The sequence below is a fragment of the Pseudoalteromonas sp. SR45-4 genome (assembly GCF_014163535.1).
Lineage (GTDB): Bacteria > Pseudomonadota > Gammaproteobacteria > Enterobacterales > Alteromonadaceae > Pseudoalteromonas > Pseudoalteromonas nigrifaciens.
The window spans coordinates 57672-115342 of the sequence record NZ_JACJDO010000007.1 but is presented as its reverse complement, the minus strand read 5'-3'; the positions used below and the strand labels follow the sequence as shown (position 1 = coordinate 115342).

Sequence of the window (57671 nt, the reverse complement as noted above, 5' to 3'; positions counted from 1 at the left end):
ATGCAAGATGAAGCTGCTAACTTTCCTGATCCAGTTGACCGTGCTGCGCAAGAAGAAGAGTTCTCTTTAGAACTGCGTACTCGTGACCGCGAACGTAAACTGATCAAAAAAATTGAAAAAACAATCAACTTAATTAAAGAAGATGATTTTGGTTTTTGTGAGTCTTGTGGTATCGAAATTGGTATTCGCCGCTTAGAAGCGCGCCCGACTGCTGATTTATGCGTAGACTGTAAAACACTTGCAGAAATTAAAGAAAAGCAATCTGGACGTGGCTAATTAACTTATATTAATTAGTTATGTTTACTACAGCCGTTATTACGCCAACGCGTAAATACTGCGGTCGCTTTGCACCGTCTCCTTCTGGGCCATTACATTTTGGCTCATTAGTAGCGGCTGTAGGTAGCTATCTTGATGCTAAAGCTAACCAAGGAAAATGGTTAGTTCGCATCGAAGATATAGACACCACTCGCGTTGTAAAAGGCGCCGACACCGACATTCTAAATACCTTACAAGCCTATTCTCTGCACTGGGATGAAAACGTCGTTTATCAAACACAACGTTTAGATTTATACCAAGATGTTGTTAACTCTTTACACAATAAAAACCTTATTTATGCCTGTAGTTGCTCGCGCAAACAAATTAAAGCTATTGGCGGAATTTACCAAGGTCATTGTAAAAACCTGCACCAAGATATAACCCACAGTGCCCTGCGCCTTAGCCAAAGCTTTGCCACCAACCAATTTAACGATTTAATTCAAGGCGACATAAACGTTAATAACGCCTTTGCTGCCGAAGATTACATAATAAAGCGCAGCGATGGTTTATTTGCCTACCAGCTTGTGGTGGTAATTGACGATATAGACCAAGGGATCACGCGCATTGTTAGAGGGGCTGACCTAATTGAGCCTACCGTTCGCCAGATCAGTTTGTTTAAACAACTTAATAGCCCTGTCCCCCAATTTGCTCATTTACCCTTAGCAGTTGCAAAGCCAGGCTTTAAGCTCTCAAAGCAAAATTATGCGCCAGCAATTTGTAAGCAAAACCCTAAACCGGTACTTATCGATGTGTTCGCGTTTTTAGGCCTAGCAGTCCATAGCCAGCTTATGGACTTAAATATTGAGCAACTACTTGCATGGGGGGTAAATAACTTTAGCTTAAATCAAGTGCCAAACCTTGCTGAAATTCAAATTTAGCAGTCCACAACTCCCCGCGCGCAATAATTTAGACCTTTAAGTAAATAAAAATCGCTAAAAATGGCTTAATTTCAGTGCAGCAACTTAATTTTTAAACCTTGCTGGTATATGATAGCCGCCTAAATATATGCTATTTACATTAATCAGCCAGTAATAGGTTATAACACCTACATTTGCTGTAATTTTGATTGCAATGGCAAGTCAATCAACACCTTCTAGGAGACAGACTATTATTTCCAAGCTTTTTCAATTTTGTCGACAAATAATCGGCCCAAATGCCAGTGCCGAAAACACGGCAATAAGCAGCGAACCGCTAGTGATCTCACGAGGTGAACATGGTATTTCTCGTAAACAATTTAGCCCAAATGCAATCAAAGTTTTATACCGTTTAAAAGATGGTGGTTTTGACGCCTACCTAGTTGGTGGTTGTATTCGCGATGTATTGTTAGGTCAACAGCCAAAAGATTTTGACGTGGTAACAAATGCCACGCCAGAACAAGTTAAAAAGTTATTTAGAAACTGTCGTTTAATTGGCCGCCGCTTTCGTTTAGCTCACATTGTATTTGGTCGTGAAATAATAGAAGTAGCTACCATGCGCGGGCACCACGAAGCGCCAGAGGACAAAAACCAAATAAGCCAATCGAGTGAGCAAGGACAATTGCTACGCGACAACGTATTTGGCAGTATTGAGGAAGACGCAGAACGCCGTGACTTTTCAATCAATGCACTTTATTACTCAATTAACGATTTTTGTATTTACGATTACGCCAATGGTTTAGCCGCAATAAAAGCTAAACAAATTGAGCTAATTGGCGATCCAGAAACGCGTTACCGTGAAGATCCGGTGCGCATGCTACGTGCGGTACGCTTTGCCACTAAGCTAGATATGAAAATTGCACCAAACAGCGAAAAGCCGATGACTGCTTTAGCAAGTTTGCTAGATAACATTCCACCGGCGCGTTTGTTTGAAGAAATACTCAAACTGTTTTTAAACGGCAAAGCACAAGCTAACTACTTAATGCTGCGCAAATACGGCCTATTTAACTCACTGTTTCCAGAGCTAAACCGTATTTTAGATAATAATCCTGGCGGGCTTGAAGCCACTTTTATTGAAAACATGTTTAAAAATACAGACGATCGTATTAACGCAGATAAAAAAGTAACCCCTGCGTATGTATTTGCTGCGCTACTTTGGTTTCCGCTATTAGAGCGCACTAAAACAGTACAAAATGAAGAGCAGCTCTCTGAATACGATGCATTTTCGCAAGCAATTAATAGTGTACTTAGCGATAACGCCCAGCACATAGCTGTTCCTAAACGCTTTACTTTAGGCGCACGCGACATTTGGCATATACAGCATCGTTTAGATAAACGTGCCGGCCAACGTGCATACAGATTAACGCAGCAACCTCGCTTTAAAGCCGCATACGACTTTTTATTAATGCGTGTAGAGGCAGGAGAAACACAACATAGCGAGCTTGCTCAGTGGTGGACACAATATTTGAGCCTAGATATTAATGGCCAAAAAGAAATGGTAAGAACCTTGGGTCAGCCTGCGGGGCCAAAACCACGCAGACGCGCTCGCCGTCGTACACCTAAAAAGCCAACAGAGTAACTTCTATGCACTGTGTTTATTTAGGTTTGGGTGCCAATTTAAACTCACCAAAAAAGCAGCTTGATAACGCTATTGCCGCGCTTAAAAAGCTGCCAGATTGTGAATTTATAAGTGTTTCGCATTACTATACGAGTAAGCCCATGGGCCCACAAGACCAACCTGACTATATTAACGCCGTTGCCTGCATAAACACTACGCTTAGCCCTGAAAAGCTGCTTGATTTAACCCAAGCAATTGAGCTTGAGCATGGCCGTGTTAGAAAAGCCGAGCGTTGGGGGCCACGTACTTTAGATATAGATATGTTATTGTTTGACGCACAAACAATTAATACCGAGCGCCTTATAGTGCCTCATTATGGTTTAACTGAACGTGAGTTTGTTGTGTATCCACTGCTAGAACTTGCGCCAAAACTTATTTTACCCAGCGGCATTGCACTACACACTATTGCAAATACATTACCGCTTAACAATTTACAACAATTACCACAGTAATTAACTAAGGCTTATGCCGGTGAGAAAATTATGTCTAAAATAACAGTTTCAACTTTAAATAAAATGAAAGCAGAAAAAAATAAAATTACTGCTTTAACAGCTTATGATGCCAGTTTTGCTAAGTTATTTCATGATAACGGCGTTGAAGTTATTTTAGTTGGCGACTCTTTGGGTATGGTATTACAAGGCGGCGACGATACACTTGGCGTAACTAATCAAGATATTGCCTATCACACTCGTTGCGTACGTGCGGGTAGCCGTGAGCTGTTTGTAATTGCTGATATGCCGTTTATGACTTATTCGAGCCCCAATGACACCTGTAAAAATGCCGCTGAGCTAATGCGTGCTGGTGCTAATATGGTTAAGTTAGAAGGGGGTGAATGGCTTTTTGAGAGCATTGAAGCCCTAACTCAACAAGGTATTCCTGTGTGTGGTCATTTAGGCCTAACGCCGCAGTCGGTACATGTATTTGGTGGTTTTAAAGTACAAGGGCGTGCAGAAGAGCAAGCACTAAAAATAATTGCCGATGCTAAAGCCCTTGAAGCGGCTGGCGCACAATTATTAGTACTGGAATGCATTCCAAGCGCACTGGCAAAACGCGTTACCGACGCATTAACTATTCCTACTATTGGCATTGGCGCGGGTAATACTACCGATGGTCAAATATTAGTAATGCACGACTTAGTAGGTATTTCTGCTGGGTTTATTCCTAAATTTTCGAAAAACTTTTTACTCGAAACAGGCAATATGCCTGAAGCCGTTAAAAAGTATTGTACCGATGTAAAAAGCGGTGCCTTTCCAAGTGCCGAACACGAGTTTAAATAATGCAGTCAATTACTGAAATTAAATCATTACGTAGCCAAATTAAAGCATGGCGCCAAGCCGGATTAAGCATTGCCCTAGTACCCACTATGGGCAACTTGCACTTAGGCCACTTTTCGTTAGTCGAAAAAGCAAAAATGATGGCCGATAAAGTCGTAGTAAGCATTTTTGTTAACCCTATGCAATTTGGCGCTAATGAAGACTTAGACAATTACCCTCGTACCCTTGATGAGGACAAGCGTGGCTTAGCCGACCTTGAAACTGATATTGTATTTACGCCAAGTGTAGAGACTATTTATCCTAATGGTTTAGCTGCACAAAGCTTTGTAGATGTACCTGATATTTCATTAGGTTATTGTGGTGGTTCACGCCCAGGGCACTTTAGAGGTGTGGCAACAGTTGTTACTAAACTCTTTAATTTAGTGCAGCCAGATTACGCTTGTTTTGGCGAAAAAGACTTTCAGCAGCTACAAGTAATTAAAACTATGGCTCGCGACTTATCGATTCCGGTTGAAGTTATTGGTGTATCAACTATGCGTGAAGTCTCTGGGCTTGCTATGAGTTCGCGTAATGGTTACTTATCGAATGAGCAAAAAGACAGTGCCACCGCACTTTTTAAAGTGCTTAATAACTGCGCTGAGCAACTTAAAAGTGGTAATACAGACTTTGCTACGCTGGAAGAAACAGCCAAACAAAGTTTACAGCAAGCTGGATTAAAACCAGACTATTTTTCGATAGCTCAACGAGATACGTTAAAAGCTGCTACACTCGATGATAACAAATTTGTTATTTTAGCCGCGGCCTATTTAGGCAGTGTTAGATTAATCGATAACCTTCAGGTTGAAGTTTAATATAACCGCGACTTTCATTTAAGGATAAGCATGCATACTTTAATAAAAATGAGCGCAGTAGCCCTTACATTTATGCTATTAGCAGGTTGTCAGAATAACGCTGGAAATCCAGAGTTAAATCAATGTGCACAACAAAACTATCAATGCGAAAGTAGTTGTGAGCAACAATCAACTGGCGAAGGTTTAAAGCAGCAAGTATGCTCAGCTAAGTGTGTTGAGAGCTATAATCAGTGTAAAGCACAAGCCGAAAACTTAGGTAACATATAAGTATTAGGCTTGTACCTGAACAGTAAATATAAAAAAACCGCTCAATGAGCGGTTTTTTATTGCGTATAATTTAGTGACTTAATTTAAGCCTAACTTTTTAAGCTCAACTTCAGCCAATTTGGCTGAAAGCGGTACATAACCGTCTTTTTCTACAATTTTTTGCCCATCTTTCGACAATACCATTTTTAAAAATTCAGCTTCAATTGGTGCTAATGGTTTATTAGGGTGCTTGTTCACGTAAAGGTATAAAAAGCGCGACAGCGGATACTTACCTTGTGCTACATTTTCAAGCGTTGCATCAACAAAGTGGCTGCCTTTTTTGGCCAGTGGAACTGTGCGTACACCAGAGGTTTTATAGCCAATTCCTGAGTAGCCAATCGCGTTCAATGAAGATGAAATAGACTGCACTACAGATGCTGAACCCGGTTGCTCATTTACGTTATTACGAAAGTCGCCTTTACACAGTGCTTTCTTTTTAAAGTAACCATAAGTGCCTGATACCGAGTTACGCCCATACAATTGAATATCTTTAGCAGCCCATTCTCCAGTTAAACCTACGTCACTCCAGCGGTTAACTTGCTGCGTTGCACCGCACTTACGAGTAGATGAAAAAATAGCATCTATTTCATCAATACGTAGCCCTTCTATAGGGTTGTCTTTGTGTACAAATACCGCAAGTGCATCGATGGCAACCCGTACTTCTGTGGGTTTATAACCATGGCGTTTTTCGAATGCTTCAACTTCTTTTGATTTCATTTTACGGCTCATTGGCCCTAAATTTGCTGTGCCTTCGGTTAATGCCGGTGGCGCAGTTGATGAGCCAGCTGCTTGTATTTGAATATTTATATTTGGATAAATACGTTTATATTCTTCAGCCCAAAATGTCATCATGTTCGCTAATGTGTCTGAACCTACCGATGAAAAATTCCCTGAAACACCACTAATTTTTTGATACTCAGGTAGTGCGTTATCCAAAGCGACTGCTTGTGCAGATACAAACGTTGTAACAGCCACACCCATTGCGGCAACTAAGTTTTTAAATTTCATGTGGGGTTCTCCAATTTGTTCGTCCCATTTTTTAACTGTGTTCACTGTAAATTGTGTAGATGACAGTGATATTACCCTTAAATGACACTTTTATGACTTGCCACTTGTTTGTACTGTGCTGCTCATAGGTACTATTTTATTACTTGAAAAATCAAAAGAAAAACACGAACCTTGACCCAAAACACTACTAATATTTAACTGGCTATTGTGGCGAGTTAATACGTGTTTGGTAATTGCGAGCCCAAGGCCTGAACCACCTGTAGTGCGACTGCGCGCTTTATCTACCCGGTAAAAGCGCTCCGTTAAACGATTTATATGCTCAGGCGCAATACCATCACCATTATCGGTTACGCTAAAGCAAGCTCGATCGTTTTGACGCTGCCAACATATTGTTATTTTTCCGCCTGGTTTAGTGTAATGAATGGCGTTAAAAACTAAATTAGAGAATGCACTGCGCAGTTCATCTGCTGATCCGCTAATATCTAAGGAAGTATCAATATTAAAAATAAGCTGATGCTTTTTTTGCTGATTAATTGAGTTAGCTTCTGTTTGAATATAGTTAAGTAGTAAGGGTACATTAACCGCTTTATCGTTATTTTGCTTACGCGCACCTTCTATACGTGATAGTGATAGCAGCTGAGTAACTAAACTGTCCATGCGTTTGCATTGCTCAAGCATAGTATTTTGGGCTTTATTCCACATTGCGGGCGGTGGCATCATGTCGCTATCCATCATCTCAAGATAGCCTGTAACCACCGTGAGCGGGGTTCGCAGTTCATGCGACACATTGGCAACAAAGTCTTTGCGCATTTGTTCTAGTTGCTTTAAGCGGGTTACATCGCGTACTACTACCATTAACTGTGTGCTGGCATAGGGCATAACTCTAAACTCAAGTATTTGCTCTATGTTATGACCACTTTCAAGCTCCAGTGGCTCGGTAAATTGGCCGCGGTGCATATACTTAGCAAATTTAGGTTCACGAATTAAGTTATCCAGACGCTGCCCTTGATCTGTAGGCCACTGCAAGCCTAATACTTTTAATGCCAGTTGATTACACCAATAAATGGTTAAATCATTTTGCAGCACTATCACCGCATCAGGAATGGCTTCAGCACCATCACGAAAGCGATGAATTAATGCCGATAGTTCATTACGCTTTTTACGATTACGATGCTGCAGCTGATAAATACCTTCGAATACCTGCTCCCATGCGCCCTCTCCTTCGGGCGGGTTAAAGCTTTGTTGATTAAGCAACCAATCACTTAAACGATAAAGTTGGTAGTAGTGCCAAATAAGTAGCGAAAATGAGCCTAAAAATAACAATAAAAAAGGGGCACCTACTAACAGCCCTATTAGCAGTAAAGGTATAAAATAGATAAACAGCCGTTTAACTAAGGTGCGTTTATTAATAACTCTATACATACACTGTTACCTTAAAGTCACTATCCATTGGTACTTAGTTAAGCTGCAAGCACATTATAATTTACTTGAAAAGCGATAACCTGCTCCGCGTACCGTTTGCACTAAGCGGTCATGCCCTAAGGGTGAAATAGCTTTACGTAAGCGGCGAATATGTACATCAACCGTACGGTCTTCAACATATACGTTAGTACCCCAAACTTGATCAAGTAATTGCTCGCGGCTATATACGCGCTCGGTGTGGGTCATAAAAAAGTGTAGTAATCTAAATTCGGTGGGCCCCATATCAAGCTCACTGCCACCAGAAGTAACACGATGCGAAATAGGATCTAGGCGCAGGCCATGTACGTCAATTGCTTCTTCTAATGAGGTGGGCGACACACGACGTATAACCGCTTTAATACGGGCCATGAGTTCTTTTGGCGAAAATGGCTTAGTAACATAGTCATCTGCACCTACTTCTAGGCCGCGTACTTTGTCTTCTTCTTCGCCACGAGCGGTGAGCATAATAATAGGAATTGCGCGCGTGTATTCATTTTGTTTAAACTTTTTAGCAATTTGGATTCCGCTACCGCCAGGTAACATCCAATCGAGTAATACCATATCAGGGTATGGCTCTACCATTGCCGCAATAGCAGAGTCATAATCTTCTGCTTCAATTGCCTGAAATCCATTTTGTTCTAAAACAAAAACCAGCATTTCTCTGATCGGTGCTTCGTCATCAACGACTAATACTTTACGTGACATTCCATTTATCTCTTAGCTATCGAATTTGTTTTCATTATTATGACTAAGTATGACACTTTTATGAAAACCTAGCGCGTAAGTTAATATAACAGTAAAAAAATACAAAATAGTGACAAAATAAATATTTACACGCAATTATAACGATAAAGCAAAGCGTATAGCAGGATCATTATTTTACTAACATTGCGTATTAAAGTAGCCAACTTTGCTCGCTTAAATAGCATGCGCTAACCTAGTAATACAATTATGATCAGCATTGTGATGATCTTAAATTAAAAGATCAGAGTTTTATTAAGTAGATCCTTCCAGGGATCAGTATTATACCTAGTGAAACAGCTAAGCTGATGATTGTTTGTACTATTCTTTTATTTAATAATGAATTTAAGCACCAACTAGGGCTAAAACACCGGTTTACTTAGTAAAGTAATGATCTAAAACTGATCACGTTAGTAATTCAGTGATCCTAAACACCTACTGTTAGTAAGATATTGATCCCTAAACGGCATAAAAAAAGCCAGTGCAATGCAACTGGCTTAGTAAACTAATCTAAAATGATCAATTATTTAATGCGTGGGTTTAACTCGCCGCTTAAATACTTAAGATGCATTTCATCTAATGAAATTGGTTTAATTTTGCTAGCTTGGCCTGCTGTACCAAACGACTCATAACGCGAAATACAAATATCGGTCATGGCTTGAGTTGCTGCCGCTAAAAATTTACGCGGATCGAAGTTTGCCGGATTAAGCGCCAAATGGCGACGCACCGCACCGGTAGATGCTAAACGTAAATCTGTATCAATATTAACTTTACGTACGCCAAACTTAATCCCTTCAATAATTTGCTCTACTGGCACGCCGTAAGTTTCTGGAATTTCGCCACCGTACTGATTAATTATTTCTAACCATTCTTGTGGAACCGATGATGAGCCATGCATTACTAAGTGAGTATTTGGAATACGTGCATGAATTGCTTTAATACGATCAATCGCTAAAATATCATCCGTTGGTGGACGAGTAAATTTATACGCACCGTGCGATGTACCACAAGCAATTGCCAGTGCATCAACATGGGTTTTATTTACAAAGTCAGCCGCTTCTTCTGGATTAGTTAGCATTTGCTCAGTGGTTAATTTACCCTCTGCGCCAATACCATCTTCTTCGCCTGCTTCACCTGTTTCAAGCGAACCTAAAACACCCAGTTCGCCTTCAACAGAAACACCACACGCATGTGCCATTTCTACAGTTTTACGGGTTACTTCTACGTTGTATTCGTAGCTTGAAGGTGTTTTACCATCGCTCAATAATGAGCCGTCCATCATTACTGATGAAAACCCAAGTTGAATTGAACGCTGACATACACCCGGTGATGTACCGTGATCTTGATGCATAACCACTGGAATATGTGGCCACTCTTCAACCGCTGCTAAAATCATATGACGAATAAATGGGGCACCAGCATAAGCACGTGCGCCTGCAGAACCTTGCACAATTACAGGGCTATTGGTTTTGTCAGCCGCTTCCATTATTGCGCGCATTTGCTCTTGGTTGTTAACGTTAAAAGCAGGTACGCCATAACCATGCTCAGCGGCATGATCCAGAAGTTGTCGCATACTGATTAAAGCCATTGGGTTTTCTCCAATTTTTTGATAGCAGTTCTCTGCCATCTAGTTTGAACGGATGTGTTAGTTTGGCGCAATTACTGCGCCACGAATTAGTACTGATAAACAGTAACTAACGCGTAAAAATCAATTATTAAATTAGGGTGAGAGGTATTTAATAATTAATTATTGCGGATGAAGTAACCTCCATCCGCTTACGCCTAAATAAAATAAATTACTTAGCGCGCGATTCTAGCATTTCAACTGCTGGTAGCTTTTTGCCTTCTAAAAACTCTAAAAACGCACCACCACCAGTAGAAATATACGATATTTTATCGCTAATGCCGTACTTATCAATTGCCGCTAAGGTGTCGCCACCGCCTGCAATCGAAAACGCATTTGAATTAGCAATAGCTTGGGCAATAGCACGAGTACCGTTACCAAATTGGTCAAACTCAAACACGCCAACAGGGCCATTCCATACTACAGTACCTGCATTAGCAATTATTTTTGCCAGCTTGTTTGCTGTATCTGGGCCAATATCAAAAATCATATCGTCGCTGGTAACTTCACTTACATCTTTAAGTGTTGCTACTGCTGAGTCTGAAAACTCATTACCTACAACAACATCAGTCGGTACTGGAATTTCACCATTGTTAGCAACAGCCGCTGCGCATAAGCGATTCGCTTCATCCATTAAATCAGCCTCGTAAAGCGATTTACCAACAGGATAACCCGCCGCCGCAATAAAGGTATTAGCAATACCGCCACCGGTTACTAGCTGATCAACAATTTTTGATAGTGAATCAAGCACTGTTAATTTAGTAGACACTTTTGAACCACCCACAATCGCCACTAATGGGCGAGCTGGGTTATCAAGTGCTTTGCCAAGAGCTTCAAGCTCTGCCGATAATAATGGCCCTGCACACGCAACATCTGCAAATAAACCTACGCCATGGGTAGAGGCTTGTGCGCGATGCGCCGTACCAAATGCATCCATTACGTAAACATCACATAATGCTGCAAGTTGTTTAGATAGCGCTTCGTCGTTATTTTTTTCGCCTTTGTTAAAGCGTACGTTCTCAAATACCACCACTTCGTTATCAGCAATCTCAACACCGTTTAGGTAATCTTTTTCTAAACGTACTGTTTGCTCTAGGGCATCGTTTAAGTAATTAACGACAGGAGCAAGAGAAAACTCTTCGTCATATTCCCCTTCCGTAGGACGGCCAAGGTGTGACATAACCATTACTTTTGCGCCTTTTTCAAGGGCTAACTTAATTGTTGGTAGCGCCGCACGAATACGCGCATCTGACGTCACTTTACCTGCTTTAACGGGTACATTTAAATCTTCACGAATTAATACACGCTTGCCGTTTAAATCTAAATCTGCCATTTTTATGACCGACATGAACATCTCCTTAGTTAACGATACTAAACCCAATAAAAGGCGGTTATTTTATATTAGTTATTTTTTCTAACGCGACCATTGCACGCGCAGTGTCGAGCATTCGATTAGCAAAACCCCACTCGTTATCGCACCAAACTAGTAACTTTATCAGTCGTTTATGACTAACTCGTGTTTGGGTACCATCTATAATACAAGAATGTGGATCATGATTAAAATCAATCGATACTAGTGGCTCTGCGGTGTAACTTAAAATGCCTTCAAGGCGATCTTTAGCTTGTGCTTTAAGCGCACTATTTACTGCATTTAAATCTACATCGGTATTAACCGTTACACTTAAATCCATAGCCGTTACGTTAATAGTAGGCACGCGTACAGCAATGGCTTCAAAGCGGCCTTTAAATTTAGGTAAAATACGGTCTATACCGCGGGCTAGTTTTGTATCAACTGGAATAATAGATTGGCTGGCTGCGCGTGTACGGCGTAAATCGTGGTGATAGGCATCAATTACCGGCTGATCGTTCATCGAGGCATGTATTGTGGTAATAGCACCCGATTCAATACCAAACGCATCATCTAACACTTTAATAACCGGCACTACACAGTTAGTAGTACACGAACCATTAGAGACGATAGTGTGCTCTGGTTTTAGCTCATCGTCGTTAATACCATAAACAATAGTGGCATCAACATCGTTATCAGCTGGGTGCGAAAACAACACTTTTTTAGCGCCAGCGGTTAAATGCAGCTGTGCATGTTCGCGCGAGTGATAAACTCCAGTACATTCAAGTACTACGTCTACATCTAAGGTTTTCCAAGGTAATTCCGCCGGATTTGGCTCACAGAAAAGAGCAATAGCATCGCCTGCTACGCTAATGGTGTCCTCACCAAGCTTTACAGGAAAAGAGAAACGACCATGAGAGGTGTCGTATTTTAATAAATGAGCAATAGCTTCAGGGTCAGCAAGTTCGTTAATCGCAACAATTTTTATGTCGTTGCTCAAACCTGATTCGTATAACGCGCGGACAATATTTCGACCAATACGACCAAAACCATTAATTGCAAGTTTGATTGCCATGAAATATAAAATCCACTCTTTTTGCGTGCAGATAAAGGCAATGTGCCTTTTAGATGGCGGTATTGTAATCGACCTTGAGCTTTATTATAAGAGGGAGCGATTAGAAACTTTAAATAAATGATAAGTTAAAAATTAAATATTAACTTATAAGCTGCTAGAGGCTCGGCTATATAAGGTAATAACCTTAGCTATAGCCGAAGCAGTTAAATTTTATGTAGTGTTACTCTAATTAATAGCTACACCCTAGCAGCTAAAACTTAATTATTACCATAGCCATTTATTAAAGTTATTTATCACCTAAATACTCTGCCATTATTTGTTCAATTTTTTGATCTTCTGCAAGCCTTAATAAAACTAAGTTAACGTCGTTAACTAGTTTACTGTCGGCTCTAAATGCGAAGCCGTAACCTTGCTTATAATACTCCGCACTTGGAATATGAATATTCTCTGCTTTATGTTTATTTTTATAAAACAACAATTGTGGACGGTCAAAAACAACGCCATCCACACTTTTATCTTTTAGTCTTTCCATGGCTTGGCTTAGGTTATTTACCAATACTTTTTGGCCTTGATGTTCTTCAATAAAGCCTATAGCTGGCGAGCCTGCTGATGCTGCAATTTTTTTACCTGGAAATTGTTCAACTTGTGTAATAGTAGAGGTGCTAAAGCTTGATACGGTAAGAGTACTGGCAATACCTGCAATCATTGATGTAGCAAAAATTAATGAAATAATCATCCAACAACCAGCTACAACTCGGCCTTTTAAGCTCACCGGTGCCATGTCGCCATAACCTGTTGTACTCATAGTCACTATGGCTAGCCACATACCGTTAGCTATCCCTCTTTTTGGATCTGCAGGAAACTGCTCTGGAGAATGTTTGCGCTCAGCAAGCCAAAATAGCAGCCCAACAATGGCCAGCAAAGATAAAAATATGGCAACAGCAATTAGTAATTGCATGCTAAAAAAAGGTTTTATTTTACCCCAAATACTGGCATTTTCATCGCGCGAGGCAATAGTAAGGCTCGATTGGTAATAAGGCTGAGAAAACAGAAACTTTTCCACTCGCTCCGAGGTAATACTAATCGGCCCAGCAAGTAAATCAACTTCGCCTTGCTGCAAAGCGGTAAGTGCCCCATCAACCGTAGTAAAATATTTATATTGGTATTCCCAATTTTTTTTATCGGCTATATTTTCCCAAATTGTAAGTGAAATCCCCTCTAGTGAATTATTTTGGGGATTGTGTATAACAAAGGGAGCATCCCCCGCTACACCAACGGTCAAACCTGTCTCTGGCAAAGCACTTTGAGCATGCACCGATAAGGTTAAAATTGCCATAAGGCTTAAAGCGCCTACACGTAATGAATTTAATATTTTTGTTAGCATAAAAACTCAATTGTTTGGGGTGATGTGAATAGATTGTAAGCTCACAAACATACTAATAGAATATGTATAAGGTTACGAAAGTGTAAAATAGTTTCAAGCTAAGGTCAAAAATAGCTTGATTTAGCGCTTAATTTTCAGATGGTAGCCTTAGCTTTCAGGTAAAAATAAAAGCCAAGTACGGTGTTTAAAATGCATAAACACTATTTATTAAAGAGGTTAAGAGTGCATAAAGTAGTGATTTAAATCGTAGCAACTAAGCAAGCTCCCTCACTTTTAATCCTCTGCCGCTACTTATTTGATGGCACTGCGCCAAAAATAACTCTGCTGTGCCTTGTGCGTCGGTAAGTGCGTGATGACAATGATAACTAGGCAGTTCGTAGCGATTACGACATTCGTTTAACGTTAAATCATCTTGCTTTATTTCGACGCCTTGATGTTGCAGGCGCTTTTTTTCTATTTGTAAGGTACAGAGTATTAGTTTTGGCCGCGTAGTAATATTGGCATTTTTAAGCGCTGGTTTTAAAAAACCCCAGTCGAGCATGGCATTATGAAACACTAAAATACAGTCATTAAAGTGCTCACTAAGGTGCTCTAAAATACTATGTAAACTTTGCCCTGCAGCTACATTATCATTATTAATGCCGTGATAAACTGGGCTTTGTGCCAAGTTTTTAACCTCTTTATTAATTAAATGCTGCGACTGACTCATTTTTATACATTGATTTTCTATAACCACCCAAGCTAGCGACACTATTTCGTGCTGCTTAGCGTCAAGCCCAGTTAGCTCTAAGTCAATCACTAGGTAGCGCTGCTTTAAAGCAGCGTGTGCCAGTAGCTGTCGCCTTTTAAAATAACGGGTAATTAAGCGCTTAACCATAATGTTTATTACTCGCTTTGTGCGCCGTTTTTTTATAAACAGCCATGCTATAAGCTACCACGGGCAAATTTAAACACAGCGGCTTGCTGCGCTTGTTTTACCAGATAAAATGCTTCTTTTAGTTGGTGGCGCTCTAAAGAGTTTAATTGGTCGGGGTTAATACAATTACTGGGCAGCCCTTCTTGATTTATTTGCGTGCTTAATCGCAGCTGGGTTAAAAAACGCCAGCAATCTTTTAGGTTATAAATATCTTCTTTGCTGAGTAAAGTGTGTTTTAACAATGCGTCTAAACGCTCTTGGGTATTGGCACGGCGAATCCCCGCTCTTAATGCATATAAACGCACTATGTCGTTAATTATTACTACGCCACGTTTTTTTAAGTCGATATATTTATAGTTTTTTTCTGTTTTTTCGGTTTTAAAATTATTAAACAAGCCTATAGGCACGCTGTTTGAGTCAATGTCGTTGGCCATGGCGGCGTAAAATAATTCGTTGCGTGACATGTGCGTAAGTTGCTCATAAAACTTACTATAAAGTGTGTGTGAGCCTTCGATAAAGCGTAAATCAAAAAATATTTTACAGTTGAGCATGGCTTGAGGGGTTGGGCTGCTTATCCATTTAAAAAAGCGCTCGCGCCAGTCACTAATACTCATTCGGCACAACTCGCTACTGGCCATTATATTGCCAGGGCAACGTCTAATGCCGCACTCTACTAAGTTTTCGCAAACATATTCCCCCATGCCTTTAAAGTAGGCTAACTCATCGTCATTTAAACCATCGGGTAATAATAAGCCATTGTCTTGATCTGAATGTAGGGTTTGTTCTTCACGGGCTTGCGAGCCAAAACAAATAAAACTAAAACTACTTGGTGCTACTCCATGTTCTTGTTGATACAAGTAAATTAGCCGCGAGGTGAGTGCATCGGTTAGGCCACTGAGTAATTTGCCAATTAGCGATATGTCGTCAATATTATACGAAAAGCCGCGCAGCAACTCTGGGATCTCTTTGGCGTAGCGTTTTAAATCGACAATAGCGCGCGCTTTATAAATACGACCTATAAGTTGTACCGGGTCGCTTTTTTGCTGGCGTAATAAATCGGTACTGGTGATCATTCCCAAAGGTTTGTGGTTTTCGTCAAGTACTGGAATATGATGAATATTATGTTTAAGCATTAGGTGCAGCGCTGAAAAAACCCGGTTATTTTCAAAAATAAACTTGGGTTTTGCTGTCATTATGCTGCTTACGCTTTGCTGTGGATCAACTTCATCTGCCAGTACCCGATTACGTAAGTCGCGGTCGGTTACTACCCCAACTAAGTGCGCATCTTGGGTGATCATAATAGATGACACGCCATACTCTTGCATTTGTTTTGCCGCGTGGCGAATACTCGAATCTGGCGTTAAAGTAATGGCTTTTCGGGTCATTAACTCTGATATTTTCCTCTCCGACCAGCTTTCAGTTTTACTTTTATAATGTGATGAGAGTAAGCGGTTTGCATGAGCGCGAACAAAATATTGTTCAAACGGTTTATATTCACGGCGCAAATAATCAAACGGCTCCTGAGGCAGCATATACACTATGCCCTCTTTTTGTACTTCCAACCTGTTTTGCATCGCCTCACCGGTTAATAACGACGGAAAACCAAAATAATCACCTTGTGCTAAACGCGTAACTATATCGCCTTTACTATCCACTAAATCATATAAGCCTGAGCGAATTAAAAATAACTTAGGATGCTCACTTTGCAGCCATTGTGCTTGGTTTTCACGGTTGAGGTAAGCAATATCAAGGTGCTTTACAAAATAACTGCAAGCACTCACCTCAAGCATGCTAAACGGGGCCTGCATAGTTACAAATTGGGTTATATCTTGCTGCTCTGCACTCATAGTTACGCTCGTTAAGTGATTTATATAAGGTTTAATGTAATCATTTATTAAACAAATAAAAAGCCCGACTTAAGTCGGGCTTTTGGTACTTTTATTGCCTGTTAAGCAAATAGATTTAGTGATCGTGAGCTTCACTAGATCCTTTAGGATTACGAATACCTTCAACCAACTGCTGAATTTCCAGTGGTGTCGGTTTAGTAAATTTAAGTACTATTGCAGCAACTGCAAAGTTAATTATCATACCTACTAAGCCAATACCTTCAGGCGAAATACCTAAAAACCAATGCTCGGCACTATTAAGCTCTGGGCTAACAAATTTAAAGTAAATAATATAACCAGCAGTAAAACCAATACCCGTTACCATGCCAGCAATTGCGCCTTCTCTGTTCATTGCTTTAGAGAATATACCCATAATAATAGCTGGGAAGAAACTCGCTGCCGCTAAACCGAAGGCAAATGCAACCACCGATGCCACAAACCCTGGTGGGTTAATCCCAAAGTAGGCGGATATAACAATAGCGACCATGGCAGCTAACCTCGCTGCGAGTAACTCTTGCTTATCGCTAATATTGGGCTTAAGGGTTCGCTTGAGTAAATCGTGCGATACGGAGGTAGAAATAACTAACAGTAAACCTGCGGTTGTTGATAATGCTGCTGCAATACCACCGGCAGCAACTAGGGCAATAACCCATGCTGGTAAGTTAGCAATTTCGGGATTAGCAAGTACCATAATGTCGCGGTCAACATCTACTTCATTAGCACTGTTTGGATCGTCAATGCTGCCTGAAGTGTAAAACATTTTGCCATCACCATTTTTATCATTAAAGGTAATTAAGCCGGTACGTTCCCAGTTTTTGATCCACGTTGGTGCTTGTGCATACTCAGTACCGCTACCATCTTTACCGTTAATTGTATCAACCATGTTTACGCGAGCAAATGCAGCAACTGCTGGTGCTGTAGTATAAACAATAGCAATAAACACTAAGGTCCATGCCGCTGATATACGCGTATCTTTAACGCGAGGTACAGTGAAAAAGCGAACAATTACATGTGGTAAACCTGCAGTACCCACCATTAATGCACCGGTAATAGCAAATACATCAATCATGCTCTTAGAGCCTTCGGTATACTGAGAAAAGCCTAATTGCGAACTTATGCCATCTAGCTTATCAAGTACATAAGCACCTTCTCCGCCAATTAATGTGGCACCAAAACCAGTTTGTGGCAAAAAGTGACCAGTCATCATCATAGAGATAAAAATAGCCGGTACTAAGTAAGCAAATACCAGCACACAATACTGTGCAACTTGCGTATATGTAATGCCTTTCATACCACCTAAAACAGCATAAAAGAATACAATAACCATACCTATGTATACACCGGTTTCAATTTCTACTTCTAAAAAGCGAGAAAAAACCACGCCTACGCCACGCATTTGCCCTGCAATGTAGGTAAAACAAATGAATATGGCACAAAAAATAGCAACTAAACGCGCTGTACGTGAGTAGTAACGGTCGCCAATAAAGTCTGGCACAGTAAACTTGCCGAATTTACGTAAGTAAGGCGCTAAACACATGGCAAGTAATACATAACCACCTGTCCACCCCATTAAGTAAACGCCGCCGTCGTAACCCGCAAACGAAATAATACCCGCCATTGAAATAAACGATGCCGCGCTCATCCAATCGGCAGCGGTTGCCATACCATTAGCTAAGGGAGGTACGCCGCCACCCGCTACATAAAACTCTTTAGTTGAACCCGCTCGGGCCCAAATTGCAATGCCGATATAAAGCGCGAAGCTTAAACCAACAATTAAAAACGTGAGTGTTTGAACATCCATTGCTTAGCTCCTATTCGTCTACGCCATATTTTTTATCTAACGTATTCATTTTGACTACGTACACAAAAATCAAAGCCACAAAGGTATAAATTGAACCTTGCTGGGAGAACCAGAAGCCAAGTTTAAACCCAAAGAAACGTACTTCATTAAGTACATCAACCAGTAATATGCCAAAACCAAATGACACGACAAACCACACTGCTAATAATTTAAATAACAGTGAAATATTTTCCGCCCAATAAGCTTTTGCTTGTTCTTCATCTTTAAAAGCCATTTTTATTTTCCCCTTTAAGCATCACTAAAAAGTAATGAGTGGTTTATTTTTCATCTACCAATTTAGCAACGCAATACAAATATTGAATTGCGACCATAGTCGTAACAGCCTGTTAACTTTCTGGCGAAAAACCAGTATTTAGCTGATATTAAAATTAAAAAGTATTATTTTTCAGCTATTTAAAACTTTACTTAGATACCGCTCGTTAACATTTTGATAGAATTTAGATTGCATGCGACATTAGTCTTATACTGTATTGCTATAATTTAATGTTTATAAATAGCAATTAAAAACAACAGCTTAAACTTATAAATAAATATCGCACCCACACTTAATTCAAGCTCTGGTATTGTGTATAGTCCATGCTAGTTGAGTGCATATTCAAAAAGGTTTAATAAATACATGACTGCCGTACTAATCTTTGTTGCTTTGAGCTATATAGGAGTGCTGTTTTGGCTCGCAAGTTGGGGCGATAAAACCACGCCTTTGGCTAAGCGTATTAGTCATCATCCTTTTGTGTATGCATTTTCACTGGGTATTTATTGTACATCTTGGACCTACTACGGCTCGGTAGGAACTGCAGCCACGAGTAGTTGGAGTTTTTTGCCCATACTACTAGGCCCCGCATTATTATTTTTTTTCGGCCAAGGTTTTTTACGTAAATTAGTTTTAGTGAGCAAAAAACAAAATATTACCACCATTGCCGACTTTATTTCTGCCCGTTATGGCAAGCGCCAAACCACCGCTATTATGGTGACTTTAATCGCGCTATTAGCGACTATTCCGTATATTGCGCTGCAATTAAAAGCGCTCAGTTCGAGCTTTTTACTGCTGCAAACAAGTAATAAAATATCTGGAGATATAGTCGCCCTGTCGGCAACTTTAATTATGGCGTTATTTGCGATATTTTTTGGCACTCGAAAAGTTGATGTCACTGAATATCGCTCAGGGCTAATGCTTGCTGTAGCATTTGAATCACTTATAAAACTCATTGCACTCATGGCGGTGGCTGGGCTGGCTGTGTATTCTTTATTTAACTTACCTGAGTCTTATGCTAATCAAGTAGACGAGCCTTTGTGGACACACTGGGCCGACTTTGACTTTTTTAGTTTTAACTTTATTGGCCAGTCATTAATGGCTGCGGCGGCTATTATTTGTCTACCGCGTCAGTTTCATGTCACCGTGGTCGACAATCAAGACAAGCGTCATTTATTTACCGCGCGCTGGGCGTTTCCATTGTACTTATTGCTTACCGCAGCAATGATTTTTCCAATAGCAACCGCCGCTATTCACCCAGAAATAGGCCGTAGCTTTTCGCCCGATAGCTTTGTGTTAGCCCTACCTATGCTGCACTATAATGCCTTTTTAACCACCTTCGTTTTTATTGGTGGCTTGTCGGCGGCCACCGCTATGATAGTGGTAGCAACACTCACTTTAAGTACTATGATTTCAAACGATGTAGTGCTGCCCCTAATACTACGTCGCAAATTTAAACGTAACTTAATAACCACCAGCTATAGATCGAGAATACTATTAGTACGACGCTTTGCTATTGCCGGTATTTTAACCTTGGCTTATTTTTATCAGCATTGGTTTGGTCACGGAAGTGCATTAGCTAGCATGGGCTTGGTGGCATTTTCGTTAGTAACCCAATTATTACCCGCTATTGTAGGTGGTTTATATTGGCGAAAAGGCCATGCTTATGGCGTTTATGCAGGTTTACTTGCAGGCTTTATATGCTGGGTGCTGTTTTTAATGCTGCCTATTTTAGATGCTGGTAATACGCTAAATACCGATCTACAACAAACCCTTATGACTCGCGGCACGCTGATTGCGTTATTTGCTAATATTGGCTGTTATATTAGCTTTTCGTTAGGGGCTGAGGAGCGATTAATTGATAAAATTCAGGCTGCTGCATTTGTTAACCCAAAAGATCAGACTATTTTATCAAAGCGTTTAAATAAAGATGTAAAAGCCACAGTATACGACTTTAAAATACTGCTACAGACCTTTTTAGGCATTCAGCGCAGCCAGCAAGTATTAGCCAATTATGCCCTAGCCCATCATTTAAGTGACAACGACGCGCACCCCAAACCTGAATTTATTGCCTATTGCGAACGTGCGTTAACCGGTGTGCTTGGTGCATCGTCAGCTCAGGCATTAGTGCACACTGTATCGTCTGGTAAGCGCATGGCATTTGAAGAAGTGGTTAACTTTTTTGATGAAACTACCCAAGCACTGCAATTTAACCAAAACTTATTATTTACCTCACTTGAAAACTTAAGCCATGGCCTTTCTGTGGTCGACAAAGACTTAAAACTTGTTGCTTGGAATAAACGCTATAGCGAAATGTTTAATTACCCTGAAGGTTTTTTAGAGGTAGGCCAACCGGTAGAAGACATAATACGTTATAACGCAGAGCGTGGTGAATGTGGCCCAGGCGAAATAGAGCGCCATGTTGAAAAACGGGTTCGCCATTTAAAAAATGGCACCTCGCATCACTTCATTCGCCACCGCCGCAACGGCCAAGTATACGAAATGATAGGTAACCCTTTGCCTGATGGCGGCTTTGTTACCAGCTTTTCAGACATAACAGCGCATATTAATACCCAAAATGCGCTGGAAGAAATTAATATCGATTTAGAAAACCGCATCGAGGCGCGTACTCAAGAAGTACAAACCATTAATAAAGACCTACAAGCACAAATAGATAGCCGAGTTCAAACTGAGCAGGCGCTAACTTTAGCCAAGCGGGAGGCCGAAAAAGCCAACGACAGTAAAACTCGCTTTTTAGCACTGGCGAGCCACGATATTTTACAGCCATTAAATGCCGCGCGTTTATACCTTGCCGCCATTGACGAAAAGCAGCTCAATAGCACTAATCAAAATAATCTGGATAAACTAGGAGACAGCCTAGACTCTACCGTGCATTTAATGTCGGCACTGCTTGAAATAGCCAAGTTAGAACAAGGCGCAATGGCGCCTACGCCACGGCACTTTTGTATTGACGATATTTTGCAACCGCTTAAAAGCGAGTCGAGTATTTTACTCAGTGTAAAAGGGTTGTCGTTCAAAGTGCTTTCTAACCAACAAATAGTGCACAGCGATATTACTTATTTACGACGCATTATCCAAAACCTGCTCTCTAATGCAATTAAGTACACACAAAGCGGTAAAGTTTTAATTGCCTGTAGAAACCGTAAACATAGCCTGCGCATAGAAGTATGGGATACAGGACAAGGGATCAGTGAAGCAGAGCAAGCTAAAATTTTTAATGACTTTTACCGAGTTGAGGCTGGCGACAATAAAGGCATAGGCTTAGGTTTAGGAGTAGTAAAAAGAATGGCTGACTTGCTCAGCTTACCGCTTGATGTATGCTCAGTGCCCAATAAAGGCAGCCGCTTTAGTATTGAGGTACCTTATGGTGATGCAAAATTTGTACAGCATAAAAGTATTGCTAATAGTGTAATGGAAAACCGCGCCGCCATTAATATTATTGCCGTTGACGACGATCCTGCCAACCTAGCTGCCATGGCAAGCTTACTCAACAAATGGCAAGCCAATTACACCTTATTTGATAACGTTGAACAGGTGCTTGCACACGCTAATAAGCACAGCGCACCCGATGTGATTTTAATGGATTACCAACTAGGTAATGATTGCGACGGCATAACACTTATAAAAACCCTGAGAGATATTTGGCAACACCAAGTCCCTGCTATTTTAATAACAGCGGTGCGCGATGAAGAGCTTAAACTAGAAACTAAAGCGGCTAATATTCATTATCTAAGTAAGCCTATTAAACCGGGCAAACTAAAAGCACTGCTGAATCACAGTACTTAAAAGTTATATCCGGCCTGCTAGTAATAGCGGGCTGGGTTTTTCTTTACGTTAGTTTATAAAGGATTAAGCCAGATTGGCGCGGCTTCTCAGCTTTTGAAACAACCAGCTAAGCCCTACTAAAGATAACCCTAATCCAATAAACGATACCGCTTTTAATAAACCAGTTAAGTTTGCCATATCGATTAAAAATACTTTTAAGATAACCGCGGCCAATAAGCCTAAACCTACTTTTTGTATTAGTAGCTGATTTTTAAGATGGCCCACAATAACGGTACTCGCTCCTAGTACCAGCCAAATAATAGAATAGCTATAAAGCTCAGCGTTACCTACCCCCTTAGATAAGTAAATATACGCCCCTTGCCAATATTGACGAATTAAACTGTTAATTGCTAAAAAGGTAAATGCCCCCGCAATTGCGAGAACTATTGCAATTATCTTAGTATTTATAGTTTTGCTATTTATAGTTTTAAGTAACCTTGCTAACCATAAAGTTAACCCTGCAGGTACTAACCATAATAACAATAACCAGTTAAATATTGGCGCAGCACCAATATCTATCGCACTCAATAACGGATTCTCGTCAACTAAGGTTTTTAGTGCAAACACACCAGCTAAGCCCGCCAATGCAAAGCCGCCAAAGCGATACAGTTTTGCTAAACTCCCTGCTATTCGCGCGCGATATAAATACACACAACCTAACCCAAGCCAGTTACAAACCAGTAGTACTTGCTCGTAAAAACTCAATGAATCAAATTGTGGATAATGCCCTACTAGTTGATAACTGGTTTCGGTGGTAATAAATAATGCCAAGCAATGCAGCGCTGCACCTTCTAGCCATAACTGCATTTTTGATGTGTTAAAACATCTTGCTGCAACATAAAATAGCACCGTACACAGCGGGTACACCACTATACTCCAGTGCAAACCAAAAATAGTAAGAGCCTCGTAACTTGGTGTCCAAGGTGAGAAAGTTAGTCGCAATAATAATGCTGCCACCAGTGCTTTAATAGGCCAATGTGGTATAGGTATGCTGTGGCGTTTGATCAGCAAGCTAATCAATAACACTTGAATAGCCAGCGCTATGGTTAAGCCACTGTCGTTTAATAGCATAGTAATCGCGAGCGTAATATTAGCATTTGCTGCTATCCAGTAGGTAAAACGCTGATACAAACTAGCACTGTGCTGCGCACTTTTTATTAAAACAGCACTACCAACAAGTAATATAACTGCCCAAAGCGGATACGCTGTACTTAACGCTGAATTAGGAATTAGTGCGTATAAAGTGGCTATCATTAAAAATAAACTAAATGCGCCGGTAATATGAAATGCCAAGCGCTTAGGAAACTTACGACCAAAATAAAGGCCATAAGCAGTCAAGGCAAAACCTAGCACTAAGCCTAGTCCATATTCTTGTTTAAATATAAACAAGGCATCATCATAATCAAAAGTTTGCTGAGTACTGACTAAAACGATAAAGGCTATTACTAAACACACAGCTTGCCATAAATCCCAGCGGCTATTTTTTAGTACTAAAAACAGCATTAACACTAAAGTTATTAAGCTAAATATCTGAAACTGCATGTCAAACCTATGCAATAGCATCATCAAAATAAACGGTACGGTAAACACTAACATTAACGGGTGATCGGGCAGTACGTTAATTAAACGCTTTAAGCTGTGCGGTCGAAACTCAATTAGCGCAAACCTTACCCCTAACCGAGGGATAGCTATAAGACCAATAATACTGGCGACTGCATAAACACCCAGTAGCCAAATGGTGCTGCTTTCAAGTAAAACAAAACCCGCTAAGTACCAAAAAACGTGCCCTGCCCAGAGTAAATACCACAGCCAAATACGCTGTACTTGGTGCGCCACTATGGCGGCAAATAAACTAACAAAGCCAACATACATAAATAAAGAAAATAAATTAACGCTATTACTACTAACCCAAATAGGCACGCTGTAGGCGCCAATAATGCCCAAAACAGCAAGTAAAGGACCAAACTTAATTGCCATAACGCTTGCACTTAAAGCAATAATCGCCAACAGCACAAATGCAACTGTGGAGCTAAGCATGGCGTAGTTACTGTAAGCTAGTAAGGCTAGCGCAAAGCAAGTAATAAAGCCGCCACTAGCAAGGGCTGCCGGAATATAGTTATTAAACCCTTCAAATATAATGCGTTTATAATGTAAATACCCAGCGGCTGCTATTAAACCAAGGCCAAATAATGCACCTAAACTCAACCGCATAACGGGCGAAAGTAACCCGGCTTCTAAACTGTATTTTGCTAAAAAAATACCGCCAAACGCAAGCGCTATCGCGCCTATCCAGGTCATCCAGTTTTCTTCAAACCCTGCACGTAATTTATTAAATAATATATTTAAAACGCTAGGTTTTTTAGGGAAGGTATTTGTTTTAGCTGTTTTTGTAACTGCAACTTCATTGCCGCTTATAACCGCGGTTTTTACTTGCGCTGAAACGGATGCTGGTGTGCTTACTTGTGGTTGCGTTTGCGGTGGCGCTTGCTTACTAGCAAGCGGTGCTAATTGCTCTTGTTGCTGGAGTAAACTATTTACTTTAGCTGTTAACTGTACAACTTGTTGCCTTAAGCTTTTAAGCTGTGTAAGTGCAATAAACCCGCAAATAGCGCCTGCTATTATCGCTAATATAAATAGCCCAGCTAACCCAATCAACTCATCCATGGCATACTCTTATTATTTTATTTAATGTAAATTAGCGGTATTAAATTACCGTTGTTACCCACCATATACCGATTACAAAAACAGTTAAAGTAATCATGGCTTTAGTTTTATGTTTGCTAATAAGTTGCTCAGCTTTATTACCGGCATAATAAACGACTACCGCTAAAGCAAAATATCGTATAGCACGCGAAATTGCGCTGGCTAATAAAAATAACCCGAGGGAATATTTAGTCGCACCCGCTGCCAGCATGGCTATTTGAAATGGAATAGGCACTATGCCTAGCGTTATTACAAACCAAAAGCCTTGATTGTGCATTTGTTGCTTAACATTTTCAAACTGCTCGGGGCTTGAAAAACTATTAATGATCCAATCGCCAACGGCATCAAATAAGTAATAACCCAGCGCATAACCAAATAACGCCCCCACAATACATCCCAAAGTGGCCATTAAAGCAATAAGCCATAATTTTTCTCGACGTGCTTGCATTAAGGGTACTAAAACAGCTTCAAGCGGAATAGGTACTATGGTCGACTCTAAAAACGACGCCACGGTAATGCCACTGAGCATATGCTTAGATTCAATAAAATTACGTGTTTTTTGTTTAAGCTTTTTTTGAATCGCCATAATAACTCCCTTTCATTGTGAATAAAACGCGATTTCAGATGCTTTATCATTACATACTTAAGTTAATCTAGACTGAAAATATACACCGTTAGTTATAAAACACTTTAATTATTAACAAATTGGTAATAGCTACGGCGATCTTTTATTATTGAGTTATATCATTGAATTTACTTATTACAGTAGTTATTAATTTATGCAAAGTGCGCGTTTTATTCCCTTCAGAAAGCAAGATATTGTTGATATGTGTAGCGAAGAGCTCAATAACAACACACAACAAACATCGTTTAAACAGTTTTGTGATTTATTAGCCAGCCTTATTCATTACGATTACCACGCAACACTTGAGTCACTTAAAAACAACTACGCCCCTTTTGATCCCAACAGTGACACGCGATCGTTAGCGCCAGTATCGGCGGATCAAAAAGCGCAGTGCCAACATGAGTTTGCTAAAGATTTTGCTAAGGTGCTTAATGCCGCTAATTTTGAAGTGATCACCAATGAAGACTTACAAGATGCATTAAACGAAGAGTCACTATTTAAGGTGCGCCTTGAAGTTGAATTTGACGACTTTGAAGAAGTGGTTTTTTATCGCCGTGGCGAGTCGCAACTCACTGAAACCATTACCAGCTTTTGGGGCCTTCGTAAAAAACCGCTGCACTTTACTAATTACGACCGTGTTGCCGTGTTTATTCGCTTTAAAGACAGCGCTTATTTTGAAGCTAAAAACAAAGCGCCACTGGGATTTGAGCCAAGCTCAACCATAGTAAAGCTGTTTCAAAATGTGCCAAAGGCCGATCTCGAAATGCTATTTCCTAATAGCGAAGTACGCATGCGCCCTATTGATAAAGCAATTATTGGCTCATCGGCTTTAGTTGGCGGTGCAGTGGTACTTATAACCAAACTTGGCGCATCAATCGTATTATTGCTTGCTCTGTTTGCTTTTTGGGGTGGTTTTAGAAGTGAAGCTGTAGAAATGACCCAACAACACTTTATTACCTTTGCTATTGGCATGGGAGTATTTGGCAGCTTTATTTTTAAAGAATGGAGTAAGTTTAAAAACCGTAAAATTAAATTTATGAAAGCGCTTAGCGATAATCTCTACTTTAAAAACCTTGATAACAACGCGGGTGTTTTTCACACGCTTATTGACGCCGCCGAAGAAGAAGACATAAAAGAAGCGCTGCTTGCGTATACCTTTTTACTAAAATCAGAAAGCGGCTTAACCGCCCAAACGCTTGATGAACAAATAGAGCATTGGTTTAAAAGAAAATACCAGTGCGATCTTGATTTTGAAATTAGCGACGCACTTGAAAAGCTGGTACGTATGCGTTTGGTAACGTGCACTAGTGATGTGTATAGCGCAATAAATTTAGAACACGCAAAAACGATATTAGATGAGCGTTGGGATAATCTGTTTCAATATAATTAATGTAGTATTTTTGCTAAATAATACTCAAAAAAAACAGCTGAAACTTCAGCTGCTTTTACGTTATATATTAAGCAGCAACTAGCTAAGCTGCTTGATACTTATTAAACTTTGCATGCACTAACTTATAAAGCGCAGGCAAAATTAACAGCGTAAGTAAAGTTGATGAAATAATACCGCCAACCACTACCGTTGCTAAAGGTTTTTGCACTTCAGAACCCGTTCCCGAATTAAGCGCCATAGGTATAAAGCCTAAACTTGCCACCAGCGCCGTCATCAGTACTGGGCGCAGGCGCTGTAATGCGCCGCTGTGAATTGCTTCAAACAAGCTTAAGCCGTCGCTTCGTAATTGCTTAATAAACGACAGCATAACCACACCGTTTAATACCGCGACACCACTTAGAGCAATAAAGCCGACACCTGCTGATATTGAAAGCGGCATATCGCGCAGCAATAACGCAAGCACACCTCCCGTTAATGCCAATGGCACGCCACTAAATATAATCAATGAATCACGAAGCGATCCAAAGGCGCTATACAGTAAGCCAAATATAAGTAATAAAGTGACCGGCACAACCAACGACAATCGCTTACTTGCTGATTGTAGCTGCTCAAACGTGCCGCCGTATTCAAGCCAATAGCCACTTGGTAAATTAAGTGATTCATTCATGCTCGCTTGCGCATCACTTACAAAGCTTGCTAAATCGCGCCCCTCTACATTGGCAGTTACCACTACGTTACGCTTACCACTTTCGCGGTTTATTTGATTAGGCCCTTTTTCAATGCTAATTGTTGCCACTTCGCCAAGCGGTACAAACGCAAGTTCTGGGTTACTATCTTCAGGTAAAGCAACTGGCAAACGAGCAAGTGCTGATACATCGCTAGACCAACGTTTATCAAGGCGTACTAATAACGAAAAACGTTTATCGCCTTCGTAAATTAGTCCGGTTTGCACACCACCAACAGCGGCGGCAAGTGTTTGTTGAATATCGTTTACGCTTAAACCCAATAACGCCATATGGTCGCGCATTGGTGTTACCGAAAGTGTTGGCAATCCTTCCATTTGCTCCAAACGTACATCGGTAGCACCTGCAATATTACGCATTAGCTCTGTGGCTTTTTCGCCAAACTCTTTAAGTACGCTTAAGTCGTCACCATAAATACGCAGTGCCACATCGGCGCGCACGCCAGCAATTAACTCATTAAAGCGCATTTCTATTGGTTGTGTAAATTCGTAATTATTACCAGGGACATCGTTAACACGGGTACGAATTTGCTGAACCAATTCTGCTTTAGTAAGTGCTGGATTAGGCCACTCATCTTGCGGTTTGAGTATTAAAAAAGTATCGGCAACATTGGGCGGCATAGGATCGCTTGCTACATCGGCAGTACCAATTTTTGAAAATACGTTAGCAACCTCAGGCTGATCTAATATGGCTTGCTCAAGCTCTTTTTGCATTTGCACAGATTGCTCAATACCGGTGCCAGTAATGCGCAGCGCGTGCATGGCAATATCGCCTTCATCAAGTTTCGGTAAAAATTCTGCGCCCATGTTTTTAACTTTAAAACCAAGCACCAATACTAATGCCGTGGCAATACCCACCATCAACCACGGTAATTTAAGCGATATACCAAGTAATGGCTTATACACTTTTTTAACGCCGCGCATGACTGCATTTTCGGTTTCATCAACCTTACCGCGAACAAACACTGCAATAGCAGCAGGTACAAAGGTAACGCCAAATATAAGCGCGCCAATTAACGCCGCAACTACAGTAAATGCCATTGGCTGAAACATTTTGCCTTCAACGCCGCTTAGTGCAAATAAAGGTAAGTAAACCAGCATAATAATAACAATGCCAAACACAGCCGGTGTAAATACTTCTTTGGTGGCTGCGGTCACTACATTTAAACGCTCGTTTAAGGTAAGTAGCCTGCCATGTTTATGCTGAGCTACACCGAGTTGGCGCAGGCAGTTTTCAACAACAATTACAGCGCCATCAACAATTAAACCAAAGTCGATTGCGCCTAGGCTCATTAGATTACCCGATACGCGATTACCCACCATACCTGTAACGGCAAACAACATACTCAACGGAATAACCATTGCCGTAATAAGCGCGCCCGTTACATTACCCAGCAGTAATAGCAAAATTACTATCACTAAAACGGCACCTTCAAATAAGTTGGTTTGCACGGTTGCTATGGTTTTATCAACAAGAGTTGTGCGGTCGTAAACCGCTTCAACAATAACGCCAGCGGGTAAGCTTTTTTGCACATCAACTAACTTATCAGCCATGGCTTTTGCCACTATGCGGCTGTTTTCGCCAATTAGCATCATGGCGGTGCCGAGCACGGTTTCTTCGCCGTTATAAGTGGCCGCGCCGGTTCTAAGCTCTTTGCCTAAAAACACGTTAGCCACATCTTTAATGCGTACAGGTGCATCGTCGCGCTTAGCTATAACGGTATTGGCTATGTCATCAATGGTTTTAAGCTGCCCAGGCGAGCGTACTAAATATTGCCCGTCAAAGCGTTCAATATAGCCTGCGCCTCGGTTACTGTTATTAACCTCAAGTGCACTAATTACATCGCTAATAGTAAGCTTATAGGCAATGAGTTTTTCGGGCACTGGCGCTACTTGGTATTGACGCTCAAAACCACCTTGGCTGTTTATTTCGGTTACGCCTTTTACTTTTAAAAGCTGCGGACGAATAACCCAATCTTGCAAAGTACGTAAGTCTTCGGCGTTGTAGGCAGTGCCATCTTCTTTTAACGCATTAGGCGCGGCGTGCACACTATAAGTAAATATTTCGCCTAAACCACTGGCAATAGGACCCAAGTTTGGCTCTACGTTATTAGGTAAGTCGGAGCGAATACTTTGAATACGCTCACCAATTTGCTGACGTGCCCAATAAATATCGGTGCCTTCATTAAAAATAACCGTTACTTGCGAAAGCCCATAACGCGAAAGCGAACGGGTGTAATCAAGCTTAGGTATGCCCGCCATGGCGGTTTCTACCAAATAAGTAATGCGTTGCTCTACCTCTAATGGCGTAAAACCCTGCGCTTTGGTATTAATTTGCACTTGTACGTTAGTTATATCGGGTACTGCGTCTACTGCTAAATTTTGAATGTTGTATACACCAAATCCAGCAAATAAAAATGTAAGCGCAAGCACCAGCATGCGGCGTTTAACCGCAAAAGAAACTATCCAATTAATCATGGTGCCTCCTAGTGAGCGTGGCTTGCGCCGCTTTTTAAAATATCAGCTTTAATGACATAACTATTGTCTGTTACGTATTCGCTACCTGCGTTTAAGCCTGTAAGTACTTCTACCCACTCGCTATTTTTTGCACCTAAGGTAACGGGACGCACTTCAAATACATTATTTTTACGAACAAACACACTGGGTTGACCGTTAAATTCTTGAATTGCTTGTGGCTTTACCCGCACGCTGGCATTTATTTTAGCCACACTTACATCGCTATTTATATGCATGCCTGGGCGCCAATGCCCGTCTGGGTTATTAAGCTCTATACGGGCACGCGCTATGTGCCCGCCAGTCATCATTGGGGCTATAAAAAACACTTTGCCTTGCGTATTTAAATGGTGATGCAAGTCGTACACTTTAGCGCTTTGCCCTATGGCTAGTTTTTCAATATTTTCAGGAAAAGCAGATAACTCAACCCATACTTTATCAAGGTTAACTACCTGCATCAGCGCGCTGGTGCTTGCAAGCTCACCACGCTTTAAATATTGCTCAGTTACAACGCCACTAATAGGGCTTTTAATGGTGTAGTTTTGCAGTGTTTCGCGGTTAGTGATACTTACAAGCGCCTCGCCTTTTTTAACGCTTTGGCCAATGCTTACAAAAATATCGCTGATCAATCCTGTATACGGCGCCATTACTTCTACTGTGCCGTGCTGGGTTGGCGCAATAACACCAAAAAGCGTGTCGGTAATATCTACCTCACCACTTTGCGCTATCTCAGTTTTAATACCTGCGCGCTCAATAGCTCGCTCTGTTAACGTGGTACGGCCTTCGTGTTGCTCGTACTCATAGCTAATACTCTCACCGTTATAATTAGCAGTAACGGCAAGTACAAATGAATGCGGTTCGTTAATTGATTGCGTGCTTACAAGGTAGTCGCCCTCTGTTATGAACTGTATATTTTGCGGCGCTTCAACTAATCGTTTTAAACTCATTGTTATGTTTAAATCACTTATATTAATTGGCTTGCTTTGCTTGTAAGCGTATATACGCAGCTCAACATTACCGGCAAATTCTTGTAATTTAAGCTCAAGGGTTAATTTAGGGTCAGTTAATAAAAAACCACCGTGTGGACCTTGCTCTTGTTGCTCAGTTTCTCCATGCTCGGCTAATGCAAGTACACTGGTGCTTAACACGCTGCCAGCAAGTGAAAGTGATACTAATAATGCAATTATATTTTTATTCATGATTGGTAAGTCTCAATTAAAGATTGGCCAGTTAAACGCTCAAGAGTAAGTAGCACTTGGTACAGCTCTGCGTGGGTTGCAATGAGTGCGCGTTTAGAGTCAAAGTGTGCTTGCTGGGCATCGAGCAACTGCAACACCGAAATTTGCCCGCGTTGATAGCTGTTTAAGCTTTGCTCAATCAATGTTTGTGTCTGAGGAATTATTTGCTTATTTAATAACGTGGCTTGATTTGCTATCCCTTGATAATAAGCATACAGAGTACGTACTTGCTGGCGTAACTGAACTCGCAACTGCCCTTGCTGCTGGTTTAAAAGCGCAAGTTCACTTGCTGCTGCAGCAATATTACCGCTATTAGCATTACTGATTTGCAGTGGCATAGAAAACGAAAACAACAATGAGCTAGAGTCATTTTTTGGGTTGTAACGCACACCACCACCTACATTAATATCGCTTTGCCCATTGGCTTTTTGCAGCGCTAAGTTAGCCGTTTGCTGTATATATTGCTGCTGAAGTAAGGCAAATTCAGGTGCTAAATTTACCGCATCTAAAAGCGCTTGCTGTGATTTAAGCGGCGTGATGACGTTAATATTCCCCGCTAAAAAAGCACTACTTTGCTCATCAATCCAAAGCTCATTAAGTAATAAACGCGCGCGCTCAAACTCACTTGTTAGCTTTACTTGCTCAAGCTCTACTTGGCTAAGTGCATAACGCATACGACTTACATCGGCTTGCGATACAGCCCCGGCATTTGCTCTTTGCTCAATTGTTTTGAGCGCCTGTGTTACAACGCTTTTTCGCTCAACATTTAATGCTAATAAGGTTTGAAATTTAAGTGCGCTATAGTAACGCTCTGCGGTGGTAGCTAATAACGCTAAACGAGTATTTTGATACTGTATAGCCTGCGCTTTAATATTTGCAGTAGCAAAACCTACTCTACTTTGGCGTTTATCGCCCAGCTCAATAAGCTGGCTAAGCCCGAGCGTTATTTCAGCGCCTTTTACGCCACGCGCATCATTGGTGCCTAACACGTTTTCAACTGCAACACTAAGCACAGGGTTTGGCGAAAGTGTGGCTTGTGATTTAAGCGCGCCCAATATTTTTTGATGATAGGGGTAGCGTTTTAATATCGGATTTTGTTGCTCGGTATTACTCAGCGCTTGCTTAAGCGTGAGTATATTTTCACTGGCACTAACATTAGCCAGCGCATTAAATACCGGCAGCACGCAAAGTAGTGCCACCAGCATAATTGGTTTTTTATTCATATAGCTTGTCCGTTTTTTAACAAACAGGGTTAACTTACAAAATAATTTAAAATTAAAAATCGCAATGTAAATTTGTAAGCAACCTAAATATGCATATAACACAGCCTATATAGCGTCTAAACGCAGGCAGTAAAATGCACCATATTTTATTAAGGTAAATTAAAACTAGCTAAGTGAAATAGGAGGGCGCGACATAGGTGGATAAATTAATCCACAATAGCGTACAGGTAACGCGGGGTTACTCTGCTCAGGGCTGATTGAATGATTTACTGTACTGTAATAGCCACTATGACAATGTTGGTGGGCATGAATTTCGGCAGAGGCTTGAGCCTCATTTTGGCTACCATCGGCAGTTATATTACTTTGTAACTGCGCGCTGGTTATGTGATCCACGTCTTCTTGTAAATGATACGCAGCACCATCACAGCTAATAAAGCTGTGTACAAGTACTAAAAGTATCACTATTAAAAAACGCTTTGAATGCATTGTCTGCCTACAAACTCTAAAAAGAAGTCCCTTTTAAATACTTGAATATAAAAGGAGTCAGCAGCATAATAAACCTTCTAGTTACTGGAAGGTCAATATGCAAATCAAGCAACTTGCTCACTTAGTTAATATTAATGCAAAAACAATTCGCTATTACGAACAAATAAACCTTATTCCTGCTCCAAAAAGAGAGAGCAACGGCTATAGAACCTACACCCAAGCAGATACAGAGCGTCTTATTTTTATTCGACGCTGTCGCGATTTACAAATTCCAATAGACGATATTAAAACTCTACTTGTTGCGCAATCATACGGCGATAAATCGTGTGTTGAGGTTGACGATATTATCGAAAACCAATTAATTAAAGTACGAGCGGCACAAAAAGAACTTAAAAAGCTCGAGGTATCGTTAGCCAGCTTATTAACTAACTGCACCGCAAATACTATAAACGACTGCCAAATAATAAAAGAATTAAATAGTTAATACATATAAAAAAACCGCTAACCTGTAAGGCTAGCGGTTTTTATTAATAACACTTTAAATTAAGCGACTGCTTGTTCTAAAATTTCACGACTTTCTTTTAGCGTGATTGCTTGGTTTTCACCAAGGGCAAGCATGCCATGCGCTTCAAGTTTGCCAATAATATTGTCAATCGCTGCTGCTTTATCTTCACCATGTTCAGTAAGCTGCGTAGCTACATCAAGGCTATGGTAAAACGCTTCAATTGCTTGAATTGTTAGCTCTGCTAAGTCGTCAGATTGCTCAAGACCAAATACGTTTTTGCCCATTTGCTCTAGTTTTGCTTTTTTAACTGCAAATTGATTGCGTAGTAAAGAAGGCTGAACTATTGCAAGCGAACGTGCATGGTCAACACCGTATGCAGCGGTAAGCTCGTGACCAATCATGTGGGTTGCCCAATCTTGCGATACGCCAGAACCAATCAAACCGTTTAATGCTTGATTCGCTGACCACATAAGATTTGCACGCCATGCGTCATCTTGGTTTTCAAAGTTATCGCCAAGTACTTTAAGTGCTTTAAGTAATGCTTCTGCGTAACCATCTTGTACTAATGCTCCTTCTGGGAACGTTAAGTACTGCTCACAGGTGTGCACCCATGCGTCTACTAAACCATTTACAAGTTGACGCTGTGGTAATGTTTTCATTACATCAGGGTCCATAATCGCAAATTTAGGTTGTACTGCTGGAGACATAAACGGGAGTTTTTCTTTTGTAGCTGCTTTGCTTACTACTGAGCCCTGGTTAGACTCTGAGCCTGTAGCTGGTAATGTAAGTACTGCACCAATTGGTAATGCGCTAGTTACTTTATGCTTACCAGTAGGAATATCCCAACCTTCGCCATCGTATACTGCTGAAGCTGCAATGTATTTAACGCCGTCAATTACTGAGCCGCCGCCAACACCTAGTACAAAGTCGATGTCTTGTTCTTTACAGATTTTTACTGCTTGATCTAGTACTTCAATTGTTGGGTTAGCGCCAACGCCCGAAAACTCTACCCAATCAAAACCTTCAAGTGCTGCTGCAACTTGGTCATATACGCCGTTCTTTTTAATTGATCCGCCGCCGTACACAACTAGTACTTTTTGATCTTTTGCGATCAAATCAGTTAATGAGGCTATTTGTTGTTGGCCAAATTGAATTAGTGTTGGATTTACGTAGCTAAATTTCATTATTTTATCCTAGGGTGACGATTAAATATGGTTCAACTTACTTAGTTGCTCACTAAGTAAAGCTTCAATGAGTGCATATTACTGGCAAAACAAACATAAAAAAAGCACAATAACGCGCAAAAGCTTGCCTAAAACTATCAACATTGTTATTTTACGTAAAAATCAGCCATGTAAAGATGCTTTTATGCCCACCATTGCCAATATGCTGCAGCAGTACGCAGAGCACAATCAGTTACTCAATTTTGAAGGCACGATGGAAACCATTATTACTGGAGTCTATTTTCATCGCGCCAGTAAAAGCTCGCCGCGACAGCCGCTTATTTATAACTCTGGGATTATTGTGGTCGGGCAAGGGCATAAAGTAATTCATTTTACAGATCATAAAATACAATATGGTGCGGGGGATTATTTAGTATTGGGCGTTCCTGTACCGCTAGAGTGCGAAGCCTTTACTGATGGCGACTTACCAGTGCTTGGGATTGCTGTTGATATTAACCCTGCGTTATTGCACAAACTCGTTAACCAAATGACTGAGCATAAACAATTTGCTCTGCCACCAACATGCGGGCAAATGAGTGGCGTGCAATCAGCTAAACTCGATAACGCGATGGAGCTGGTAACTAAGCGTTTATTAACCGTGTTAAATAACCCACTTGAAGCACAAGTATTTGGCGAAGATATAGTAAAAGAATTAGTATACCGTGTACTTTGCGGCCCCCAAGGACATACCTTATTTGGCCTTGCTATGCATGATGGGCATTATGCACGTATCGCCCGTTCGCTCTCAACTATGCACAGTAGTTATGCCAATCAAATTACGGTTGAAGGGTTAGCTGAAGATGTAAACATGAGCGTATCGTCGTTTCATCGTGCTTTTAGGCAAGTAACGTTTGAATCCCCTCTACAGTATTTAAAAAAAGTACGCTTAGCTAAGGCTAAAGAACTTATAACCACTAGTGGAAGTAAAGCCAACGAAGCTGCATTAAAGGTTGGCTATACCAGCCCATCGCAATTTAGCCGCGAATTTAAACGCCACTTTAATAAAACACCTAGCGAAGTATTAACTCAATTACACAGTTAATTTAACTAATTAACTAATAGCTAAATAGGTGGGCTCTGCTAGTATAAAAAAATGTAGTTGAGCTTGGAAGTGCTTATGGCTGACAAAAAACATCATAAAAATACAGTTCCTAATATTTTACACGGAGGTGCTAAATATGTATTTCTTTTTTTTATTTAATAGCATTTAATAGCAATGCAGGCGATTTTTGCGATATTACCCCCTTAAATAGTCAGTCCCCTCCATCATCTTTACAACCTAATACAACTTCTGAACTTCAGGCAAAACGCGGTACAAACCAATTTCAGCTTGACTGCTTGTTAAAGCGTGGCGGCGTACTTTCGTTTTTGCGCCCAGGTCTTGATGATTTTACATGGCAGCAAAACGGTGTAATAAAGCAGCCATTAAAATCGGCACAAGTGGCATTTTTAATGGACTCAGGAAACTTTACAGCCATTATTACAGTTGAGTCAAAACTTAACTATACACCACGCTTTAAGTGGCAAAATACACAAGTTTTTTTAAAGAAACACAGCAACATAATCTCATTATGGGTGCTTTTTATGGGCTGTGTATCACACTCATTTTTTACGTATTTATAATGGGCTACAGGCTTCACAACAAGATATTTAAGCTATACAGCGCTTATATTTTTTGTATTGGCAGCTTTATTTTGCTTCAAGAAGGCCAACTCTATTTATTTATAACTGACCACGTTTCATCACTCCTATTTGATTTGTACTTACTCAGCTTAGGTTTAACAGTACTCAGTGCTACATGGTTTATGTGCGCATTACTTGAACTAAACAATAGATGGCCAAAAACAAGTAAGATTTAAAAAATTATGGCCGGTACTGTTATGTGCTTTTCTTTAATAAAAATATTGTTCAGTAACACTTTGATTTGGCAAATAGCTGGCAACATCATGGCTTACGGCTCATTAATTATTGTGACTGTTATTTTTGTTTTAGCGGCACAACAGGCTCGCAAAAGAATACGCGAAGCAACGCTTGTTTTTGTAGCATTGAGCTTGGTGCTCGTAAGCATGATATTTAGAGTATTACTTATTAATCAAAGCCCATTTATGCAACGTTACGGATTTATTTTGGCTTTCGCTGTGGAGTCATTTTTACTAGCAGTAGCTGTTTCTAGGCGTATTAGCCGTATGCGAATCGCACAAAAACGCGCCGAAACCGAAGCCGATTACGATCACCTTTGTGGCATTTTAAACCGCCGTGGCTGGGGTAAAAAATCGTCAGAGCTGATTGAGCTGCATGCAAAAAAAGGCGGAGTTTTATGTTTAATGTATATAGATTTAGATGACTTTAAACAGATAAACGACAATTATGGGCATGCCGTAGGCGATGAAGCTTTATGTAAAGTAGCCGCCAGTTTAAAAAGTATTGTACGCACCAGCGATGCAGTCGGCCGCTTAGGCGCGATGAATTTGTAGTACTTGCCCACTTTTACAGCAAAGCGCAAGTAAGCCCAAAAACACACCATCTAAAAATAGAGTTAGATAAACTCGCCATCACGCATAACGACCAACCTATTGCTATAAAGGCAAGCATTGGTAGCAGCGTATTTAGTGAGCCTCCTAAAAATATTGACGAAATTTTAAAAGCCGGCGACACCGCTATGTATCATGAAAAACTACAGCGTAAAGTAAAGCCGCTCACTTTAGTTGATAGCTAACTTTAAGTATTTAAAACCGTAGCCTGCTTAGCAAACTGCTTACGGTTTATATAGTGGCTAAAATACACATCCACCTAATGAACCAATAATACCGCCATTAAGAATTTTAAACGTTGAGGCTTGTTTGTCACTAAAATGGGCAACACTGCCCATTACCGCTAAAATAAGCGGAAAGGTAGATATTAACCCGCTCCATGCAGACCCTATATGCTGCGATATAAACGTAACAAGCACGATAAAGCCCGTCACTAATATCATTTTACCAAAAGCTCCCAGCGGGCATTTAATGGTTTTGCATCAACTGATATATTTAGCCTTGTAGAGATAATAGCTAAACCGAGTAAAATACAAAGCGAAATCACCCTCGCCACAATAATATTCACTGGTAAAAATAAAGTAATAACGCTAAATACACACCAAATACTCAACGCTGTAAAAAGCGATTTAAGCATTCCAAATCTTCGTGAAACAACCAAGTAACTAAAACAAAATAAGCCTATACCGCTCATACCATAAAGAGAGGCCGCCGCTGAGTTAGCTGCAAATAATTTACCTTGTTCTAATGCTATAAAATAAGAAATAGGCCAGAGGTAATAGGCAAGCCAGGAACTATGCTGCTAACAAAACTACCAAAGCGTTTTTGGGCGAATGTTATTAGTAAAATAAGCAAAGGTGCAATTATGAGTTTAAGCAGCATAAATAACAATAAAGTATGAGAGTTTAAATTAAGTCTACGTGTCTATACCTACATTGTAGAGTGAATAAAAATCATGTATGTAGCGTAATTTTTTTACCTGTAAATATTAACTAATTTATCAAAACACTGATTAATAGTTATAAAAAACCACTTATTAAAGTGGTTTTTTAGCTTAACTTAAACAACAGCATTTATACTTTTTTAAATAAAACCTCTGGATTTACCATGGTTTTCATTTCAAGCACATTGCCATTTGGATCTTCAATAAAAAACGTTTCTTGCTCAAACTCATCACCAATAAAACGGCGGTATGGTTTATCTAGGTATTCAATACCCGCATCTTCAATACGTGTTTTTAACCCGTTAAATTCATCTTCAGAGAGGTGAATCCCAAAGTGAGGTACTGCCACAGCTCCCATATCTACATCATGGCGAACTGTTGGTAAGCGCTCAACACTCTGGTGCAAGGTAAGTTCATTACCCCAAAAATCTATATCTACCCAGCGACCTTCTTCACTGTTACCCGTTTTACAGCCTAGTACGTCACAATAAAACGCTTTAGCCACTTTTAAATCGCCAGCCGGAATAGCCAGATGCAAACAGTTAGACATAAATAACCCTTGGTTAACACTTTAATACATTAAATTATCGCCATTATACATAACTTGTGATTTATAGAACATTAACAGCGGCACTATTAAGCATATTTAATACCTAAAAGCCGTTTAAAAAACACGCTTTTAAAGTTTGTAATTACTTATAACATTTATTTGTTAGAGAGTATTAGAAAGCGCAAAAGGATTAGTTTAAAATGCGCCGCTATGATTAAATTCTTATTTTTAAAATTCATCACTTTCTTTTTAGGCTTTGTAGCTTGCTTTACTATGCACACTACTTTTGCATTACCTTTAGTGATTTCTGCTGCGCTAACGGGACTTATTGGCTCGTTTATTCCTTTTCCTGCACATTATAAAAACCATCCGTATGCTGCAATTTATGCTGGTAGCTTTGCAGGTATGTGTTCAACTCATTTAATTACCAGTTACTGGGAAATTGCTATTATTTCGCTTATTGGCTCAAGTTTGTATGTGCTTACTATGAATATGTTTACAGGTTTTGGTGGCAAGCTTGGTAGTGTTGCCTTTGCAAGTGTGGCACTTTTTGTATTAGCCAGAGGAATAGTATTATGAGTATTGAATATCCATTACTTGTACTGCTTGGGGCTTTTTTAACATTTTATTTAGCTAAGCATAGTCGCTTTGACGGGGTTAGGGCGTCGTCTTCACTTTCTATTATTGCTTATTTAATTTTTAGCGCTTTAAATTTGAACCCCGATTTATACGCAATTGTATTTTTTGGCGGTACATTTATAGGTATGAGCGCCCCACATCGATTTGGTATTTATACTGTAGCAAGCTCATCTATTTTGTTTTCAATCTTATTTGAGCATCTTGTACCAAAACTTGACGGCTACGGCGGTGCATTGGGTATTAGTGCATTTTTATCTGTATGTATTTGCCATACCTGTATTTTGTTAGGTGCCCCAAGAAGTAAAAAGCCGCCACCAGTTCAATAAAAAATTATTGAACTGGTCTAGTTTCTCCCAGCATTCACTTTAAAATAGTAGAAAAATTAGAGTGTAAAATATTCATGTTTTAAGCTGTTCTTTTTCTTTGCAAGTCTGTTAGAATCTTTCGCGAACTTTATTTACCCTAAATAAAGACAAACATATATGGATTTATGAAGATGAAAAAACTAATCGCAGTAGCAGCTCTATCTTTACTTCCTTTCTCAAACGCAATGGCTGACCAAGATATTGGTTGTGGTCTTGGTTCTATGTTATTTGCAGGTCAGCAAGGTAAAGGCGTTAAAATTTTAGGCGCTACAACAAACGGTACTTCTGGTAACCAAACTTTTGGTATCACTTTTGGTACTTTAGGTTGTGATGGTACTGGTACAGTAACTTCTTCAGAAAAAATTGCTTTATTCATTGACGGTAACATGGAGCAACTTGCTCGTGATATGTCAAAAGGTGAAGGCGAAACTTTAGCTACTCTAGCTGAAGCTTGGGGTGTTGCAGATCAAGATAAAGCAGCATTCAACGCGCTTGCTCAAGCACAGTTTTCTTCAGTATTTACTTCTGAAAACGTAACTTCGCAAACAGTTTTAGAAAACCTAAACACTGTTCTTGCAAGTAACGCACAACTTGCTTCTTATACTCTTTCTTAATCAGCTAAATTAGCCGGTTTTATACGTATAAATAAAGCCGCTGGAGTATTTCTCTAGCGGCTTTTATTGTTTAGTGATTATGAAAAAAATATTCTTTGTTTTATCAATTGCGCTGTTTAGTACTTACGTAAACGCTCAAAGTTTTAAAAATGACACCTTAGCAACCGACCCTTACTGGCTCAAATTAGGTCATTACCGTGGGGCCACATTAGGTGGTTGGAAAAGTGAAGTAGATAGGGCTGAGTTTTTTTTATCTCCTATAGGTAAAACAAGTCCACTGGACGAACTTGAAGCCACTATAGCCGCATTTAGTGGTAAAAATACTGACCCAAAAACAACACAATCTCGCTGTCGGTTTCCAGCACGCTATAAATGGCTAAAAACAAAAATTAAAAATAACTGGCCCGCGCTTAATTGCCCAGAGCTTCAAACGTGGCAAAAAATAATAAACCCAAAAGGGGTTACGTTAGTTTTTCCTACTGCATTTATGAATAGCCCATCATCAATGTTTGGTCACACCTTACTTCGTATTGATGCAAAAGATCAGACTCGCCATAAAGAGTTGCTCGCATTTGCGGTTAATTTTGCAGCAGAGCCAGACGGCTCAGACAATGCAGCTATGTACGCACTAAAAGGCCTGATTGGCAGCTATCCTGGTAAATTTTCGCTTATGCCGTACTATAAAAAAGTACGCGAATATAATGATTTAGAATCTCGTGATATTTGGGAATACAAACTTAATTTATCTGAGCCACAAGTAGAGCTTATTTTATTGCACTTATGGGAGCTACAATCAGCTACATTTGATTACTTTTTTATTGATGAAAACTGCTCTTATCAATTACTTGCATTATTACAACTCGCACAAGAGGACCTTGATTTAACATCGTCATTTAATATGCAAGCTATTCCATCAGATACCGTTGCAGTACTAAGAAATAACAACTTACTACAATCACCTAATTACCGCCCTGCTTTTGGCACTAAGCTTTACCATTACTCTACTCAAATGACTAACGAACAACTTGATGATGCAAGAGAGTTAATACAAGGTGGCTCCCTCAATACTCGTAATTACTCACAGTCGCAATTAGTCGCAATATTAGAAATGGCGTATGAATGGTTAAATTTTGAATTTTACGATAAAGCATTAAAGCGTGAAGAAATTGCCCCGCGACTAACTAAGCTACTACTAATGCGCAGCAAATATAAAGTAGCTTCGCCATTTACTAAGCCAAGTCGTCCTATTGCTTCTCCAGAGCAAGGTCATGGCTCTTCTAAAGTAACGCTAGGTAGGGTACAAAATAATAACCAAGCAAACCTTACAAATTTTGGTTATAGGCTTGCGTATCATGACTTACTAGATAGGCCTGAAGGTTTTATAGCGGGTGCACAAATTAGTTTTTTTGATTTGGAAGCCGCTATTACTGACGAAGGAAATGCAGATATTGAACATTTTTACTTATTAGATGCTATGTCGCTTGCACCCGATAACCGCGTATTTGATAGCTGGTCGTGGAACTTTAAAATGGGCTTTGACCGACAACCAAGTGACAATAAACGTTTAGGCCGCTTTTTTACAAAAGGAGGTTATGGTAAATCTTATGGCGATCCTAATAATCTACACGGCTATATTCTTGGTCAATTTGAGCTAAATACAGGCGATATAACCGACCGACTTAGTACTGGAATAGGCAGCGAAGCCGGTGTAATTTGGCAAATAAACAATAACCATAAACTCGCTTTAACTGGCAATATATTATGGCTAACTGATAACGCAGCAAGTAAGCACAGCGAAATAGCTATAACATGGAATTACGCTGTTTCTCGCAATGTATCGCTGCGCAGCAAAGTACAGCATGCTCAATGGCATAGCCATAATTCATCAATGAGTTTAGCTATGCAGTTTTACTTTTAACTTTTTCAATATTATTTATATTTAATGCTACTTGTAGGGTAGCCAAATAGCACTCTACATTTAGCTTTTATTCCCGATGCCTTATAAACACTTTTCAATAAGTGCTCCCACTGATGAAACGTAATAACGACTGGGTTATTGCTATTAAGCTGCCCTATAATGCCGTATTTACAAGGCTTTGATTTACCTTCTTCTACAAAGGTGCCAAATAACTTATCCCAAATAATGAGTACACCGGCAAAATTTTTATCTAAGTAGCCGGGGTTAATAGCATGATGTACTCGATGATGCGATGGGGTGTTAAATACCTTTTCAAACCAGCCTAGTGTACTTACCGTTTGGGTATGCACAAAAAACTGATAGGCCAAATTAAGCGCCACTACGGTAAATACACTCAGCGGATCAAAGCCGATTAATATCATTGGCAACCAAAATAACCACATACCCGCAAGCGGATACATTAAGCTTTGCCTAAATGCGGTTGAAAAGTTCATTTTAGTTGAACTGTGATGAACCACATGGGCAGCCCATAACCAATGAATATGGTGCGACGCTTTATGAAACCAATAATACAAAAAGTCTTGTAGTAAAAATGCGCCAAATATCGTCAGCACCGACAGTTCAATATCAAATAACCTATATTGATGCAACCAATAAAAAAATGGCATTAGCACAATTAAAGCAATCGCATCGCACCCTTGATGCATAAGCGCCAGTGCTGTATTCGCCAAGCTGTCTTTTATGTCGTAATAGCGCCGATATTTAATAAATTCATAACTTACAAAAATAATAAATACAGGACTAAGGGCAAGTAAAATTATTTCTATGCTCATGATATGTTGCCCTTAAAGTTGGCTTTTAGCTTATTAAGCGCTTGTGCTATATCTTTTTTAATAAAAAATTTAATCACTAGGCTTGGCAGCCACCAAGGTGTTTTACAGCGTATGTTATAGGTAACTTCGGTGCTTGTTGGGGCATTGTCACTAACGCAAAAATAAATATCGCCACGATGCTCTGCAACTGGTTTATTACCTATTATTTGATAACTAATATGATTGCTATCGGCGCTAATTATACGCTCTTCAAAGCGAACTCCTGCCATTATAACTTGCCTAATAGCACCTTTACCGCCAATAATTTCGCCTTCATTTTGCTTTTTTAACAGGACAAATTTAGCATTAAAAAAACGTTCTAATTGCGCATGATCAAGCAAAGCGTCTCTGACTTGTAGAGGCGTTGCTGCAATCTTTTGTTTTAAGGTTATTTGTATCATTTTTATATAATAAGTATTTTCATAATGCCCTACAATATAAAATTTTTTCGTGGCAAACTTGCTGTTACACGACCATTTTTTAGCTTTAGGCGACATATGAGCACACTTGCCGATCATTATTTTTCAAGCTGTATTGATTACCTTGAAACACTTGGACTTAATAGCCAAGCTGTTTTGTCGGCTATTAACTTTAATGAATACAGTAATAAGCAAGCTCAGCAACTCGCGCCACGCATTAGCTTAAACAGTTACAACGCACTGCTAAATTATGCTCAGCAAACTCTAAACGAGCCTTTGTTTGGCTTTAAGCTTGGTCAGCAAATTCGAACTGCCGACTTTGGCATATTGGGTTACTTAATTGAATCGAGTAATAACTTAGCCAGCGCTATTACCGCACTGCTTAACTACGACAGTTTAGTTGCAGATATTGGTAGAGCAGAGTTTGAACAGCAAGGTGAGTTGGCAATTATTCGTTGGCTACCTAATGCTAACTGTAGCCCACAGGTTATTTTACGTAATATGACCGCTTGGGTAAGTGTTATTCGACAACTATTAAACCCACAGCTATCGCCCAGTACTATTTATTTTACCCAAGCTTTTACCAGCAATGAAAAAACAGTACTCACACACTGGTTTAACTGCCCCGTTAAAACTAACGCACAGTATAACCAAGTGGTATTTCCGAGCAGTTATTTAGCACTGCCATTTAAAACCGACAATACGCAAATTAATTTAGTGCTTAAACAGGTTTCTGAGCAGCAACTTTCACGCTTTAAAAGCCAGCAGCTACTAACCGAAAAAATCAGCCAGTTATTTATAGCTAAAAATGACTTAATCGACTGCAGTTTAATACGCACAGCAGGCGCACTAAACATGACCCCGCGCACCTTGCAACGCCATTTAAAGCGCGAACAAATATCGTTTGCCGACTTACTTGAGCAAGAGCGTAAAAGGCGCGTAATACTGTGCATTGGCAAAGAGCCATTAAGTAACATAGCAATTAAACTTGGCTTTAACGACCAAAGTTCATTTAATCGTGCTTTTAAACGCTGGTATAACTGCACCCCACTGCAATATATAAAAACACTACCTAAAAACACTACCTAAAAACATTGGCTAAAAATCAAACGTTACTTAACTCTTTAATTCAACATAGGTAATAAAAAGCCGCGGTTAAAATAACCACGGCTTTTTATTCGCTTACTCGTGCGCTTAATAATACGCTTACTTTCCTATCGCTTCTTTAGCAAACAAGTGCTTTATTGGGCCTAAGTTATCAACCATTGAAAGCCCAACTCCACGTATTAGTTTTTTAATTGGGTTAGCACCGGCAAATAACTCTTTTAAAGAGTACATCATGGCAATGTGTTTTTGCGCATCGAGTTTACGGGTGCGCTCGTAATCACGTAAAGTACGCGTGCTGGCAAATTCTTTATTATCACTTGTTAGTAACTCAATTAAATAAGCGGCATCTTTTAGGCCTAGGTTCATCCCCAAGCCTGCAAGCGGATGAATAGTATGTGCAGCATCACCAATTAATACGACTTTACCTGCAACCCATTGCTGGGCATAACGCATTTTAAGTGGAAATGCAGCGCGTACACTTTGCACTTCACACAAACCACATTGGCCGTCTATTGCCGCCATAATGGCTTTGTTAAACTGGTTGTCGTCCATTGCTAATAGCTCTTCACAATGCGTTGGGTTTGTAGACCACACAATTGAATGGGTGTTGGCATCGCTCAACGGTAAAAATGCTAATGGCCCGCTTGGTAAAAACACTTGGCGTGCGGTATTGGCGTGTGGCTCTTGGGTTTTAACTGTAGCCACCAATGCATGGTGGTCGTAGTCTTTAAAGCTCAGCGCCATATTAAACTGCTTTCGAATTGCCGAATTTGCACCATCGGCGGCCACCAGCAGCTTTGCAATGATTGGCTCACCACTTTTTAAAGTAACAAATACATCCGATTCGCTTTGGTGTATTTGCTGATAACAAGTGTCGAACATCAGCGTAGCATTTGGCTGCTGCTCCAGCTCCTTTACAAGCGCGTAGCAAATAATATCGTTTTCAACTATATGACCTAAATGATCAAGCTCTAGTTGCTCACTATTAAAAGCTATTTTGCCAAAGCTGTCTGCATCGCGCACATCCATATGGGTATAGGCACTAGCACGCAAAGCAACTATGTGTGGCCATACGTTTAATTGTTCAAGCAAGGTTTGACTCGCAATACTCAACGCACTTACGCGCATGCCATACTCGTCTGTTGGCGGTGTTTGCTTTGGCGCAGCGTCAAGCACGACTACGCTTATACCTGCTTTTGCCAACCCAAGCGCTAAGGTAAGCCCTACGCTGCCACCACCTACAATACATACCTGTGCTTGTTTCATAAACCTTGACCTTGTTTAACTTGCCCCATTAACTGCTTAGCCAATGGCGCTTTTAAAGAGGGGAATAAATCCATCGAAAACAACCCAATACTACGGCCAAGTGCCAGTATGCGTGATGAATTTGAAAAAAGCCTTACTAAACCATCTGTTAGGGTCATCACGTTATTTATATCAGCGCTGCGCTGCTGTGCATACTCGCGAGTAAATGCATAACTACCTAAGTCACTTGGGCTCTGGGCAATTAAGTTACTAAGTACTTGTACATCTCGCAGGCCTAGATTAAACCCTTGCCCTGCAATGGGATGAATTGCATGCGCAGCATTACCTATTACTACCGTGCGGTGCGCAATAAGCGATTCTACTTGCCCATACACTAAGGGGTAATTAGCACGCATACCCACTTTAGTAAATTGACCACCGCGATAACCAAAGGCACTTTGTAGTGCGCTTATAAAGTCGTCTTCACTTTGTGCCATGTGCTGCTCAACGTGCTGTTGCTGCATACACCACACCAGTGAATAGCGGTTGTTGCTCATAGGTAATAGCGCCATGGGGCCATGTTGCGTAAATCGCTCAAAAGCATGGTTATTATGCCCACCAGCTACTTCTATATTGGCAATAATAGCCCCTTGCTCATAAGCTTGAGTGTTAAACTTAAGTCCAAATAAGCTACGAGTTGGCGACTGTGCACCGTCGGCAATAACTAACAGCTTGGCGGCTATTTGCTCGCCACTTTGCAAAGTAACTATATTATTATGTAATTGCTGTTCAATGGCACTTACGCTATCAGGGCAATATAAACTGATATTTATTTGAGCGTTTAATAATTGATGTAACGAGCGGCCAAACGGGTTTACTTCAACCACATAACCAAGGGCATCTTTAGCAAACTCTTCACAGTTAATATCTGCTTTACCAAAATGGTGACGATCAGACACACTTACTTTTTTAATTGCTGTAGCGTACGGTGAATTTAATGCAAATAAATTTAAGCCTTGCAAGTACTCTACCGACTGCTGAGCAAGTGCTATGCTTCTATCATCAAAGCTCGGGTGATAGTCATTACTTACTTCATTCGCCTCAACAACAGCAATACTAAGCGCGGGATTTATTTTAGCCACGCTTAACGCACAGCTAGCACCGGCTAAACCGCCACCAATAACAACAACATCAAACTGCTTAGGCACTTTTTTCTCCTAGTCTTATGCGCTTTTATTGCTTTGCATAAGTGCTTCTATATCGCTTATGGTTTTTGGCGCACTTAGGGTGAGATTTTCATAACCACTTGGGGTTACTAATAAGTTATCTTCAATGCGAATACCAATACCTCGGTATTTTTGCGGTGCATTTGAATCTTCGCTGATATAAAGCCCAGGCTCAATGGTTAAAACCATGCCCGCAGCAAATGCGCGTTCGCTATTATTTTGTTTGTAGTCGCCTACATCATGTACGTCTAGGCCTAACCAATGCCCCAAACCATGCATGTAATATTCTTTACAGGCTTGCTTTGCTATTAACTCATTAAAGTTGCCAGTTAAAATACCCAAATCTAGTAGACCTTGGGTCATAACTGCCATTGCTAAAGCATTAGCATGCGACATATAACCGCCGGGTTTAATTTCTGCAAACGCCACTTCTTGCGCTTTAAGAACAATATTATATAACGCGGCTTGCTCGGGGCTAAATTTACCATTCACTGGAAATGTACGTGTAATATCAGCAGCGTAGCCTTGTAGCTCGCAACCTGAATCTATTAACACTAGATCGCCACTTTTAAGGGCGTCGCTGTTTTGGGTGTAATGTAAAATATTAGCATTGTCGCCACTGCCTACAATAGTGCCATACGCTGGGTGCCGCGCACCATGCATTGCATAATGATGATGTAGCTCAGCTTCTAGCTGAAATTCAGTAGCTCCAGCATGTGAAAAACGCATAGCGCGCATGTGCCCTCGCGCACTAATTTCACAGCCTTCTCGCATAACATCTATCTCGCTTGGCGATTTAAACAAACGCATTTCATGAATAAGGCCACGTATTTCTTTTAAAGTACTCGGTGCTTTGAGTCCTTTTCGAGAGCCACTTCGAAGCATACCTAATAACGAAAACACTTTGGTATCAAATGAAGAGTAGGCGCCTTGTGCAAAATAAATAGCATCTTTTGCATTTAGCATATCGAGTAGCTTATCGTTTAATTCACTGAGTGGGTAAGCTTCATCAAACAAATATTCGTTTTTTGCTTTTTCAAAGCCAATTCTGCGCCCATGCCATACTTCGGCTAGTTTATCTTTATTAAGGCAAAATAATGTACTGGGGGTATCGCTATTTGGAGCAAGTACGAGTACGGCATCGGGCTCATTAAAACCAGTTAAGTAAAAAAAGTCACTATCTTGTCTAAATGCATAGTGAGTGTCGCGGCTGCGCGTAACTTCGCTCGCCGCAGGTATAATTGCCACACTGTTACTATCCATTTTTGCAAGCAGACGCTCACGACGTGCTTTAAACTCTGACTTTTGTATTTCAACCATGTGCAACAAACCCGTTTAACTTAAACTATTAATGAAGTGTTTTTTTAGTGCTAGCAGTACTTTGATCTTTACCTAACTCTGCAAAGCAAAGTAATGCCGACACACGTACATACTCAATCACTTCATGTAGTGCTTGGCTGTCTTCTTCAGTTTCTTCAAAGGTAGTATCAAGGCGAGTAATTTCGCTAAAATCGGTAATAACTTCTTTTACATCTGCTGATAATTTACCGTAATCTTTTTGCTTTAAACCAAAGCCAAGCATAAAACCTGCAACCCAAGAAACCAAACCATTAGCCTGATCTATAAGTGTTTCATCGTCGCTGGGTAAAAACAAATCAAACGCAAACTCTTCATCATTAAAGCTAGCAACGACCTGCTTATAAATGCTGCCAAAAAACTGTTTTAAATTATTACTAAACGAGTCACCATCGTTAAACACATCACTTAACAGCCCTAGATATTCTTTGTCGTCAATCGTTAACCCACAAGCTAATAAACCACTAATTACACCGTGCGCTTCGGCCGGTGATACAAATATTTCATTTTTTTCTAATAATAATTGGGCTTCTTCGTAATCTGGTAAATCGCTCATTGTCATATCTTCATTTTGCTAGTTAAGGCAATGCTACCACTCGATAAAAAGCAACTCCAATAAAAAACATATTTATGGCTAAAAAGCACACTCATAAGTAAATAACTAATAATAAGTGCACAATAACCACGCAAACAAAATAATATTTTGCTTTTGGGGTTTAAGCTTTCGATTATGTCTTATATACTGGATTTGTTCCCTGGGGTGCTGGAGCTTGGTTAAGTCCCTGAGCCGATAAATTTTATACCAGGGTTTCTGTTCGTATACTATTGTGCAAGCTCGGCATGTACCGAGAAGCCTACGGTAAACCGCAGATTCCCGCCCTGAAACCTCAAGGTTTCAGGACTGACACCAACACCACACTTCGGGGAACACCTTCTTATTTTTATAATCCCTCTTATTATTTATTTGTCTTTTTTGTTATAACTTTCTAAATTATTTTTATAATCTTTGGCAAAAAAAAGCTGCAAGCAATTCCTTACTTACAGCTAAACTCTAAATGCTTACACTTATTTACTTAAACCAACCCTGAAAACGCTCCATGAGCATATAATTTACCGGTACTAGCAATAAAGTAATGAAGGTGGCGAATATAATTCCAAAGCCTAAGCTCACAGCCATAGGAATTAAAAATTGCGCTTGAGTCGCTTTTTCAAATAATAACGGCATTAATCCTATAAAAGTGGTTAAGCTAGTTAGCATAACTGGGCGAAAACGTGACGCGCCGGCAAGTTTAACTACCTCAATTAATTCAATCCCTTCTGTGCGTTTTTTATTAATATAGTCAACTAATACCAGCGAGTCATTAACCACTACGCCAATTAATGCTAGCATGCCAAGCAAGCTCATAATGGTTAATTCCATTCCCATGATCCAATGCCCTACTACAGCGCCTATCATGCCAAAGGGTATAACACTCATTACTATTAATGGCTGTAAATACGATTTAAACGGTATCGCTAATAGCGCATAAATAATAAAAAATACAAATACTAACGCCCAAGCAAGTGAACCAAACGACTCTCTTTGCTCTTTTGCTTCTCCTTCTAATGCATAATCAACTCCTGGGTATTGCTGCATTAGCTCATCCAAATACTGGGATAAATCAGCTTGGAGTATGGTCATGTTAGTGTTGCTTTTTTCTATATCGGCGGTCACATTTAAAGTACGGTAACGATCGATTCGATTGATAGTAGACGGGCTTTGCCCTGTAATTAAAATAGCCACATGCGATAAAGGCACTGAGCCACCGGCAGGTGTGTTTATGAGTATATTTTGTAAGTCGGCTACCGAGCGTCTTTCATCAATAGGCAAACGTACCATTACGCGCACATCGTCTCGCCCACGTTGGATCCTTTGTACTTGCGAGCCAAAAAACGAGTTACGCACTTGCCCTGCTACATTTACTCTATTTAAACCCAGCGCTAAGCCTTGCTCTGTAAGCTCTATTTGTAACTCTTCTTTACCATCAGACATACTATCGGCAATATCGAATACAGTTGGGTAGGTCGATAAACGCGTTTTAATATGATCTGCCACGTCTTGTAAAACCTTTAACGATGTACCGCTAAGCTGCACATCTATTGGATCTGAACTACGACCTATTTCGGCTCTAAAGGTGAGACTTTCAGCGCCGGGAATAACGCCAATTAATTCGCGCCATTCACTGGCAAGCTCGCGTGAGCCTATATCTGAATCACGTTTTTCAGCTGGGGTAATTTCAAAGCGTACTGCGCCTGAGTTAGATACTCCGCCGCGCCCGCCCGTTGTTGCTAAAATATTTAAAATAACGCTCTCACCCGTATCAGGGTCACGGTATTTTTCTTGCAATTGCTGGGCCTTTTGCGACATATCAATCACATATTTATTAGTTACTTCAAACGGTGTGCCAGCAGGCAGGGTTAAGTTTACCCGTACGGTTTCGCTGGGAATACGTGGAAAAAATACAAACTTAGTCCAACCACTGGTGATCATAGTTAAAATAATTAAAAACACGCCAACAAATAAGCTCACCGTTGCCAGTTTATGGCGCAGAGCTAAATTAAGAATAGGTTGATAATATTTTAAAATCGCACTTTCAAAGCCATCAGCAAAACGTTGCTGTAGCAGATCAAACTTTGATTGCTTACCTTTTTGGTGACGTAGCTTTATATATTTTAAATGTGCAGGTAAAACAAATTTAGATTCAATTAAAGAAAACAATAATACCGGAATAACCACCACCGGAATTTGTGCAAATAATGCCCCGCGTGCACCTTCAATAAAGGCTAATGGCAAAAAGGCCGCTACCGTGGTTAATACACCAAAAGTCACTGGCGTTGCTACTTCTTGGGTACCTAATATGGCAGCTTGTTCGCCCGATTCGGCTGTTTTTAAATGGGTGTAAACGTTCTCTCCGGTGACTATGGCATCATCAACCACAATACCGAGTACTAAAATAAAACCAAACAAGCTCATTACATTAAGCGTTACGCCAAAAATAGGCATAGCAATAAATGCCCCCATGAACGACACCGGAATACCAATAAACACCCAAAATGCGATAGCTGGGCGTAAAAATAAGGTTAGCAGTGCCAGCACTAAAATACCGCCTTGCAAGGCGTTAGTGGTGAGTGTGGCAATACGGCTTTTAACTAGCTCTGAGTCGTCATCCCAATAACTTAATGCAAAACCTTGCGGCAATGAAGGTTGCTGGGCATTTATATAAGCTTTTACTTCATCGGCAACAGTAATTGCACTTTGTGGGCCTATTCGGTATACGTCGATAAAAGCGGCTTGTTTTCCGTTAAAACGTGTACGCACTGGGGTTTCTTCAAAGCCGTCATTAATTGTGGCTATATCACCTAAGCGAATAATAGTACCGTCGCTTTGGTTTTTAACCACTATGCTGGCAAATTCATCTTTTCGGTATGCTTGTCCTTTTGAGCTAATAAGTACATCGCCACCTTGGGTTTTTAAGTTACCCGCAGAAATGTCTGAGCTTGAGTTAGCAACCGCATTAGAAATTTGCGCCAGTGTTAAGTCATATTGGCGCAATGTATCTTGGCTTACTTCAATAGCCAGTTCGTAGTCGCGCACGCCACTTAACTCAACCTGCGTTACACTGGGTAAACGTAATATTTGATCGCGTACTTGCTCTGCATACTCGCGAGTTTCTTTTTCGCCATAATCACTAGATACAGTTACCGCTATAACCTCTCGTTTTCGCTCAGCTAGAGCAACGATGGGTTTTTCAGCATCCCCAGGAAAGGTATTAATAGCATCAACACGGCTTTTTATATCAGCGAGCAACTCTCGAGGATCGTAGCCGCTTTCCACTTCAACAGTGACAGAGCCCGAACCTTCAGATGAGCGGCTAAATATTTGCTTTATACCCTCTAAATCTTGTACAGACTCCTCTATACGTATAGTGACACCTTGCTCAACATCCTCTGGCGTCGCGCCACGTAAACTAACCTGAATGCTGATCATATCGGTTTCAAACGAAGGAAATACTTCGATCGGTATTTTCGTCGATAAACTAAACAGCCCAGACAGCAACAAAGTTACTAACAATAAATTGGCAGCAACATGGTTTTTGGTAAACCAAGCAATCATGGCTTATCTCCTTGCTTTGCTGCGCGACGTTTTTTTACTAGCTCTGCAACACTAATGCCTTGCTCTTTTGCTTGTTGTGCTAATTGCTCTGCTGTTGGGCGTTGCTTCATACTTTGTGGTTTAGTCGCTTTATTATCTTCGCCTAAAATATTCACTTGTGTACCCGAACTAACTTGGCCCAGTGGCGTAATAACAAGTTTATCACCTGCTTTTAAGCCGGTTTTTATCATTGCAAAAGCGGCATTTTGCCATGCAAGCGTTATATCTTTACGCTTTAATACTCCCTGCTCAACAATATAAACGTAAGACCCCTGATAAATAGTGCTATTTGCAATAATAAGTGCATCAGAAACTGTTTTTCCGGTGATCTGCGCTTTAACGTATTGCCCTATTTTTATTGGGTATTGATTACTTTGTGTTGCTTTATAAGGGTCATTAATTTTAGCAACCACGTAGAGTTGCTGTGCACTTTCATCAATAGCACCTTCGGTACGCGCCAACTGCCCTTGCCATGTTTGCTCACCAACTAAATCAGAGCTAAATTTAATCACGGATCCGGCCTGGTTTTTAGCACCGTCGCGGTACTGCTCAGGTAAATTAATAAAAGGTAGGTCTTTGTTTTTTATTGGCAACCGAATCTCTACGCTGTCTATTGCGTAAATAGTAGCAAGCTGAGTATTGTTGCTAACAACTTGGCCTAAATCTACATTACGACTAAGTACTCGTCCTGCAAAAGGCGCTATTATTTGGGTACGTTCTAAGTTTAACTTGGCTTTTTCAAGTGTTGCTTGCGCCGATAATACTTGTGCTTGTGCTGCAGCTAATTGTGGCTCACGTAGTACCAAGCTACTTGCAGGTTTATCATTACCTAAACGCTGCCAATCTGTAATAGCCTGCTGCCCGCGGGCTTGTTCTTCTAAAAGGCCTTGCTTTGCTGTTAATAAGTTAGCCTGTGCCGATTTAACCTCTGCTTGATAGTCTCTATCGTCGAGTTGGATTAGTACCGCACCTTTTTTAAAAAAACCACCTTCTCTAAAGTCATCGCTTATATTTATAATTAAACCCGATGCTTGAGCAACTAATAAGCTTTGTGTACGTGGTTTTACTGTGCCGTAGCTGTCTACCATCACTTGATAATTTTGCGGCTGCAACATTTGAACTGCTACGTTAATTGATGCTTTTGGTGGTGCACCAAAGCGATTAGCTTCTGGCGGGTTACCTTTAATAAACATGACGATTAAAATAGTGGCGATAATAACCGCGATTGGAATAATAATTTTTGCTATTTTAGTTTTCATTGCTATTACTCTGTAGTTCGGTTGAAGTGTTTGCAAAATCGCCACCAAGGGCAAGGTGTAAATTAACTCGGTTTGCTATCAATTGATTTTTAATACTAATTAAGGAGCTTTGAGCATCGAACGAGCGCCCTTGTGCATCAAGCACTGTAGTGTAGCTAACCAAGCCACTTTGATATTGCTCAAACGATAATTGCTCGGCAGCAAGGGCATTTTCTTGTGCTTCTAGCGTGCTTGTATATTGCGCTTTAAGTGATTGCTGTAGCGTAATCGCATTTTCTACGTCGCTAAAAGCATCGTAAAGTGTTTGTAAATACTGCTGCTCTTGTTTTTGGCTATTTAAACGCGCAATTTCTTCATTCGCTTTTAACCGGCCACCATTAAAAATAGGCGCTGAAATACTGCCAAGTAATGACCATGCTAGGCTAGATGGCGAAAACAAATCGCTTACTCTATCAGTAGTATCACTTAAACTTGCCGTTAAATTTAAACTTGGAAAACGTTGCTTGTGGGCATAAGCCAAGTTTGCATCACTTGCTAAAAGCTGATACCAATTTGCACGTAATGTTGGCTTTCGGGTAATTAACTCTGAGGGTAAACCTAGTGGAATGTCGGTATTGATAACTGGTAGGTCATTATTTGCCGAGATAATTCCTTTTGGATAATCTCCCAATAAACGCTCAAGTACTCTTGCTGTAGTTAATAAGCTAGCTTGCTGAGTAGCAATACGTGAACGCTCATTATTTAGCTCGTTGCGAGCTAAATAAACATCGAGTGCTTCGTTTAATCCTTGACGATAACCTGACTCTATAATATCAAGATTTTGCAAAGCATTGGCTTCTCGGCGCTTATATAAATCAAGTAATTGCTTTGCGGTTACTACATCAAACCAGCCCTTTACTACATCGGCAACTAGCTGTTGTTTGGCTTGTTCAAAGCGCGCCTGTTGCGCTAAGTAGTTTAAATTAGCTTGGCGATTAAAATCTGACAGCTTGCCCCATAAATCAACTTCGTAACCTAAATTCAAGCTCACTGAACTTGCATTATTATAACTAATTGGGCGGTTATTCTTACTGCGGCTAGTACGCGCAGATAAGTCCAAGGTTGGCCACAATGCAGCGCCCGACACAATTAACTGCTGCTTTTGGATCGCCACATCGTAACTACTTTGTAAAAGCTGCTGGTTATTTTTAAGTGCCTGCTCCACAAATTGATTTAACTGTGGATTTTGTAATTGTGTAAGCCATTGCTGTTGTACGTGTAATACCGGCGCAGAGGTTTTTTGTTGCCATTGCTGCGGTACATTACTGGGTGCTTGTTCGCGCTGCTGTGAATTTATATTGCTCGCACAGCCGCTGAGCAGCACAATACTGAGTGCCAATAAAGTTGGCTGGTATTGTTGCCAAATCATAATTAAACCTGAATTACTGCTATTTATAATGTAATTCAAGCACTTTGAACTAAAACGCTCAACTTACTTTACATAACATTACATAATTAGCCATAAACTATCGGATAACTATTTATACTCTATTTCGGTATTAATGATCACTAAGTTCATTAACTGTAAAGTTGAAAGTAACTATAAGCAGGTTTATATAATTAAGGGGTTGGTAAGTAGTGTATGAGCTTAAAATTTTCTGGAACAATTTTAAGCTGTATAGAATGGCCTGCAGGGAAAAATAATACCGTAAAAACAAAAAAACCTCACAAGAGTGAGGTTTTTAATAAATGGTGCCTCGACGCGGAATCGAACCACGGACACGAGGATTTTCAATCCTCTGCTCTACCGACTGAGCTATCGAGGCACATAAACTGTGCGAGTTAACTAAATATTCTAAGTTAACTTTATACTAAACTAATTTAGTAAATAAATAGTGCCGACTAACCGAGTCGACGGGTAACTTGAACAGACTACTGATTACAGCTTTCTTTTCAAATTACATTATAAATGGTGCCGACTAACCGAGTCGAACGGTTGACCTACTGATTACAAGTCAGTTGCTCTACCAGCTGAGCTAAGTCGGCACACAAAACTGTGTGCTAAGGCACTTTATCAATTTTAAAGATTGATAACTTTTAATAAATGGTGCCTCGACGCGGAATCGAACCACGGACACGAGGATTTTCAATCCTCTGCTCTACCGACTGAGCTATCGAGGCACATAAACTGTGCGAGTTAACTAAATATTCTAAGCTAACTTTATACTAAACTAATTTAGTAAATAAATAGTGCCGATCAACTAAGTCGACAGGTAACTTGAACATATTACTGATTACAGCTTTTCTTTTCAAATTACATTATAAATGGTGCCGACTAACCGAATCGGCGGGTAACTTGAACAGACTACTGATTACAGCTTCCCTTATTCAAATTACATTATAAATGGTGCCGACTAACCGAGTCGAACGGTTGACCTACTGATTACAAGTCAGTTGCTCTACCAGCTGAGCTAAGTCGGCACACAAAACTGTGTGCTAAGGCACGCATAATACTGTTTAATATCTTTGATTTCAAACACTATTATTTAATAATGGTGCCCAGACGCGGAATCGAACCACGGACACGAGGATTTTCAATCCTCTGCTCTACCGACTGAGCTATCTGGGCGTGCGGCGTATTAAACGAGTTTTACCGATACAAGTCAACTTTTTTTTCATTCTTAATAACTGTTTGCACGGTTTTTATGCAACTCGGGACTTTTTTAATTAATACCGCTCATTTATACTACAAACCAGCAAAAAGTAGCATCATAACTTTAACTTAAACTATGCTAATATTATTGTGTATTTTTTACATCGTTCTATTCAAAGTACGGTAAAGGCTTACCGTGTTATTAATATACCAATTAGGAAAAATCCATGCAGAGTAAGTTCTCTTCAGTGATAAAAGGTTTGTTACCTCTTTTTTTATTAAGTAATGTAATTATAACCATACTATTTATAATTGCCTTTTCACTTTATTCTCAAAGTGAAGCAAGTACTAAAAAAAGCACACCGCTTATTGATATTACTTCACTGGCTAACAAGCTAGAAGCACCTCTTGTCGACGCTTTAACCATTTACGGACAAGGTAAAGTGCAAGAGCTGCTTGAACTTACCTCTATATTT

The 57671-nt window shown here is 40.2% G+C and carries 48 protein-coding genes, 5 tRNA genes, 1 other RNA gene and 1 pseudogene (2 of these 55 cut by a window edge); 21 read left to right on the top strand and 34 right to left on the bottom strand.

The genetic code is table 11. The features are described 5' to 3' along the window. The 7 genes from dksA to H5058_RS05345 all read left to right on the top strand — a co-directional run. Positions 1-276: the 3' portion of an RNA polymerase-binding protein DksA gene (dksA, locus tag H5058_RS05375; RefSeq protein WP_011327305.1), read on the top strand. Its footprint begins 168 nt before the window's first position; 276 of the gene's 444 nt are visible here — the last part of the coding sequence; its start codon lies beyond the left edge, outside the window; the stop codon is at positions 274-276. Between the two features lie 20 nt (positions 277-296). Beyond that, a complete protein-coding gene (gene gluQRS / locus H5058_RS05370) occupies positions 297-1193 on the top strand; it encodes a tRNA glutamyl-Q(34) synthetase GluQRS (protein WP_182677197.1) in 897 nt (298 codons plus the stop codon). 193 nt (positions 1194-1386) lie between these two features. Then, positions 1387-2808 (top strand): polynucleotide adenylyltransferase PcnB, encoded by a 1422-nt coding sequence (gene pcnB, locus H5058_RS05365; protein WP_080516806.1) that lies wholly within the window; start codon positions 1387-1389, stop codon positions 2806-2808. A 5-nt stretch (positions 2809-2813) separates the two neighbouring features. After that, entirely contained in the window at positions 2814-3299 is a 486-nt protein-coding gene (gene folK, locus H5058_RS05360; protein ID WP_182677195.1) for a 2-amino-4-hydroxy-6-hydroxymethyldihydropteridine diphosphokinase, read from the top strand. 30 nt (positions 3300-3329) lie between these two features. Continuing rightward, complete coding sequence (gene panB / locus H5058_RS05355) at positions 3330-4124, top strand: 3-methyl-2-oxobutanoate hydroxymethyltransferase (protein ID WP_011327301.1); 795 nt, start codon at positions 3330-3332, stop codon at positions 4122-4124. Continuing rightward, positions 4124-4972 carry a pantoate--beta-alanine ligase gene (panC, locus tag H5058_RS05350; RefSeq protein WP_011327300.1) on the top strand — a complete coding sequence of 283 codons (849 nt, stop codon included), beginning with the start codon at positions 4124-4126 and terminating at the stop codon, positions 4970-4972. The genes panB and panC overlap by 1 nt, the downstream gene beginning before the upstream one ends. A gap of 30 nt (positions 4973-5002) precedes the next feature. After that, a complete protein-coding gene (locus H5058_RS05345) occupies positions 5003-5239 on the top strand; it encodes a hypothetical protein (RefSeq protein WP_011327299.1) in 237 nt (78 codons plus the stop codon). A 78-nt stretch (positions 5240-5317) separates the two neighbouring features. On the opposite strand, the gene H5058_RS05340 is transcribed toward H5058_RS05345, so the two are convergent. The 11 genes from H5058_RS05340 to H5058_RS05290 all read right to left on the bottom strand — a co-directional run bounded on the left by H5058_RS05340 (position 5318) and on the right by H5058_RS05290 (position 18796). Further along, on the bottom strand, positions 5318-6286 hold the full coding sequence (locus H5058_RS05340; RefSeq protein WP_011327298.1) for a PstS family phosphate ABC transporter substrate-binding protein: 969 nt from the start codon (positions 6284-6286) through the stop codon (positions 5318-5320). Between the two features lie 90 nt (positions 6287-6376). Next, the gene (gene phoR / locus H5058_RS05335) at positions 6377-7708 is read right to left on the bottom strand and encodes a phosphate regulon sensor histidine kinase PhoR (protein ID WP_089367798.1); all 1332 of its coding nucleotides are present in this window, start codon (positions 7706-7708) and stop codon (positions 6377-6379) included. Positions 7709-7762: 54 nt separating this feature from the next. Beyond that, positions 7763-8452 carry a phosphate regulon transcriptional regulator PhoB gene (gene phoB, locus H5058_RS05330; RefSeq protein ID WP_011327296.1) on the bottom strand — a complete coding sequence of 230 codons (690 nt, stop codon included), beginning with the start codon at positions 8450-8452 and terminating at the stop codon, positions 7763-7765. 559 nt (positions 8453-9011) lie between these two features. Next, entirely contained in the window at positions 9012-10076 is a 1065-nt protein-coding gene (gene fba, locus H5058_RS05325; RefSeq protein WP_058374510.1) for a class II fructose-bisphosphate aldolase, read from the bottom strand. A 208-nt stretch (positions 10077-10284) separates the two neighbouring features. Next, positions 10285-11460 (bottom strand): phosphoglycerate kinase, encoded by a 1176-nt coding sequence (locus H5058_RS05320; RefSeq protein ID WP_058372639.1) that lies wholly within the window; start codon positions 11458-11460, stop codon positions 10285-10287. 43 nt (positions 11461-11503) lie between these two features. Beyond that, positions 11504-12535: an erythrose-4-phosphate dehydrogenase gene (gene epd / locus H5058_RS05315; RefSeq protein WP_182677193.1), complete on the bottom strand. Its 1032-nt coding sequence runs from the start codon at positions 12533-12535 to the stop codon at positions 11504-11506. A gap of 286 nt (positions 12536-12821) precedes the next feature. Further along, positions 12822-13871: a transporter substrate-binding domain-containing protein gene (locus tag H5058_RS05310; RefSeq protein ID WP_182677207.1), complete on the bottom strand. Its 1050-nt coding sequence runs from the start codon at positions 13869-13871 to the stop codon at positions 12822-12824. Between the two features lie 301 nt (positions 13872-14172). After that, a complete protein-coding gene (locus H5058_RS05305; protein WP_179807418.1) occupies positions 14173-14796 on the bottom strand; it encodes a 3'-5' exonuclease in 624 nt (207 codons plus the stop codon). Positions 14797-14843: 47 nt separating this feature from the next. Further along, positions 14844-16682, bottom strand: a complete 1839-nt coding sequence (locus H5058_RS05300) for a putative nucleotidyltransferase substrate binding domain-containing protein (protein WP_182677191.1) — start codon at positions 16680-16682, stop codon at positions 14844-14846. Between the two features lie 115 nt (positions 16683-16797). Continuing rightward, positions 16798-18522, bottom strand: a complete 1725-nt coding sequence (locus tag H5058_RS05295) for a sodium:solute symporter family protein (RefSeq protein WP_011327287.1) — start codon at positions 18520-18522, stop codon at positions 16798-16800. 10 nt (positions 18523-18532) lie between these two features. After that, positions 18533-18796 (bottom strand): DUF4212 domain-containing protein, encoded by a 264-nt coding sequence (locus H5058_RS05290; protein WP_011327286.1) that lies wholly within the window; start codon positions 18794-18796, stop codon positions 18533-18535. 402 nt (positions 18797-19198) lie between these two features. On the opposite strand from H5058_RS05290, the gene H5058_RS05285 reads away from it, so the two are divergent. Beyond that, positions 19199-22639 carry a PAS-domain containing protein gene (locus H5058_RS05285; protein ID WP_182677189.1) on the top strand — a complete coding sequence of 1147 codons (3441 nt, stop codon included), beginning with the start codon at positions 19199-19201 and terminating at the stop codon, positions 22637-22639. Positions 22640-22702: 63 nt separating this feature from the next. Here the strand turns inward: H5058_RS05285 and H5058_RS05280 are convergent, their stop codons facing one another. Then, the gene (locus H5058_RS05280) at positions 22703-25342 is read right to left on the bottom strand and encodes a DUF2339 domain-containing protein (protein ID WP_182677187.1); all 2640 of its coding nucleotides are present in this window, start codon (positions 25340-25342) and stop codon (positions 22703-22705) included. Between the two features lie 40 nt (positions 25343-25382). After that, positions 25383-25967 (bottom strand): YqaA family protein, encoded by a 585-nt coding sequence (locus H5058_RS05275; RefSeq protein WP_182677185.1) that lies wholly within the window; start codon positions 25965-25967, stop codon positions 25383-25385. A gap of 193 nt (positions 25968-26160) precedes the next feature. Between H5058_RS05275 and H5058_RS05270 the strand changes: the two genes are divergently transcribed. Next, positions 26161-27396, top strand: coding sequence for a TMEM143 family protein (locus tag H5058_RS05270; RefSeq protein WP_182677183.1), 1236 nt, complete (start codon positions 26161-26163; stop codon positions 27394-27396). 82 nt (positions 27397-27478) lie between these two features. On the opposite strand, the gene H5058_RS05265 is transcribed toward H5058_RS05270, so the two are convergent. The 4 genes from H5058_RS05265 to H5058_RS05250 form a co-directional block, all read right to left on the bottom strand. Beyond that, positions 27479-30616: an efflux RND transporter permease subunit gene (locus tag H5058_RS05265; protein ID WP_182677181.1), complete on the bottom strand. Its 3138-nt coding sequence runs from the start codon at positions 30614-30616 to the stop codon at positions 27479-27481. Between the two features lie 8 nt (positions 30617-30624). Beyond that, on the bottom strand, positions 30625-31851 hold the full coding sequence (locus H5058_RS05260; protein ID WP_182677179.1) for an efflux RND transporter periplasmic adaptor subunit: 1227 nt from the start codon (positions 31849-31851) through the stop codon (positions 30625-30627). Continuing rightward, positions 31848-33113, bottom strand: a complete 1266-nt coding sequence (locus H5058_RS05255; RefSeq protein ID WP_182677177.1) for a TolC family protein — start codon at positions 33111-33113, stop codon at positions 31848-31850. Before H5058_RS05255 ends, H5058_RS05260 begins: the two co-directional genes overlap by 4 nt. A gap of 165 nt (positions 33114-33278) precedes the next feature. Beyond that, complete coding sequence (locus tag H5058_RS05250; protein ID WP_011327276.1) at positions 33279-33599, bottom strand: hypothetical protein; 321 nt, start codon at positions 33597-33599, stop codon at positions 33279-33281. Positions 33600-33696: 97 nt separating this feature from the next. Between H5058_RS05250 and H5058_RS05245 the strand changes: the two genes are divergently transcribed. Further along, positions 33697-34083 (top strand): Cd(II)/Pb(II)-responsive transcriptional regulator, encoded by a 387-nt coding sequence (locus H5058_RS05245; RefSeq protein WP_011327275.1) that lies wholly within the window; start codon positions 33697-33699, stop codon positions 34081-34083. Positions 34084-34142: 59 nt separating this feature from the next. Here H5058_RS05245 and H5058_RS05240 read toward each other — a convergent pair whose 3' ends face one another. Continuing rightward, positions 34143-35288, bottom strand: coding sequence for an iron-containing alcohol dehydrogenase (locus tag H5058_RS05240; protein WP_182677175.1), 1146 nt, complete (start codon positions 35286-35288; stop codon positions 34143-34145). A gap of 184 nt (positions 35289-35472) precedes the next feature. Here H5058_RS05240 and H5058_RS05235 point away from each other — a divergent pair, with 184 nt between their 5' ends. The 4 genes and pseudogenes from H5058_RS05235 to H5058_RS18690 all read left to right on the top strand — a co-directional run bounded on the left by H5058_RS05235 (position 35473) and on the right by H5058_RS18690 (position 38043). Next, positions 35473-36369 (top strand): AraC family transcriptional regulator, encoded by an 897-nt coding sequence (locus H5058_RS05235; RefSeq protein ID WP_182677205.1) that lies wholly within the window; start codon positions 35473-35475, stop codon positions 36367-36369. Positions 36370-36665: 296 nt separating this feature from the next. After that, a complete protein-coding gene (locus H5058_RS18455) occupies positions 36666-36950 on the top strand; it encodes a hypothetical protein (protein ID WP_024605797.1) in 285 nt (94 codons plus the stop codon). Further along, the gene (locus H5058_RS18450; RefSeq protein ID WP_310735839.1) at positions 36899-37186 is read left to right on the top strand and encodes a 7TM diverse intracellular signaling domain-containing protein; all 288 of its coding nucleotides are present in this window, start codon (positions 36899-36901) and stop codon (positions 37184-37186) included. Before H5058_RS18455 ends, H5058_RS18450 begins: the two co-directional genes overlap by 52 nt. 6 nt (positions 37187-37192) lie before the next feature. Continuing rightward, a pseudogene (locus H5058_RS18690) lies at positions 37193-38043 on the top strand (GGDEF domain-containing protein). 57 nt (positions 38044-38100) lie between these two features. Here H5058_RS18690 and H5058_RS18435 read toward each other — a convergent pair. Together H5058_RS18435 and H5058_RS05220 are read right to left on the bottom strand one after the other, a co-directional pair. Continuing rightward, positions 38101-38301 (bottom strand): hypothetical protein, encoded by a 201-nt coding sequence (locus H5058_RS18435; protein ID WP_024605800.1) that lies wholly within the window; start codon positions 38299-38301, stop codon positions 38101-38103. Between the two features lie 630 nt (positions 38302-38931). Continuing rightward, positions 38932-39351: a VOC family protein gene (locus tag H5058_RS05220; protein WP_010554617.1), complete on the bottom strand. Its 420-nt coding sequence runs from the start codon at positions 39349-39351 to the stop codon at positions 38932-38934. Positions 39352-39624: 273 nt separating this feature from the next. Here H5058_RS05220 and H5058_RS05215 point away from each other — a divergent pair, with 273 nt between their 5' ends. The 4 genes from H5058_RS05215 (at position 39625) to H5058_RS05200 (ending at position 42887) form a co-directional block, all read left to right on the top strand. Beyond that, positions 39625-39930 carry a hypothetical protein gene (locus H5058_RS05215; RefSeq protein WP_024605802.1) on the top strand — a complete coding sequence of 102 codons (306 nt, stop codon included), beginning with the start codon at positions 39625-39627 and terminating at the stop codon, positions 39928-39930. Next, complete coding sequence (locus H5058_RS05210) at positions 39927-40316, top strand: hypothetical protein (protein ID WP_024605803.1); 390 nt, start codon at positions 39927-39929, stop codon at positions 40314-40316. The genes H5058_RS05215 and H5058_RS05210 overlap by 4 nt, the downstream gene beginning before the upstream one ends. Before the next feature lie 170 nt (positions 40317-40486). Then, entirely contained in the window at positions 40487-40969 is a 483-nt protein-coding gene (locus tag H5058_RS05205; RefSeq protein ID WP_002962856.1) for a DUF3015 domain-containing protein, read from the top strand. 79 nt (positions 40970-41048) lie between these two features. Further along, positions 41049-42887, top strand: coding sequence for a DUF4105 domain-containing protein (locus H5058_RS05200; RefSeq protein WP_165743286.1), 1839 nt, complete (start codon positions 41049-41051; stop codon positions 42885-42887). A gap of 11 nt (positions 42888-42898) precedes the next feature. Here H5058_RS05200 and H5058_RS05195 read toward each other — a convergent pair whose 3' ends face one another. Continuing rightward, entirely contained in the window at positions 42899-43720 is an 822-nt protein-coding gene (locus tag H5058_RS05195; protein ID WP_182677173.1) for a sterol desaturase family protein, read from the bottom strand. Further along, entirely contained in the window at positions 43717-44160 is a 444-nt protein-coding gene (locus H5058_RS05190) for an SRPBCC family protein (protein WP_089368931.1), read from the bottom strand. The genes H5058_RS05195 and H5058_RS05190 overlap by 4 nt, the downstream gene beginning before the upstream one ends. Before the next feature lie 96 nt (positions 44161-44256). Here H5058_RS05190 and H5058_RS05185 point away from each other — a divergent pair, with 96 nt between their 5' ends. Next, a complete protein-coding gene (locus H5058_RS05185; RefSeq protein WP_182677171.1) occupies positions 44257-45267 on the top strand; it encodes an AraC family transcriptional regulator in 1011 nt (336 codons plus the stop codon). Between the two features lie 117 nt (positions 45268-45384). Here the strand turns inward: H5058_RS05185 and H5058_RS05180 are convergent, their stop codons facing one another. Genes H5058_RS05180 through H5058_RS05165 form a run of 4 tightly spaced genes read right to left on the bottom strand, consistent with a single transcriptional unit; the run spans position 45385 to position 49668 of the window. Continuing rightward, complete coding sequence (locus tag H5058_RS05180; RefSeq protein WP_089367786.1) at positions 45385-46551, bottom strand: FAD-dependent oxidoreductase; 1167 nt, start codon at positions 46549-46551, stop codon at positions 45385-45387. Further along, on the bottom strand, positions 46548-47738 hold the full coding sequence (gene ubiH / locus H5058_RS05175) for a 2-octaprenyl-6-methoxyphenyl hydroxylase (RefSeq protein ID WP_182677169.1): 1191 nt from the start codon (positions 47736-47738) through the stop codon (positions 46548-46550). Before ubiH ends, H5058_RS05180 begins: the two co-directional genes overlap by 4 nt. Before the next feature lie 15 nt (positions 47739-47753). Further along, the gene (pepP, locus tag H5058_RS05170) at positions 47754-49076 is read right to left on the bottom strand and encodes a Xaa-Pro aminopeptidase (protein ID WP_182677167.1); all 1323 of its coding nucleotides are present in this window, start codon (positions 49074-49076) and stop codon (positions 47754-47756) included. Positions 49077-49104: 28 nt separating this feature from the next. Then, on the bottom strand, positions 49105-49668 hold the full coding sequence (locus tag H5058_RS05165; RefSeq protein ID WP_011327261.1) for a UPF0149 family protein: 564 nt from the start codon (positions 49666-49668) through the stop codon (positions 49105-49107). 193 nt (positions 49669-49861) lie between these two features. Between H5058_RS05165 and ssrS the strand changes: the two genes are divergently transcribed. Beyond that, positions 49862-50043, top strand: a non-coding RNA gene (ssrS, locus tag H5058_RS05160) — 6S RNA. Between the two features lie 138 nt (positions 50044-50181). On the opposite strand, the gene H5058_RS05155 is transcribed toward ssrS, so the two are convergent. From H5058_RS05155 to H5058_RS05120, 8 genes are all read right to left on the bottom strand, one after another. Further along, a complete protein-coding gene (locus H5058_RS05155) occupies positions 50182-53265 on the bottom strand; it encodes an efflux RND transporter permease subunit (RefSeq protein WP_011327260.1) in 3084 nt (1027 codons plus the stop codon). Then, positions 53262-54563 carry an efflux RND transporter periplasmic adaptor subunit gene (locus tag H5058_RS05150; protein ID WP_182677165.1) on the bottom strand — a complete coding sequence of 434 codons (1302 nt, stop codon included), beginning with the start codon at positions 54561-54563 and terminating at the stop codon, positions 53262-53264. The genes H5058_RS05155 and H5058_RS05150 overlap by 4 nt, the downstream gene beginning before the upstream one ends. Beyond that, positions 54553-55971: an efflux transporter outer membrane subunit gene (locus H5058_RS05145; protein WP_179807624.1), complete on the bottom strand. Its 1419-nt coding sequence runs from the start codon at positions 55969-55971 to the stop codon at positions 54553-54555. Before H5058_RS05145 ends, H5058_RS05150 begins: the two co-directional genes overlap by 11 nt. A 321-nt stretch (positions 55972-56292) precedes the next feature. Continuing rightward, a tRNA-Phe gene (locus tag H5058_RS05140) sits at positions 56293-56368 on the bottom strand. A 144-nt stretch (positions 56369-56512) separates the two neighbouring features. Continuing rightward, positions 56513-56588 (bottom strand) — tRNA-Thr (locus H5058_RS05135). A gap of 59 nt (positions 56589-56647) precedes the next feature. Then, positions 56648-56723 (bottom strand) — tRNA-Phe (locus H5058_RS05130). Positions 56724-56947: 224 nt separating this feature from the next. Beyond that, a tRNA-Thr gene (locus tag H5058_RS05125) sits at positions 56948-57023 on the bottom strand. A gap of 72 nt (positions 57024-57095) precedes the next feature. Further along, a tRNA-Phe gene (locus tag H5058_RS05120) sits at positions 57096-57171 on the bottom strand. Positions 57172-57422: 251 nt separating this feature from the next. Between H5058_RS05120 and H5058_RS05115 the strand changes: the two genes are divergently transcribed. Next, positions 57423-57671, top strand: partial view of a hybrid sensor histidine kinase/response regulator gene (locus H5058_RS05115; protein ID WP_182677163.1) — the 5' portion only. The gene runs 2526 nt beyond the window's last position; 249 of the gene's 2775 nt are visible here — the first part of the coding sequence; its start codon is at positions 57423-57425; its stop codon lies beyond the right edge, outside the window.

Coding starts and splice junctions, on each gene's coding strand:
- gluQRS (WP_182677197.1), top strand. CDS start 297: ATGTTTACTACAGCCGTTATTACGCCAACGCGTAAATACTGCGGTCGC.
- pcnB (WP_080516806.1), top strand. CDS start 1,387: ATGGCAAGTCAATCAACACCTTCTAGGAGACAGACTATTATTTCCAAG.
- folK (WP_182677195.1), top strand. CDS start 2,814: ATGCACTGTGTTTATTTAGGTTTGGGTGCCAATTTAAACTCACCAAAA.
- panB (WP_011327301.1), top strand. CDS start 3,330: ATGTCTAAAATAACAGTTTCAACTTTAAATAAAATGAAAGCAGAAAAA.
- panC (WP_011327300.1), top strand. CDS start 4,124: ATGCAGTCAATTACTGAAATTAAATCATTACGTAGCCAAATTAAAGCA.
- H5058_RS05345 (WP_011327299.1), top strand. CDS start 5,003: ATGCATACTTTAATAAAAATGAGCGCAGTAGCCCTTACATTTATGCTA.
- H5058_RS05340 (WP_011327298.1), bottom strand. CDS start 6,286: ATGAAATTTAAAAACTTAGTTGCCGCAATGGGTGTGGCTGTTACAACG.
- phoR (WP_089367798.1), bottom strand. CDS start 7,708: ATGTATAGAGTTATTAATAAACGCACCTTAGTTAAACGGCTGTTTATC.
- phoB (WP_011327296.1), bottom strand. CDS start 8,452: ATGTCACGTAAAGTATTAGTCGTTGATGACGAAGCACCGATCAGAGAA.
- fba (WP_058374510.1), bottom strand. CDS start 10,076: ATGGCTTTAATCAGTATGCGACAACTTCTGGATCATGCCGCTGAGCAT.
- H5058_RS05320 (WP_058372639.1), bottom strand. CDS start 11,460: ATGTCGGTCATAAAAATGGCAGATTTAGATTTAAACGGCAAGCGTGTA.
- epd (WP_182677193.1), bottom strand. CDS start 12,535: ATGGCAATCAAACTTGCAATTAATGGTTTTGGTCGTATTGGTCGAAAT.
- H5058_RS05310 (WP_182677207.1), bottom strand. CDS start 13,871: ATGGCAATTTTAACCTTATCGGTGCATGCTCAAAGTGCTTTGCCAGAG.
- H5058_RS05305 (WP_179807418.1), bottom strand. CDS start 14,796: ATGGTTAAGCGCTTAATTACCCGTTATTTTAAAAGGCGACAGCTACTG.
- H5058_RS05300 (WP_182677191.1), bottom strand. CDS start 16,682: ATGAGTGCAGAGCAGCAAGATATAACCCAATTTGTAACTATGCAGGCC.
- H5058_RS05295 (WP_011327287.1), bottom strand. CDS start 18,522: ATGGATGTTCAAACACTCACGTTTTTAATTGTTGGTTTAAGCTTCGCG.
- H5058_RS05290 (WP_011327286.1), bottom strand. CDS start 18,796: ATGGCTTTTAAAGATGAAGAACAAGCAAAAGCTTATTGGGCGGAAAAT.
- H5058_RS05285 (WP_182677189.1), top strand. CDS start 19,199: ATGACTGCCGTACTAATCTTTGTTGCTTTGAGCTATATAGGAGTGCTG.
- H5058_RS05280 (WP_182677187.1), bottom strand. CDS start 25,342: ATGGATGAGTTGATTGGGTTAGCTGGGCTATTTATATTAGCGATAATA.
- H5058_RS05275 (WP_182677185.1), bottom strand. CDS start 25,967: ATGGCGATTCAAAAAAAGCTTAAACAAAAAACACGTAATTTTATTGAA.
- H5058_RS05270 (WP_182677183.1), top strand. CDS start 26,161: ATGCAAAGTGCGCGTTTTATTCCCTTCAGAAAGCAAGATATTGTTGAT.
- H5058_RS05265 (WP_182677181.1), bottom strand. CDS start 30,616: ATGATTAATTGGATAGTTTCTTTTGCGGTTAAACGCCGCATGCTGGTG.
- H5058_RS05260 (WP_182677179.1), bottom strand. CDS start 31,851: ATGAATAAAAATATAATTGCATTATTAGTATCACTTTCACTTGCTGGC.
- H5058_RS05255 (WP_182677177.1), bottom strand. CDS start 33,113: ATGAATAAAAAACCAATTATGCTGGTGGCACTACTTTGCGTGCTGCCG.
- H5058_RS05250 (WP_011327276.1), bottom strand. CDS start 33,599: ATGCATTCAAAGCGTTTTTTAATAGTGATACTTTTAGTACTTGTACAC.
- H5058_RS05245 (WP_011327275.1), top strand. CDS start 33,697: ATGCAAATCAAGCAACTTGCTCACTTAGTTAATATTAATGCAAAAACA.
- H5058_RS05240 (WP_182677175.1), bottom strand. CDS start 35,288: ATGAAATTTAGCTACGTAAATCCAACACTAATTCAATTTGGCCAACAA.
- H5058_RS05235 (WP_182677205.1), top strand. CDS start 35,473: ATGCCCACCATTGCCAATATGCTGCAGCAGTACGCAGAGCACAATCAG.
- H5058_RS18450 (WP_310735839.1), top strand. CDS start 36,899: ATGGGTGCTTTTTATGGGCTGTGTATCACACTCATTTTTTACGTATTT.
- H5058_RS18435 (WP_024605800.1), bottom strand. CDS start 38,301: ATGATATTAGTGACGGGCTTTATCGTGCTTGTTACGTTTATATCGCAG.
- H5058_RS05220 (WP_010554617.1), bottom strand. CDS start 39,351: ATGTCTAACTGTTTGCATCTGGCTATTCCGGCTGGCGATTTAAAAGTG.
- H5058_RS05215 (WP_024605802.1), top strand. CDS start 39,625: ATGCACACTACTTTTGCATTACCTTTAGTGATTTCTGCTGCGCTAACG.
- H5058_RS05210 (WP_024605803.1), top strand. CDS start 39,927: ATGAGTATTGAATATCCATTACTTGTACTGCTTGGGGCTTTTTTAACA.
- H5058_RS05205 (WP_002962856.1), top strand. CDS start 40,487: ATGAAAAAACTAATCGCAGTAGCAGCTCTATCTTTACTTCCTTTCTCA.
- H5058_RS05200 (WP_165743286.1), top strand. CDS start 41,049: ATGAAAAAAATATTCTTTGTTTTATCAATTGCGCTGTTTAGTACTTAC.
- H5058_RS05195 (WP_182677173.1), bottom strand. CDS start 43,720: ATGAGCATAGAAATAATTTTACTTGCCCTTAGTCCTGTATTTATTATT.
- H5058_RS05190 (WP_089368931.1), bottom strand. CDS start 44,160: ATGATACAAATAACCTTAAAACAAAAGATTGCAGCAACGCCTCTACAA.
- H5058_RS05185 (WP_182677171.1), top strand. CDS start 44,257: ATGAGCACACTTGCCGATCATTATTTTTCAAGCTGTATTGATTACCTT.
- H5058_RS05180 (WP_089367786.1), bottom strand. CDS start 46,551: ATGAAACAAGCACAGGTATGTATTGTAGGTGGTGGCAGCGTAGGGCTT.
- pepP (WP_182677167.1), bottom strand. CDS start 49,076: ATGGTTGAAATACAAAAGTCAGAGTTTAAAGCACGTCGTGAGCGTCTG.
- H5058_RS05165 (WP_011327261.1), bottom strand. CDS start 49,668: ATGAGCGATTTACCAGATTACGAAGAAGCCCAATTATTATTAGAAAAA.
- H5058_RS05155 (WP_011327260.1), bottom strand. CDS start 53,265: ATGATTGCTTGGTTTACCAAAAACCATGTTGCTGCCAATTTATTGTTA.
- H5058_RS05150 (WP_182677165.1), bottom strand. CDS start 54,563: ATGAAAACTAAAATAGCAAAAATTATTATTCCAATCGCGGTTATTATC.
- H5058_RS05145 (WP_179807624.1), bottom strand. CDS start 55,971: ATGATTTGGCAACAATACCAGCCAACTTTATTGGCACTCAGTATTGTG.